Source organism: Peribacillus frigoritolerans, assembly GCF_030676415.1.
GTDB lineage: Bacteria > Bacillota > Bacilli > Bacillales > DSM-1321 > Peribacillus > Peribacillus frigoritolerans_A.
In genome coordinates this window covers 1-49,522 of record NZ_JAUUTW010000035.1, presented here as the reverse complement: position 1 = coordinate 49,522, position 49,522 = coordinate 1, and the positions used below count along the sequence as shown (strand labels likewise).

At 38.2% G+C, this 49,522-nt stretch carries 39 protein-coding genes; 7 read left to right on the top strand and 32 right to left on the bottom strand.

Annotation, left to right across the window (positions count from 1 at the left end):
- Positions 1 to 272: 272 nt before the first annotated feature.
- From Q8G36_RS23865 to Q8G36_RS23835, 7 genes are all read right to left on the bottom strand, one after another.
- Positions 273 to 1,271: an NAD(P)H-dependent flavin oxidoreductase gene (locus tag Q8G36_RS23865; protein ID WP_305162286.1), complete on the bottom strand. Its 999-nt coding sequence runs from the start codon at positions 1,269 to 1,271 to the stop codon at positions 273 to 275.
- Between the two features lie 171 nt (positions 1,272 to 1,442).
- The gene (locus tag Q8G36_RS23860) at positions 1,443 to 2,186 is read right to left on the bottom strand and encodes a Cof-type HAD-IIB family hydrolase (RefSeq protein ID WP_305162285.1); all 744 of its coding nucleotides are present in this window, start codon (positions 2,184 to 2,186) and stop codon (positions 1,443 to 1,445) included.
- A 177-nt stretch (positions 2,187 to 2,363) separates the two neighbouring features.
- Entirely contained in the window at positions 2,364 to 3,359 is a 996-nt protein-coding gene (locus Q8G36_RS23855; RefSeq protein WP_305162284.1) for a cation diffusion facilitator family transporter, read from the bottom strand.
- A 266-nt stretch (positions 3,360 to 3,625) separates the two neighbouring features.
- Positions 3,626 to 4,384 carry a hypothetical protein gene (locus Q8G36_RS23850; RefSeq protein WP_305162283.1) on the bottom strand — a complete coding sequence of 253 codons (759 nt, stop codon included), beginning with the start codon at positions 4,382 to 4,384 and terminating at the stop codon, positions 3,626 to 3,628.
- Positions 4,385 to 5,029: 645 nt separating this feature from the next.
- Entirely contained in the window at positions 5,030 to 6,451 is a 1,422-nt protein-coding gene (locus tag Q8G36_RS23845) for an APC family permease (RefSeq protein WP_370694112.1), read from the bottom strand.
- Positions 6,452 to 7,109: 658 nt separating this feature from the next.
- Entirely contained in the window at positions 7,110 to 8,255 is a 1,146-nt protein-coding gene (locus Q8G36_RS23840) for a histidine kinase N-terminal domain-containing protein (protein ID WP_305162282.1), read from the bottom strand.
- A gap of 251 nt (positions 8,256 to 8,506) precedes the next feature.
- Positions 8,507 to 10,339, bottom strand: a complete 1,833-nt coding sequence (locus Q8G36_RS23835; RefSeq protein ID WP_305162281.1) for a sigma-54-dependent Fis family transcriptional regulator — start codon at positions 10,337 to 10,339, stop codon at positions 8,507 to 8,509.
- Positions 10,340 to 10,844: 505 nt separating this feature from the next.
- Here Q8G36_RS23835 and Q8G36_RS23830 point away from each other — a divergent pair.
- Complete coding sequence (locus Q8G36_RS23830) at positions 10,845 to 12,326, top strand: aldehyde dehydrogenase family protein (protein WP_305162280.1); 1,482 nt, start codon at positions 10,845 to 10,847, stop codon at positions 12,324 to 12,326.
- Between the two features lie 200 nt (positions 12,327 to 12,526).
- Here the strand turns inward: Q8G36_RS23830 and Q8G36_RS23825 are convergent, their stop codons facing one another.
- From Q8G36_RS23825 to Q8G36_RS23810, 4 genes are all read right to left on the bottom strand, one after another.
- Complete coding sequence (locus Q8G36_RS23825) at positions 12,527 to 13,231, bottom strand: TerC family protein (RefSeq protein ID WP_251433746.1); 705 nt, start codon at positions 13,229 to 13,231, stop codon at positions 12,527 to 12,529.
- A 310-nt stretch (positions 13,232 to 13,541) separates the two neighbouring features.
- Complete coding sequence (locus Q8G36_RS23820; RefSeq protein WP_305162279.1) at positions 13,542 to 15,029, bottom strand: tagaturonate reductase; 1,488 nt, start codon at positions 15,027 to 15,029, stop codon at positions 13,542 to 13,544.
- A gap of 83 nt (positions 15,030 to 15,112) precedes the next feature.
- On the bottom strand, positions 15,113 to 16,126 hold the full coding sequence (locus Q8G36_RS23815) for a zinc-binding alcohol dehydrogenase family protein (protein ID WP_305162278.1): 1,014 nt from the start codon (positions 16,124 to 16,126) through the stop codon (positions 15,113 to 15,115).
- Positions 16,127 to 16,171: 45 nt separating this feature from the next.
- Positions 16,172 to 17,677 (bottom strand): UxaA family hydrolase, encoded by a 1,506-nt coding sequence (locus Q8G36_RS23810; protein WP_305162277.1) that lies wholly within the window; start codon positions 17,675 to 17,677, stop codon positions 16,172 to 16,174.
- Positions 17,678 to 17,875: 198 nt separating this feature from the next.
- Here Q8G36_RS23810 and Q8G36_RS23805 point away from each other — a divergent pair, with 198 nt between their 5' ends.
- Complete coding sequence (locus tag Q8G36_RS23805; RefSeq protein ID WP_305162276.1) at positions 17,876 to 18,745, top strand: AraC family transcriptional regulator; 870 nt, start codon at positions 17,876 to 17,878, stop codon at positions 18,743 to 18,745.
- A 97-nt stretch (positions 18,746 to 18,842) separates the two neighbouring features.
- On the opposite strand, the gene Q8G36_RS23800 is transcribed toward Q8G36_RS23805, so the two are convergent.
- The 8 genes from Q8G36_RS23800 to Q8G36_RS23765 all read right to left on the bottom strand — a co-directional run bounded on the left by Q8G36_RS23800 (position 18,843) and on the right by Q8G36_RS23765 (position 27,030).
- A complete protein-coding gene (locus Q8G36_RS23800; RefSeq protein ID WP_305162275.1) occupies positions 18,843 to 20,084 on the bottom strand; it encodes an MFS transporter in 1,242 nt (413 codons plus the stop codon).
- A gap of 157 nt (positions 20,085 to 20,241) precedes the next feature.
- A complete protein-coding gene (locus tag Q8G36_RS23795; RefSeq protein ID WP_305162274.1) occupies positions 20,242 to 21,243 on the bottom strand; it encodes a LacI family DNA-binding transcriptional regulator in 1,002 nt (333 codons plus the stop codon).
- 209 nt (positions 21,244 to 21,452) lie between these two features.
- Positions 21,453 to 22,289, bottom strand: a complete 837-nt coding sequence (locus Q8G36_RS23790) for an SDR family oxidoreductase (RefSeq protein WP_305162273.1) — start codon at positions 22,287 to 22,289, stop codon at positions 21,453 to 21,455.
- On the bottom strand, positions 22,286 to 23,362 hold the full coding sequence (uxuA, locus tag Q8G36_RS23785) for a mannonate dehydratase (protein WP_305162272.1): 1,077 nt from the start codon (positions 23,360 to 23,362) through the stop codon (positions 22,286 to 22,288). The genes Q8G36_RS23790 and uxuA overlap by 4 nt, the downstream gene beginning before the upstream one ends.
- A 12-nt stretch (positions 23,363 to 23,374) precedes the next feature.
- A complete protein-coding gene (locus Q8G36_RS23780; protein ID WP_305162271.1) occupies positions 23,375 to 23,995 on the bottom strand; it encodes a bifunctional 2-keto-4-hydroxyglutarate aldolase/2-keto-3-deoxy-6-phosphogluconate aldolase in 621 nt (206 codons plus the stop codon).
- Positions 23,996 to 24,008: 13 nt separating this feature from the next.
- Positions 24,009 to 25,028, bottom strand: a complete 1,020-nt coding sequence (locus tag Q8G36_RS23775) for a zinc-binding alcohol dehydrogenase family protein (RefSeq protein WP_305162270.1) — start codon at positions 25,026 to 25,028, stop codon at positions 24,009 to 24,011.
- Between the two features lie 8 nt (positions 25,029 to 25,036).
- Positions 25,037 to 26,047, bottom strand: coding sequence for an ureidoglycolate dehydrogenase (gene allD / locus Q8G36_RS23770; protein WP_305162269.1), 1,011 nt, complete (start codon positions 26,045 to 26,047; stop codon positions 25,037 to 25,039).
- Positions 26,048 to 26,073: 26 nt separating this feature from the next.
- Positions 26,074 to 27,030 carry a sugar kinase gene (locus Q8G36_RS23765; protein ID WP_305162268.1) on the bottom strand — a complete coding sequence of 319 codons (957 nt, stop codon included), beginning with the start codon at positions 27,028 to 27,030 and terminating at the stop codon, positions 26,074 to 26,076.
- 391 nt (positions 27,031 to 27,421) lie between these two features.
- Here Q8G36_RS23765 and Q8G36_RS23760 point away from each other — a divergent pair, with 391 nt between their 5' ends.
- Positions 27,422 to 28,339, top strand: coding sequence for a DMT family transporter (locus Q8G36_RS23760; protein ID WP_305162267.1), 918 nt, complete (start codon positions 27,422 to 27,424; stop codon positions 28,337 to 28,339).
- 246 nt (positions 28,340 to 28,585) lie between these two features.
- Here Q8G36_RS23760 and Q8G36_RS23755 read toward each other — a convergent pair whose 3' ends face one another.
- Positions 28,586 to 28,798 (bottom strand): hypothetical protein, encoded by a 213-nt coding sequence (locus tag Q8G36_RS23755; protein ID WP_305162266.1) that lies wholly within the window; start codon positions 28,796 to 28,798, stop codon positions 28,586 to 28,588.
- Between the two features lie 562 nt (positions 28,799 to 29,360).
- Here Q8G36_RS23755 and Q8G36_RS23750 point away from each other — a divergent pair.
- Positions 29,361 to 31,097: a methyl-accepting chemotaxis protein gene (locus Q8G36_RS23750; RefSeq protein WP_305162265.1), complete on the top strand. Its 1,737-nt coding sequence runs from the start codon at positions 29,361 to 29,363 to the stop codon at positions 31,095 to 31,097.
- Positions 31,098 to 31,168: 71 nt separating this feature from the next.
- On the opposite strand, the gene Q8G36_RS23745 is transcribed toward Q8G36_RS23750, so the two are convergent.
- From Q8G36_RS23745 to Q8G36_RS23705, 10 genes are all read right to left on the bottom strand, one after another.
- Positions 31,169 to 32,128 carry a DUF4822 domain-containing protein gene (locus Q8G36_RS23745; protein WP_305162264.1) on the bottom strand — a complete coding sequence of 320 codons (960 nt, stop codon included), beginning with the start codon at positions 32,126 to 32,128 and terminating at the stop codon, positions 31,169 to 31,171.
- Between the two features lie 82 nt (positions 32,129 to 32,210).
- Complete coding sequence (locus tag Q8G36_RS23740; protein ID WP_305162263.1) at positions 32,211 to 32,912, bottom strand: ankyrin repeat domain-containing protein; 702 nt, start codon at positions 32,910 to 32,912, stop codon at positions 32,211 to 32,213.
- Between the two features lie 277 nt (positions 32,913 to 33,189).
- Complete coding sequence (locus Q8G36_RS23735; RefSeq protein ID WP_305162262.1) at positions 33,190 to 33,876, bottom strand: response regulator transcription factor; 687 nt, start codon at positions 33,874 to 33,876, stop codon at positions 33,190 to 33,192.
- The gene (locus Q8G36_RS23730) at positions 33,873 to 35,321 is read right to left on the bottom strand and encodes a sensor histidine kinase (RefSeq protein ID WP_305162261.1); all 1,449 of its coding nucleotides are present in this window, start codon (positions 35,319 to 35,321) and stop codon (positions 33,873 to 33,875) included. Before Q8G36_RS23730 ends, Q8G36_RS23735 begins: the two co-directional genes overlap by 4 nt.
- Positions 35,322 to 36,111: 790 nt before the next feature.
- Positions 36,112 to 38,370: a metallophosphoesterase gene (locus Q8G36_RS23725; protein ID WP_305162260.1), complete on the bottom strand. Its 2,259-nt coding sequence runs from the start codon at positions 38,368 to 38,370 to the stop codon at positions 36,112 to 36,114.
- 1,654 nt (positions 38,371 to 40,024) lie between these two features.
- Positions 40,025 to 40,585, bottom strand: coding sequence for an HPP family protein (locus Q8G36_RS23720; RefSeq protein ID WP_251433875.1), 561 nt, complete (start codon positions 40,583 to 40,585; stop codon positions 40,025 to 40,027).
- Between the two features lie 192 nt (positions 40,586 to 40,777).
- On the bottom strand, positions 40,778 to 41,311 hold the full coding sequence (locus Q8G36_RS23715; protein ID WP_305162259.1) for a GNAT family N-acetyltransferase: 534 nt from the start codon (positions 41,309 to 41,311) through the stop codon (positions 40,778 to 40,780).
- A gap of 195 nt (positions 41,312 to 41,506) precedes the next feature.
- Positions 41,507 to 42,493 carry an NAD(P)-dependent alcohol dehydrogenase gene (locus tag Q8G36_RS23710; protein WP_305162258.1) on the bottom strand — a complete coding sequence of 329 codons (987 nt, stop codon included), beginning with the start codon at positions 42,491 to 42,493 and terminating at the stop codon, positions 41,507 to 41,509.
- A gap of 234 nt (positions 42,494 to 42,727) precedes the next feature.
- Positions 42,728 to 42,925, bottom strand: coding sequence for a hypothetical protein (locus tag Q8G36_RS29420; RefSeq protein ID WP_370694111.1), 198 nt, complete (start codon positions 42,923 to 42,925; stop codon positions 42,728 to 42,730).
- A gap of 434 nt (positions 42,926 to 43,359) precedes the next feature.
- Entirely contained in the window at positions 43,360 to 43,698 is a 339-nt protein-coding gene (locus tag Q8G36_RS23705; protein ID WP_305162257.1) for a DUF1360 domain-containing protein, read from the bottom strand.
- A gap of 219 nt (positions 43,699 to 43,917) precedes the next feature.
- Between Q8G36_RS23705 and Q8G36_RS23700 the strand changes: the two genes are divergently transcribed.
- Both Q8G36_RS23700 and Q8G36_RS23695 read left to right on the top strand, forming a co-directional pair.
- A complete protein-coding gene (locus tag Q8G36_RS23700; RefSeq protein WP_305162256.1) occupies positions 43,918 to 45,030 on the top strand; it encodes a hypothetical protein in 1,113 nt (370 codons plus the stop codon).
- Between the two features lie 323 nt (positions 45,031 to 45,353).
- Entirely contained in the window at positions 45,354 to 45,788 is a 435-nt protein-coding gene (locus Q8G36_RS23695; RefSeq protein WP_305162255.1) for a M67 family metallopeptidase, read from the top strand.
- A 97-nt stretch (positions 45,789 to 45,885) separates the two neighbouring features.
- Here Q8G36_RS23695 and Q8G36_RS23690 read toward each other — a convergent pair whose 3' ends face one another.
- Together Q8G36_RS23690 and Q8G36_RS23685 are read right to left on the bottom strand one after the other, a co-directional pair.
- On the bottom strand, positions 45,886 to 46,635 hold the full coding sequence (locus Q8G36_RS23690) for a GT-D fold domain-containing glycosyltransferase (protein ID WP_305162254.1): 750 nt from the start codon (positions 46,633 to 46,635) through the stop codon (positions 45,886 to 45,888).
- Positions 46,636 to 46,678: 43 nt separating this feature from the next.
- Entirely contained in the window at positions 46,679 to 47,920 is a 1,242-nt protein-coding gene (locus tag Q8G36_RS23685; RefSeq protein WP_305162253.1) for a hypothetical protein, read from the bottom strand.
- A gap of 632 nt (positions 47,921 to 48,552) precedes the next feature.
- Between Q8G36_RS23685 and Q8G36_RS23680 the strand changes: the two genes are divergently transcribed.
- The coding region (locus Q8G36_RS23680) for a hypothetical protein (protein WP_305275237.1) at positions 48,553 to 49,522 on the top strand (970 nt) is incomplete at its 3' end.

Sequence of the window (49,522 nt, the reverse complement as noted above, 5' to 3'; positions counted from 1 at the left end):
TAAAAAATTGTCGATGCAGGCGATGCTTACTTTCGCTGCCATTAATTTAAAGAAGATGGCCAATTGGACATGGCGAGGTCCAAAAATGGCCTAACATAGTGGGCTCGTAGAGCCCCAATCTCTTAACCTTTGGTCAAAATTTAAAAGGGAATTTCAAAAGGGGTTCGGAATTTTTTAATTCCGAACCCCTTTTGTCTACAAACTGAAGGGTATCCATAATGGATACCCTTCTAATTAGCTATATTCGCATAATTAAATGAAGCGCTTTCATATCACTTCGATATAATGCCTTTTAACTTTTCCGCCTGCCCGGTCAATTTCTTTAAGGACTCCTGATACTCTTTTTCTAATTGTTTAATGATGCCGGCAGCGGTATCTATTTTTTTAATCGCCCCTACACCATGACCCGCTGACCAAATATCACGCCACGCTTTAGAATCAGATGATTTGGACATGCTGTCAAAATCGACTTTATCTTTTTTAGCTAATCGTTCTGGGTCCATGCCTTCCTTTCTGATGCTCGGTTTAAGCATATTACAATTAACGCCTGAAAATGCATCAGTCAAGATGATGTCATCATGATTTGAATCGACAAGCATTTCACGATATTCATCATTTGCCCTGCTCTCTTTTGCCACGATAAAACGTGTACCCATATATGCAAGATCAGCTCCTGCAGCCTGAGCGGCCAAGATACTGTGACCAGTACTGATGGATCCGGCAAGCAAAATGATTCCGTCCCAGAATGTCCTTACGCTGTCCACGAAAGCAAAGCTATTTATCTCACCAGCATGACCACCGGCTCCCGCAGCAACCAAGATCAATCCGTCCACACCTGACTCCGCAGCCTTTTTTGCAAAATCCACAGAGCTGACATCAGAAAAGACCAAGCCGCCATAGCTATGTACGACATCCACCACATGTTTTGGTGAACCTAATGATGTAATGACGATGGGAGGCTGATGCTTTTTGACCAATTCCAACTCTTCTTCAAGACGGCTATATGTACGATGGACAACCATGTTCATTGCCCATGGAGCAATCTTTGAGCCTGGTTCTTTAGCCTTTGCTGCAATCAATGTATCGTTTATGTCACCCATCCATTGATCCAGTACTTCTATCGGCCGCGCATTCGGTGCTGGAAAAGAGCCGATCACCCCATTCAAACAGCATTCTTTCACTAACTCAGGACCGGATATTAAAAACATAGGTGCTGAGATAACTGGTAAAGATAATTGATTCCACCATTGTTCAGGCAAAGTTCTTGTCATCTATGAAACCTCCCATTTTAATATATTACCAAAATATAACACTACAAGATTATCATACTTCTAAAATACACAATTTTCAAGAAATTAATTCAGCAGCAGAATCTCTTTGTCATGCAGCGCCATTTCAATGAAAAAACTGTATATGGAATACGTCCCATATACAGTGTCGATTCAATTTGAAAGCGCCCATTTACGAATGGCCTTAGCCACACCATCTTCTTCGTTTGTTGCTGTAACCCAATCTGCTTTTTCTTTCACAATTTCTTGGGCGTTTCCCATTGCCACCCCCACTTTTGCTTCAGAAATCATCGCTAGGTCATTAAGGCTGTCACCTACTGCCATAACATTATCCATAGTAATATCGAGCAATGAGCATACAAGCTTTATCGCTTTCGCTTTATTGACGCCCATGGCATTCACTTCAATATTCGTTGGGCTTGAATTGCTTATTTCAAAGTTTCCTTTTGATACCAGTTCATCCATGATGATTTGGCGGATGCTTTCATCATTTGTATCAAATCCGAATTTAAGCCATTGCGAATCATGAATTTTTTCAGGCATTTCAGCCCTGTAAATATTATCGCAACTAATTGCCCAAAAATGTGTACCATGTTTTTGGCTTAATTCCCACATCCATTGTATGGACTCACTATCGACGATATTCCTTTCCACCAGTTTTCCTTGATTATCGTAAATTTCGCTTCCGTTTACCGTAATGAGGTATGATTGGAGTTCCATTGACTTTGCAAAATCACTGCATGTCGCATAGGATCTTCCTGTGCTCAATACAACAAAAACCCCTTGATTTTCTGCTTCTTTTATCGCTCTCCGATTTTCTTCAGATATCTCTCCAGCCTTATTGAGAAGCGTGCCATCCATATCAAGTGCAACTAGCTTAATATCTTGTTTCTTCATTCTTATTCACCCTTCCATAATCCCTTCTTTATGTAACTAAGTCCATGATAGCTTATAATGCATACGCAAGGAAAGTACGTGAATAATTGAACAGGCATTACTCTAAGTGGCATTATTTTTATATTCAAGCGAATATCCTTATCCGGACACTTTGTATTTTGCCATTCTAAAGATCTTCTACTCCCTATCTTTTTTCATTTCATTCAATTCTTTTTTTATCTGACCTTCCCATTTTGGGACACCATCATTTTCATCAAATTCTATAATGACATCCGTTACTCCTCTTTCCTTGAATATCTCATTAAACAGCCGATCTTTAATGTCATCCGCCTGGGCGATTGAAATATGGGGATCAAGTTCAACTTCAAGTTCAACATGAAAGTCTTCCCCTTCTTTTATTACGGCCAGTTTCTGTATATCCCTTACGTCTGGATCATCCATGACCATAGTTCCAATTTTTTGTCGCATTTCAATATCGGCTTCCCCAAGAGCACCTGCAGCATTATCAAGAAAAACCCTTCCAACCACATAGAACATACCGAGACCGATCATGACGGAAGCAACTCCTTCCGCTTGGATGAAGGGGGTGAAGTTTGCTAATAAAATGGCAATTATCGCAAGGACCCCACCTCCGGTTGCAACCATATCTTCCATGAATACTAATTTCGTCGCTGGTTTTGCTCTTTTTAAACCAGAGAAGCTCTTAAATATGACGGCTGCTCCTTTAGCTTCGATTCCAGTCTCATGCACCACTTCTTTCATCGCTTTAAATAATACATATGTTTCCAACACAACTGCTAACGAAAGGACGGACAAGTTTATAAGGATACCCGTTGATTCTGCAGGGTGCAAAATGTGATGGAACCCTTCTTTAATCGTTTCATAAGACATGATTCCAACAACCAATACTGCCCCTAATAATACGAGGTTAACCAAACGTCCAAAACCATCAGGGAATCGATCGGTTGGTGACTTTTTACTTAGTGCGGAACCAATGAAGACGAAAAACTGATTCGCAGCATCGCCCAAAGTATGTAAAGTTTCAGCAAACATAGCGACATTCCCTGTCATGAAATAAGCAATCCCCTTTAGTACAGCGATGATACTATTCACACAGGCAGCAATGAACGCCGATTTATTCCCTTGTTTTAATAACCGAAATAATTCTTTCATATAAAATCCCCCCTAATCTTTTTATAAATCCATTAACATAATGTATTATCCCCAACACTGGAATATATGAAACCACAAAAGCGATACCCAAAACTATACGATTGGAGAATGGTTATAAGTTGTATCTCCCACAAACGAATATATTCCAGGAATGGACTCATCTATTCTAATAAGTTCACAATGGGCATTCATTTCTTTAGAAAACTGATTAATGCAACAAAAAAAGGGAGTAAGCGGCGGCTTACTCCTATCATTCAAGAACTTCTTTAAGCTTCCATCCCCTTTTTCACTAACTTAGATGGATTATTTACTTTATACCGTATTTCTTTATTGTATTTTTTGTCGACCACTTTTCCATCAAATTCGATTGCGTCCCCTTCTTCGAGCTCTGCTTTTTTTAGTGTCTTGCTATAACCACACCAAGCATCGCCGATAGTCAATTCAGGTTCCGTTGTCACTTTGACATTCTCCAAGAGTATGACTTCATCTTCTTCACCAGTGAAATGGTTCATTTTCGCCGTGAACTCCTTGATGGTTGCGGTGAAATGTACTTTTTCCCCAGGTAAGTCCAACTTAGGTTTTGCTGTCGTCTTTTTAGTTTTGGTTTTTGCTTTTTTTGGTTGTTCACTTATCTGATCGGAGTTTTCTGTAATTGGTGCTTCCATTACCTGTTCAGTTTCTCTAGGATCTACAGATGTTTCGGAAACCGGTCCACTCAACAATTCTTTTCCGAAACTGGAGCTTTGCATTTCCTTTAAATAGGAAGGGTGAATGCAACTAAGCTTGCCATTTTCAAATTCAACGACTACAGTGTCAAGACCATTTCCATATTGTTCATAACCTGCCAATTTGACTTTTGCTTGAAAACTGCCGCTTTTATATAATAGTTCTCTTTTTACCGAACGGGCAGTGAATAATTTCCATTCCAATCCTTTAGCGATATAGTCCGTATCATCTAAAAAAGGGATATACTCTCCTTTTGGTGCGATATAATGAATCAACTCTTCAGCTGGAGTTTCAGCCACAGTCACCACTCCTAATCTTTTCTATAGATTATATTCTAGCAAAGGATTTCAAAGTTGCAAATGAATGTGTATCATAATGGGTTGATAGCAGTCACAATTACGACCACGCTTAAATTACCCCCATTAAATGAATGCGATCATTTTTGGAACCCGAAAAAAGCTGCCCACTAAGAGCAGCCCTGACTGTAGACAATTTAGAAAGGGAATTTTGCCTTCATTTTTTTACGTTCCAGTCATTTTCAGAAATCAGCCCCCTTTCCGCCGACTGTCTGCTAAGTCTCTCGCCACAAGCATCCAGCGGGGTCTTGCCTAGCCAGTTATTCGGCAGGATTGACGTGAATTTCTTCATTTTAATGAGGGTTTCATAAAACAGTTAAAAACCATAAAGTATAACCTATTCTTGTTTTAAAACCCTGGTTCGGGATGAGACATTCCGAACCTCCTCCTACATTAACGTCTGCAACAGGAATGAGAGTAATAGAAAACCGTTTATATCCAAATTTCCCACGAGTTTTTCTTTCGAAATAATTACCTTTCTTTTGGACACAGAAAAAAAGCTACTCACTAAGAGCAGCCCTTTAATAAGAAAAATCAACCTTTATGGCATATGGGTTGCCAAAAATGGCTCAGATTAATTCATTCCCTTTACCCTTCTTTCACATCTTCCATTGGCAACTGGACTTCGTTGTACTTCATTTCGCCAGAACTATAATTTTTTCTCATTTTAAACATGAGGAGAAAACCAATAGCCCACCAGCCTGCAAAAATGAGCCATTCATAAGGCCAAATTAAAGCTGCTGGCATACCTGGTAAGTATAAGGCAATAAATCCTATGCTAAGAACCAATGCGACCCAGCCCACGATATTTGATTTTCCAGCACGGAAAGGTCTTGCCATCTCAGGAGCATTTTTTCTCAATTGAACAAATGCAATTGCTACGAATAAATATGCCAATACAATAGCCAGTCCGCCAGCATCAACCAACCAAACTAACATAGGTCTCCCTAATAATGGACTAATCATGGATATAGCACCTATAAACAATACAGCATTTGTAGGCGTATTTGTTTTCGGATGTAATTTACCAAACCAAGCTGGAATCATCTTTTTTTCCGCCATTGAATAGAGAACTCGGCTGCCTCCAATAATAAAGGCATTCCAGCTCGTCAGAATACCTGCAACACCACCTATTATCAAGATGTTTGCAAAAATACTCGATCCATAGACTTTGGCCATTGCATCTGCCGTTGGTAATACAGAAGTGGTTATTATATTTTTATCTAAAGATACTCCTACAGCGTATATAATGGCAATATACCAGATAACGGCAAGGCTTACTGAAAATATAAGGATTTTCCCAATTAATTTGGGTTCAACATTCATTTCTTCAGCTGTTTGAGGTATTACATCAAAGCCCACAAACATGAACGGAGTCATGATCAGTACAGTTATGATTCCTACTGTGCCATCCAAAAATAGTGGTTTCGCATCTCCCAAATCACTAGTGAATCCGGCTCCAAAGATTAACATCAAACCAATGAGACCTATTACAATGGTTAAAACCATTTGGAGAATGGCTGCCGATTTCACACCAAAATAATTAATAAGTGTAACTAAAATGGAACCTATTACCCCAACAAGCACCCATGTTAAATACACATCATATCCAGTAATAGAATACATGAATCCTACCTTATAATTAGGAAATACATATTCAATGACAGTTGGCAAAGCAACCGCTTCAAAAGCAACCACAGATATATAACCTAATGCGAGGGCCCATGATGCTACAAATGCAGCTTTTGGACCGACGCCCCTTAATACATAAGATAAAGCACCTCCAGCAGCGGGCATAGCTGAAGCTAATTCTGCATAGGTCAGACCTACAAAAGTTACCAATACTCCACCTATTAAAAATGCTATCATCGCTCCAAGTGTACCTGCTGATTCAATCCATGTACCCGATAATACTACCCAACCCCAACCGATCATGGCCCCGAATGCCAAAAATAATATATCTACCTTAGAAAGAACTTTATTTAGACTTTTAGTTTCTTTAATGGTAATCCATCCCTTTCTTGAAAGACTGTAGGACAAAACAAAAACTTAGGAACCCTTTTCAAAGAAATAATGATAGAAATAATAATAAAAAAGCATTTGGTTGATATGTATAGAACTTATGGACATTTCTGCATTACAAAGTGCTGACATTAAGGAATAATTGGTTATGTATCTGAATCCACTAAATTGATCTATACCTGACTATTTTCTCAAATAAAAGCACCCTCTCTCACTAAAATTTTATACATATATAAATAAAAGCAATATCCATGCCAAAAAAAGGATAGTTATTTTAATAGGGTTAAACGCTTTTATGAATTTAAAACGATGCATTACTGAATCATAAATTCGATTTTCGATTCATATATTAATTATTGCCCCTTTTTGATTCACAATCGAATTAAAAAATGACAATTTAATTGTTTTCTTTTAAAATTTCGACACACATACGAAAATAACAGGGATAAAAAAAGAAGATGCTAAAATCCAAATTATGATTTCTTGGCATCTTCCAAATAAATTTATTTTCACTGAGAATGATTTTATGTAAAGTACCGGCAGACACGGAATGCCCTCCCGCTATTAATCAAAGATCTATGTATAAAATTTCGAAAAATATTGATATGTATATAATGCTTTATGTAAAGTCACTATATGATATGTATTAAACCCTTATAAATTCATTCTGAACTTTGGGGAAATGAATGCTGAATGTGGTTAACTTTTCATTGGAGACACAATTCATATATCCATCATTACTTTCAATGATCTTTTTACATACGTATAATCCAATTCCCGTTCCTAACTCTTTCGTTGTGACAAAGGGCTCAAATATAGATTCGATCAATTCACTGGCAATGGCCGGTCCATTATTTGAAATTCGAATTATTCTTTCATTCGCCTCAATTAAAGAGTTTATCCTTAAAATTCTAGGATGTTCCTTATCCTTTAAGGCATCAATGGAATTTATAAAAAGATTCAAGAACACTTGTTTTAACCCATCCTTGCTCGCAGTCATGACGAAGTTTGGATAAATATCTATTTCCACATTAACGCTGGCATCGACAATATTTGCATAAGTCAGTTCTTGTATTTCTTCAATTAACTTTAATACGGAAATTTCCTCTCTTTGTTCCTCATTAAAATCAGATTTAGAGGTATGGAGGAATTGGGTTATCCTGAAATTCAACTGATTTAACTCATAATCGATGATATCCAAATATTTCAAGCTCGGGTTCTCCCTCTTCAGTAATTTATTGAACCCCATGATTGCTGTAAGAGGGTTTCGGAACTCATGTACAAAGCTTGATGATATCTGACCCAGTACCGCTAATTTATCTTTGTGGTTTTCACTGATATAAGACTTTTTTTCCTCGATCACTTCATTTGTAAGATTCGTATATCTCGTTACTGCATGATAGCTGAACGTATCAAAGTGCAAGTTGATGTCATTAATGAATTTCTGCAAATAATTAATAGGGATATTGGCCCCAAAAACATTTCTGATTATGATATTTCTCCCTAAATTGATATTATATAGAAAATCCCCAATGTTGATATTTGCTTCAAGACGTTCTTTTGCTACCTGGTAAGCCAATTTTATCAGCACATCATCAGACAATATCTCTTTGAACGTTTGGATGACCAGTGAGTACATCCCATAACCATTTTCTTTAATCCTTTCTTTGTAGGGGTCTATTTCATTGATCTTAATAGTCTCGTTCCATTCATTTAAAAACACCGATTCATTTTCCTCCAAATATTGAATCAATATATGCTTATACTTCTTATGTTCACATGACAACTCCATACTATTGACCACACATCCCCTTGCGGAATTTAGATACTACATCAATAACATCATTCTATATGAGATTTTGATTTCCTGCACTTCATTATTTATTGTTTTTTAAGGTGAAATGTAGCTTATAAGGAGACAGGTATGCTGGTCCGCATATAGTTACTTGCGATAACGAAAGAACCGACCAAATCAGGTCGGGAATCTTGGATCGCCATAAAAAGGAAACTCATCATTCATATTTTTTATATACTAAGAATCTCTTACTTTTGAAAGTTGATTCCATATTTTTTCATTTTTCTATATAGCGTATTTCGGCCGATGTCGAGTTGTTTCGCGGTGTTACTGATATTTCCCTTTGTTCGTTCCAATGCATTCCTGATAAGTTGGGTTTCTTGTTCTTGAAAGTTTCTTGGTTCTCGATCGGCATTTGCCCCTTCCTCATGTTTAATGGAAGAAACAGGACAAAGTGCCACAAGCAAGTCCCTTGTAATCGGGCCATTATCAGCTAGGAATGAAGCCTGTCCGAGCACGTTTTGCAATTCACGGAAATTTCCTGGCCACGAATATTCCAAAATGAATGTTTTAGCTTCGTCAGTTAGTTCTGCATGTTCGCTTTTATAAGGTAAATCCGCTAAAATGTATTTTGCTAACAGCAATAAATCTTTACGACTCCTTAGGTTTGGAAGTTTTAAAGATAATCCACAAAGGCGGAAAAATAGATCTGCACGGAATTCTCCAGCTTCAATTTCTTTTTGTAAGTCTTTGTTGGTGGCGGCAATGACCCTTACATCGATTGGAATGGAAGCATGTCCCCCTACACGCGTCACACATCGTTCCTGCAGCACGCGGAGCAGAGTCGCTTGAGCTTTAAGCGGCATGTCCCCGATTTCATCCAAAAACAGGGTTCCGCCATCTGCAGCTTCGAATTTACCCTTATGCCCGCCGCTTTTTGCGCCAGTAAAGGCACCCTTATCATACCCAAATAGCTCACTTTCCAATAAGTTTTCGGGAATTGCGCTGCAATTGATGGCGATGAATGGCTTATCACTTCTTAAGCTAACCCCATGAATGGATTGAGCGAACAGTTCTTTTCCCGTTCCGCTTTCTCCAGTGATAAGCAGGCTGATATCAAGCGCTGCAGCTCTTTTAGCAATGGATATGGTTTGATTCATTTGCGGATCATTACTTATGATATCGGTAAATTGATAACGATTAGTTGTTAAACCATCAGTCAATTTTTGTTTTTTTAACCTCACGATCACGGAGGATTGATGTTCTATATTTTTGCCAAGGGTTTGAACCAGGAATTCCTGGTCTTTAATTGAAATCTTCTGTTCTAACACAAGTGGGTCCGTTCCTGATATTATATTCGATACCGGTTTTTTCAATGTGCCGATAACATGTGACGCCGCTAAATTGAGATCTGTAACTTTCCCCTCTTTATCAAGGGTAATTAATGGATCAGGGTATGAATCATATATAAAATAAAGGTTTTTCTCCCTTTTTTGTGTATGGGACAATAAGAGTGCTTGTTTGATGCTATCAGCCACCCTCTGAACTAAACTAATGGAAAAAGGATGATAATTCTGTTGATGACTGCTTAAATTCAAAACACCAAGCAGATGCCCATCAGGGTGATAAATGGGCGATGCGGCACAAGTAAGGAAATGGTTATCCTGGTGAAAGTGTTGACTGCCATGAATCAATACAGGGTTTTTCTCTACTATGGCTGTCCCTATTGCATTTGTTCCTTTTGATTCCTCTAGCCAATTGGCCCCTTTTCTCAGGGAAACATTATCTGCATGGCGAATGAAAGCTGGATCCCCAACTGTTTCGATGATATATCCTTCAGGAGCAGCAAGTAATAAAATGGACTCCAAACCATTAATCGAGCGATAAACTTCTTCTAAAATGGGGGAAGAATGGTACAGTAGTTCCGCATATCGATCGTGGTATTCGGCCAATTCAAATGCACCAAGCATATCTTCCTTATCCATCATGCTTGGCTGAAGTCCCTTCGAAATGCACCGCTGCCATGATTCTTGAATAAATGCCGGTATGGTTCCTTTATCCGCGCTTATATTAACAGACATTGAATAATCCTCCCGTATGTATAATCCAGTAAATCGGCCACTATTTTTTTATTCAATTTCATTAATGAAACTCTATGTAATCCAAAGTTTCAGAGCATTCAGGCTTCGTTGATTCAATTTAATTATAACAGAAAATTCAGATATCCACCAAAACGAAAACAGCCTTATGCGAACTACTAAACTTTTTTGTTCCATATTGGAACACCAGCTGTTCCAATATGGAACAGTCCGGCACCTTCCAAGATCCCTCTACCATCTTCTTTAACTGGTTTCATTGGTTTTTTGTTATGGCATTAGACTTGCATAATTACATGTCGAGAAATTGATTCCTTTGATAAGGGGGGAAAAATCAAGTAATCCGTTTTTTAAGATATTCAGACTTGCTGCAAGTCAGCCAAAGAGAATGTATCGAAACATAAGATTATGCCTGATCCTTTTACTTAGAGGAACGCCATTGTCCGAACAGATATCGAACTTAAAATCCAAATGAAAAGGGGTATTATACATGGAACAAACTATTAAACTTAATCAACGAGTGCAAGAATTCTTGAAGGGCACTAAAAAGCTTTTGATTAATGGGGAATTGGTGGAAGCTGCTTCAGGAAAAACCTTTGAAACACTCGATCCTTCTAACGGCAAGGTTTTAGCGATTGTGAGTGAAGCAGGTCCGGAAGATGTAGATAAAGCAGTCAAAGCAGCCCGTAAGGCTTTCGACAACGGTCCTTGGAAAAAAATGAGTGCATCGGAACGCAGTCGCCTCATTTATAAATTAGCGGACCTCATGGAGGAACATAAAGAGGCGTTAGCACAATTGGATACCCTGGATAATGGCAAGCCGATTGGCGAAACCACTAATGCCGATGTCCCCCTTGCAATCGATCACTTCCGTTATTATGCGGGATGGACCACTAAGATAGTAGGACAAACAATACCTGTTGCTGGGAATTACTTCAATTATACCCGTCATGAAGCAGTTGGAGTGGTAGGACAGATCATCCCTTGGAATTTCCCTCTACTTATGGCCGCATGGAAATTAGGAGCAGCCCTTGCAACCGGATGTACGATCGTTTTAAAACCAGCGGAGCAAACGCCGCTTTCAGCATTATATTTAGGTCAATTGGCGCTTGAAGCAGGTTTTCCTCCTGGCGTTCTCAATGTCATACCTGGATTTGGTGAAACAGCAGGGTCACCGCTTGTAGACCATCCAGATGTCGATAAAATTGCCTTTACCGGTTCAACCTCAGTAGGCAAAATGATCATGCGCCAAGCTTCGGGAACTGTGAAAAAAATCTCGTTGGAATTAGGCGGGAAATCGCCTAATATCATTCTACCGGATGCAGATATGAGTAAAGCCATTCCTGGTGCTTTAATGGGCATCATGTTTAATCAAGGACAAGTTTGCTGTGCCGGTTCCCGCCTGTACATTCAAAAGAAATCCTATGACAACGTGGTAGCTGACTTAGTGTCCCATGCAAAAAACATTAAACAAGGGGCCGGTCTTGATCCATCTACCCAGATAGGGCCTTTGGTTTCCAGTGAACAATTGGAACGGGTGGGCAGTTATATTGAAAAAGGAAAGTCTGAAGGAGCTGAAGTGGTTACCGGGGGCAATTACGGACAAGGAGAGGGTTATTTTGTAGCACCTACAATATTTGCAGGCGTTGAAGATGAAATGACAATCGCTAAAGAAGAAATCTTCGGTCCTGTTGTAGCTGCCATGCCATTTGATGATTTGGATGATGTGATAAACCGTGCAAATAACTCTGAATATGGATTGGCTGCTGGTTTATGGACACAAGATGTAAAAAAAGCCCATTATGTGGCTAATGAATTAAAGGCAGGTACAGTTTGGGTAAACTGTTATAACGCCTTCGATGCAGCTTCACCATTTGGCGGTTATAAACAAAGTGGAATTGGTCGGGAAATGGGCAGTTATGCTTTGGATAATTATACGGAAGTCAAGAGTGTATGGATTAACTTAAACTAAATAAAAGAGTGAACGCTCCATATGATCATTTGGCTCAGGTATCGTGATTGAAATGCATGTTACCGTTTCCTTAAATATTTGCAAAAAGGTGTACCAAAGTGCGGACTTTGGTACACCCTTTTCTTGTTTTGTAACTTATATCATTCGGACTTAAACAAAAAGAAGAGACCTTTCATTTTCGAAAGGTCTCTTTGTATGCATTATCCATTACGTTCGATTTGCATTTTCTCTCTGTTTGCTTTTTCTTTTTCTATATTTTTCTGTCTTGAAGTCCCGGCAACCAGGATTCCAATCACCACTATCGCTTCAAATCCATACTTAATGAAGGGATTTGCAAAGTAGTCGTGCATGAAGGGTTCAGCTACGATCATTTTAGCAGCTGTCCAGCCTAGTATTCCCGCACCAATTATTATGATGACTGGGAAACGTTCTATCAGTTTCAGGATCAAAGTGCTTCCATACATCACTACTGGGATAGATACAAGTAAACCGATCACCACTAAAGTGAAGTTACCATGAGATGCACCTGCGACCGCTAGGACGTTATCCAATCCCATCAAAGCATCTGCAATAATAATGGTTTTTATAGCAGCCCACATCGAGTCTGCAGGCTTCAAATCATGTTCCTCTTCTTCGATAAGGAGCTTATAAGCAATCCATACAAGAAGTAATCCCCCTATTAAATGCAGCCCAGGCACCTCTAATAGCCAAACAACCAGCAGCGTTGCGATGATCCTTATCACAATTGCCCCGACCGCTCCCCATATTATTACCTTTTTTTGCTGTTCTTTTGGAAGCTTTCTTGCAGCCAATCCAATAAGGATCGCATTATCACCGGCTAGAACCAAATCTATCATAATGATCGCTAAAAGTCCTGAAATAAATTCACCTGTTAAAAAATCCAACACAATTTCCTCCCTTTTACAAAAATAAAGAGACCTCTGCCATAAATGGCAAAGGTCTCGCTAAGCACTAAATAAATTAGGCCAATAAAGCCGGTGGAATTCCCACGTAATGACGACTTTATTTCAGGTTATCCCTGACGCTACTCCCCTTTACGGGAATAAAGAATATGTAATTCTTTTAATATCTTTCCATAGGAAACTACCAAGAAAAAATATCACTAATTCAGTATACCAAAAATAAAAATAAAATAAAGGAAAAAATAAAAGATAGGAAGGAAATTCATGAACTTAACCTTGCCCAATGATAATTTCAGTCAATCATTCCTTCTAGATATTCGCATAATTCGTTTCCAAGGTTCGGGATATCGTTCAAATCCTTCCCCCATAGATACTGATTACTTAAGGTGGCCTCTATCAATTGTCTAAGCGGGATTTCTCCCCTCTCATAACGAAGCCATTGTTCCCTAAAAAATTCAATTGTCTTTATATCGTCTTTGACGACATAGACTTTACCCGAAAAGCTTTTACCAATATAACTCCCCTTCATTTCGTTAACCTTATAAAATCGGATCAGGCCCGAAAAACCTCGGACGATACAGTCGGGCAGCCTGCCTTTCGCCCTATGATATTCCTCCAAGGTAGGCAGGAGACGAACCTTAAACTTCGAAATACTATTCAGCGAAATATCGGCCAGGAGGTGATGTACAAAAGGATTCTTAAATCGCTCAAGAACACTTTCCCCATATAGCATCATCTCATTTTGATCAAAAGGTAATGAAGGAATTATTTCCTTTTCGATGGCATTGCTCAGAAATTGGTTGAATTTCGGATGATCGATTGCCTGTTTTACTTCTTCCAATCCAGATAAAATGCCTAAAGGAGCCATCAAGGTATGTGAACCATTAAGAATCCGTACCTTCCTCATTTGAAAAGGTGTTAAATCTTTTACCCAACGCACATTTAAGCCGGATTTTCGTAAGGGAAGACGTTCATCAATAGAAGGATCACCTTCAATAGCCCATAAATGGTAGGGTTCTGCCGTATTTAGCAATGTATCCGAATATCCAAATGATGCAAATAGCTTTTCCGCCTCATTAGCTGGGAATCCTGTAACGATACGGTCTACAAGCGAGTTTAGGAATAGGTTGTCCCGGTCCACCCACTCCATGAATGGCTTTGGTAAATCCCAATCCCCGCTATGCTTAAGAACACATTGCTTCAATGAATCACCATTTCTCTCTAAAAGCTCACATGGAAGCATGGTCAGTCCTTTTTTCGAATCCCCGTTGAAATGCAGATAACGATGATACAAAAATGCAGTCAGTTTTCCTGGAAAAGATTCAATCGGCTTTCCTTCTACCAAAGGAGTCGGTTGGTATTTGAGCCCTGCTTCAGTCGTGTTGGAAACTACAAATTCCAATTCAGGATTTTCTGATAGTGCTAAAAATTCCATCCATTCTTCATATGGATCAATTACCTTCGAAAAAACGGAAATGATCTCTGTATGTTCCACTTTCTCCCCTTGGTGAAAACCACGTAACATCAGTGTATACAGTCCATCTTGCCGCTTTACTTCCTCTATTTTCCCTTTTCCGGCGGGGCGAGGCTGGGTAACTGCAATACTTCCCATGAAATGGCCTTGTTTATTACATTCATAAATCATCCAATCAAAGAAGCCCCGAAGAAAATTCCCTTCCCCAATCTGCAATACTTTTATGGGAAAATCCATCATATGTGAATATTGGACAGCTTTTATATCTTTACTCAGACCCTTCAGTTGGCTTTTATTAAAGTTCATGACCAAAGAACTCCTTTCTAACAGAAATATCCAATTTGGAGTATAATTTCAAGAGGTTACCCATACGACAGCATACCTAATGCTTATATTTCGACAATGGCCTTGATCACTTTAGCTTCAGGAGTTAACCATCCTTCAAACTGATTGATCATTTCATCCAAATGTGTGCGGTGTGTAATATACTGGCTCATGTCCAGCTTGTCATTCTTCAGCTTATTCACGACATAATCAAAGTCATCCCTTGTTGCATTACGGCTTCCCATTAATGTAAGCTCTTTACTGTGGAATTCAGGATCATTAAAGGAAATATCCGCTTTAACTAAACCTACATAAATCAATCTTCCGCCGTGAGCAGGATATTTAAATGAATCCATCATTGACTTAGCATTACCTGTCGCATCAAATACCACGCTTGGCATATCTCCATTCGTCAATTGGGCTAATTTCTCCATTGGATTCTTCAAAACGTTCAAAGTATAATCGGCATTTGCCCATTTGCCCGCAAACGCAAGGCGTTCATCATTTACATCCATAGCGATCACCTTCGCACCCTGTTCTTTAGCGAATGCCATGACTCCCAAGCCAATTGGACCAGCACCAATCACAAGTGCAAATTCCCCTTTATGAATAGCAGCGCGCCTAACTGCGTGAGCCCCTATACTCAAAGGCTCTATCATTGCGGATTGGTCAAGTGTGAGACCCTCTGTTCTCACCAAATGATTATAAGGAACCGTAATCCACTCACTCATGCCGCCTTCAGCATGTACACCCAACACTTTCATATCCGTACAGCAATTCGTTTTTCCATTTCTGCAAGCCAGGCATTTTCCACATTCCATATAGGGGATGATCGATACCTGATCCCCGACATTAAGCCCTGATTCATTCTCCGGTATGGACTCAATAAAACCGGATAGTTCATGGCCAAGTATTCGAGGATAGCTAAAAAAGGGTTGATTACCTCCATAGGCGTGAATATCCGTACCGCATATACCTATACGCCGCACACGAATTAAAGCTTCCCCTGAGTTTGGAAAGGGTTTTTCCGATTCGATCATCTTAAATTCAAAAGGTTGTTCACAAACGATACTTTTCAATGAATAACACTCCTTTTTTATAACTTAATAGAAATCGTGCAGCTATTAGAGAATGACACCTTCTTTAAAGATGCTTATCTCCCTATATCCGAATTTTTCATTATTCGTTTTCTTTTTACCGGATGAAAGCTCAAGAATGTAATGGAATAAATCGTCCTTTAATTCATCGATCTTTTGACCTTCAATCAACCGACCGGCATTATAATCGATCCAGTGCTTTTTACGATCAGCTAATTCCGAATTCGTAGCTATTTTTACAGTTGGCACCGGTCCCCCAAATGGTGTTCCTCTTCCCGTAGTAAATAGAACGATATGTGCGCCCGCTGCTGCCAAAGCCGTCACCGAAATCAGATCATTTCCAGGAGAATTGATTAAATTCAAACCTTGCTTCACTACTCGTTCTCCATATGGGCTTACATCCACTACAGTGGCATGGCCCCCTTTTTGCGTGCATCCAAGTGATTTTTCCTCCAGTGTACTTATGCCGCCTTCCTTATTTCCAGGTGAAGGGTTTTCATAAATTTCTTGATCATGGCGAATGAAATACTGTTTGAAATCATTAATAAGGCCCACTATTTTATTAAAGGTTTCTTCATCTTTTGCCCTGTTCATTAATATCGTTTCCGCTCCAAACATCTCAGGAACCTCTGTCAATATCGTGGTCCCGCCATTTTCTACAATAAGGTCGGAAACCGCACCAACCAGTGGATTAGCGGTAATGCCTGAAAAACCATCGGAACCCCCGCACTTCAAGCCTATTTTCAACTTTGAAACCGGTACGGGCATGCGCACAAACCCTTCGGCATATTCCACTAATTCTCCCATTAAACGTAAGCCGCTTTCCAATTCATCATGAACCTCCTGGGCTTTTAAAAATTTAATCCGATTTGGAGGAAATTCGCCAATGACTTCTTTAAATGCTTCGATTTGATTATTCTCACATCCTAATCCTACAACTAAAACCCCTGCTGCATTTGGATGTTGAACCAAGGCCGCTAATAGTTTCTGTGTATGGGTCAAATCGTCTCCCAATTGAGAACAACCGTAGGGGTGGGAAAAGTGATGAACCCCATCAAATTGTCGATCTTTAAACTGCTCATTTCCCATTTTAGCGAGAAGTTCACATGTTTTATTGATGCAACCAACCGTGTTGATGATCCAGATTTCATTCCGGATACCCACTTCCCCATTTTCACGGATATATCCTTGGAAGGTATGATTGTGACTTGGCTCTTTTGTATGTTGACTGCTAGGTTGATAGGAATAATTCAATATACCATGCAAACCGGATGTTAGATTATGGGTGTGAACCCAATCGCCAATGGAAATATCTTCTTTAGCTTTTCCGATCGAGTAGCCAAATTTGATTACGTCCCCCCCTTGTTTAACCGGTTTCACTGACATCTTATGCCCTTTAGGAATGTCATCACTTGCCTTTATATGGATCATTCCCCTGCCTTCTGTTTGAATCTGGAGCCTCTGTCCTTTATGAATCCCCTCCAAGGAAATAACAACATCATCATTTGAATGCAATTGAACAAATTTATTCATTTTGTCCCCTCCTTATCATGAGTGAAGACGTTCAAAATCAAACGTCAACCCATTCCGAAAGCCCTTTCATTTTTCGCTTGAAGTTTTTTAATTTTTAAATCTATTATAATTTTAACATCAATTTTTGTAATATAAATTGCATATTTTGTTATAAATATACTCATTCTTGTTGTATTATATATTCAGGAGATGATCGAAATGAAAAAAATCCATAATGCATTAAATCATGATTTACTTTTCCCATTTTCCTTTGTCTATCAAGATACGAAAAGTCCTCAGAATGAATTGTCCGATCATATGCATGACTATTATGAAATTGTTTATGTTTATAACGGTAAAGGGACCTTTTTTATCGGTGATGTGTTTTATGATATGCAGCAAGGGGATGTATTCCTGATCCCGAATAATACCATTCATAGGGCATTACCCAATAAGGACGATCCTGTTACCTCCACCATCATCTTTTTCAGTCCAACATTATTATATAAAGATATGGTTGATGATTCTTTTTCTTATTTACATTTGTTTGACCTGACAAAAAAGAGTAAGAATTACAAAATATCATTGCAGCAAAAGGTACAAGTAAAGATGGAGGAACAGCTACAACTCATCCTGCAAGAAACAACTAGCCAATCAATGGGCTCAAGGCATGCTTGTTTGCTGATCGTTCATCAAATCATACTTGATTTATACCGGACCCGGATAAATGGCAAAGAAGATTTACCCGAGGGCAATAGCTATAGTTCAGAATGGATCAAAGATATTTTAATCTATATTAATGAACACATCGATGAAGCATTGAATTTGACGATACTTGCACAAAAAGCTTTGGTCAGTCCCGCTCATTTCAGCAGAGTTTTTAAGGAAACGACTGGAATTGGGTTAATCGTGTATCTAAACACGAAAAGAATCATCAAGGCAAAGGAACTTTTACTGGAAACGAATCACACCATAGCCAATATAGCCGAAATGTGTGGTTTTGAAAGCATGCCCCAATTTTATCGTACCTTTAAGAAATACAATGAAAAGACACCAGCTACATTTCGTAAAGAAAATCGGATCTGCTAGGCATGCCTAATAAACATGAAAAATTTTAATTCATTAAAAAATGGAAGTGTCTTCTCATGATATTTCCTTTGGGAGACACTTCCATTCTAACAATCTATTACGCAGGCTTTACTATCGGTCGTACAAAACGGATGACTGCAAGCGATGCAACGATGGCCAAGCCACCTGCAAGCAAGAATGCAACTGTGTATGTGCCTGAGGTATCGACAATGTATCCTGTTAACGTCGGTCCGATGATTCCTGCTGTATTTGCCAAGAAATGCATAAAACCTCCAACAGATCCGACATTACCAGGGTCGACAACATCGTTGACGATTGCCCAGTAAATGGCACCCGTCAAATATAGGAAGAAAACGGAAAGTGCAACAAGTGTTACCGCACTGATCGTTGTGGATACAAGTCCGGCAAAACCGATACATAACGCCGATAAGAACAAACATGTTACAAGCACGAGCTTACGTGAGAATAAAACACCTTTTTGAGCGAATTTTTTAAAGAAGAAATCCGACACGAATCCACCCAAAGCAAGCCCGATGAATCCAAAAATCCAAGGAATCACTGTAATGATACTCATATTTTCTACACTTAGGCCGCGTGCATCCACCAAATAGCTTGGGAACCAAGTTAAGAAAAAGAAGAGAATATAGTTGTAAGAAAAAAAGGCTAGAGCTGTAAATAAAACCGTTTTTTGTTTTAAATAAAAGGTGAATTTCACCTTTTCTTCCGATGTTGCCGCTACATAAGATTTCCCCGTATGTTTCTGTTCTTTTGACTCTTCTGGTTTTTCTTTAATGAACTTCCACCAGCAAATCGCCCATATAAGACCAATCACCATAATGGCGATGAAAGAAACTCTCCATCCATATGAGATGGCAATGAATCCAACTATTGGACCTGCAATCGCGCCACCAAGCGGCGTCCCGCTATTCGTCAAACCAACGACAGATGCCCGCTGATTCGCTGGGAACCAGTTATTCACCATTTTATTGATGGTTGCGGAAAGAGGGCCTTCGCCCATCCCAAACAGGATTCGGATGACTATCATACTCACAAAACCGACAGCCAGTACAAGTGCACCGCTGAATAAAGACCAAACGATCATCGCCACGAAAAGCGTAAGCTTTGCACCCCATTTATCGGACGCCATTCCTCCAAGGAAGTTAAATATGGCATAACCAACTGAAAAGCTACTAAAGATAATTCCCATCTGTGTTGCAGTTAAGGATAAATCATCTTGGATGAACGGAGCTGCAATGGACAGTGCAGATCGGTCTAGATAATTTATTACCCCTGCCAAGAACAAGAAAACGATAACCATTCCTCTACCATTTGAAAACATAAAGTACCCCCCTATACGTTTCTATAAATGCAGCAGCATCTTTGGAAACGTTTCCATTTAATAACCAAGAGTAAAGCCTATATGACCTATAACTAAATCGGTTTAGAATTCCCGCAAAAAAGCGCTTTCTTTTTCACGGAAATTCTTACGTCCGGTTCTAGCAAGAATTCCTTGAAAGCAAAGTCGGTTTCAAGCGATGCACGCTTGTATCCTCTTTTCCTGATTTGTTGATTTGACTAAGCAGTAACTCTGCTGCCAAGTTGGCCATTTCAATGGCTGGCTGATTAACCGTTGTGATTGTCGGTGTATAGAAACTGGCATACGGTACATCATCGATTCCTATGACCGCTATGTCATCAGGTATATTGATTTCGTGCTGTTTCATATAACGCAATACTTCATTAAGTACGATATCATTTCCTGCCAATATGGCTTGAGGCGGCTTTTCCAATTCGAAAAATTCTGAAAGTGCAACAGGGATTTCATCTGCGTTCACTGTTTTAATATATTCAGAATTGAATGGTATCCCATGTGACGCCAATGAATCCTTGTACCCCTGGATCCGTTCGATTCTAGGACTGATATCGCGTATTATTGAGGTGGTCATGATTGCAATGTTTTCAAAACCCTTTTCAACAAATCGGTCGATCGCTAACTTGGAAGCAAGGTGATTATCGAGCATGACTGTTGCAATATCCAATTCTTCGATCGTCCTATCCATGAAAACAATCGGGAATTGATCACTCTTCATACGTTGATATAAATCAAGATTGTCACCTGTGGGGAAAATGATGATCCCATCCACTTGTTTAGCTCTCAGCATTTCAATATAATTCTTTTCCTTTTCAGGGTTGTCATCTGCATTGCATACGATAATATGGAACCCTTGTTCATAAAAGTAGTTTTCTATCGCTCTAATAACTTGCGTTGAAAACGTGTGAAGGATGTTGGCAACCACCACCCCAACGGTAAAAGTGGATTTTTGTTTTAAACTGCGCGCTATTATATTAGGCTGATAGTTTAATTCTTCTATAGTTTCTTCAATTTTTTTCCTGGTTTTTTCACTCATATACTCGTATCGCTTGTTCAGGTATTGGGAAACTGTGCTTTTTGATACTTTCGCGTGATTGGCGACATCAGTAATTGTAATGGTTTTCATTTCATTCATTCCTGTCGTGTGATTTCATTTCTCTGCCTAATTCCATAAAAGAAATTGGCTTAGTATATAAGGAATATTCTATTATAATAAGTAAAGCTTTACAATCACCTTCTGATGCAGTAAAAAAGTCAATTTCCCATACCGTGTAACAAAATTCAATCAACTAATGTACAATCGGTCACTTGGTTGCCTTTTTATTGGATCTGAATTCAGACGCCTGAATATGCCATGAAACCCCCATCGACTGGTACCGTAATTCCTGTAACAAAGCCCGAATAGGATTCATCAACGAGCCAAAGCAAGGTACCAAGTAAATCTTCAGGCTGCCCAAAACGCTTCATGGGTGTTGAAGTTATGATTTTATTTGACCTTGCCGTCAGGCTGCCATCTTCATTAAGCAGAAGATCCCGATTTTGCTTCGTCAAAAAGAATCCTGGAGCAATGGCATTCACCCGTAAACCTTCTTCGGCAAAATGAACAGCCATCCACATGGTAAAATTATTAATCGAAGCTTTGGCAGCACTATATGCTGGTACTTTAGTCATTGGAGCGTAAGCGCTCATGGAAGATACATTTACGATAACTGGTGCTTCCACTTGCAATAACTCTTTCCCAAAAACCTGACTGGCCAAAAATGTACCGGTGAAATTACTGGCAAAAACCTGGGAGAAACCATTTTCATCCAGATCAAAAAAGGATTTTCCTTCTGCTTCTTCCCCATATTTCTCTGGAGCTGTAATGGCATCAGGATGATTGCCTCCCGCTCCATTTATTAATAGATCCACTCTTCCGAACGTTTCTATTATTTTTCCTCTTGCATTCTCCAATGAGGTTCTATCCAAAACGTCTGCCGCAATGGATATCGCAGTGCCCCCTGTTTGTTCAATGAGTTCGACCACTTCTTGCCCTTTTTCGGCTGTTCTGTTCAATATAGCTACCTTGACACCATGACGGGCCAATTCCTCAGCCATTTTGGAACATAAAACACCGCTGCCTCCAGTGATCACTGCCACCCTGTTCGATAAGTTTTCATGGATGGGAATCATGATTCCCCACCTGATTTCCCAGCTTCATATGCATCCCATAATCCGAGCAAATACATGATTCCAAGTGCTCTGTCATATAAACCGTAACCTGGGTGGCAAACTTCACCCCATATATGGCGGCCATGATCCGGTCTGACATAACCAGTATAATTTTGCTTATTCAATTCTTCCACGATGCCCTGTATATTGATGGATCCATCCTGGGTATGATGGGATGTTTCCACAAAGTCACCATTTTCATAAATCTTCACATTCCGTATATGGGAGAAAGGCGAACGGTTTGCATACTTTTTAGCCACCTGGACCATATCATTTTCAGGGTTTGCCCCCATCGATCCTGTACACATGGTGAAAGCATTCGATGGTGAATCCGAAATCGAGATCAGTTTTTCATAGCTCGACTCTCCGGTGATGATTCTTGGCAAGCCAAAAATGGACCATGGCGGATCATCCGGGTGTATTGCCATTTTTATACCGCAAGCCTCGGCAACAGGTAATATTTCTTTTAAGAATATTTCTAGATTCGCCCATAGCTGCTCTTCGTCCACAGTTTTGTAAGCTTCGAATAATTCAGAGATTTGATCCATTTTTTCTGGTTCCCAACCTGGTAAAGTTAAATCTGAAGCTTCCGTTACCGTACGAATTAAATCTTGCGGATCTAGCGTATCCACTTTCGCCTTTTCATAAAACAGGGCAGTTGAGCCATCTTCCAAAGGATGGAACATTTCCGTTCGAGTCCAATCAAAGATCGGCATGAAGTTATAACAAATGACTTTCACTCCAGCTTCCGAAAGATTCCGGATCGTCTCTTTGTATTTCTCTATATATATCATGCGATCTTCGTTACCTAATTTAATCGATTCATGGACATTTACACTTTCTACGACATCCGTGTGAAAACCAAATGATTGGATATACTCGATTTCTTCTTTAATTTCTTCCTTTTCCCATACCTCACCAACAGGTTTTTGATGTAGTGCCCAGACAATCCCTTTCACTCCAGGAATCTGTTTAATGTGCTCCAATGTAACAGTATCATTGTCTTTCCCGTACCATCTAAATGTAATGTTCATCATGCACCTCCATCATTCCGCAATTTTCTGCATGTATTTTCTGCTTAACTCCACTGCTGCCTCATAGCCGCCATTCTGATTGGCTTTGTTCAAGTCACTGCCAATCCCGATTGCTACCGCGCCTGCATTAAGCCAGTCCTTCATGTTATCCAAATTAATTCCGCCGGTTGGCATGATCCTTACATTGGGCAGTGGACCATTAACCGACTTGATGAAAGAAGGTTCGAAATGGTTTGCCGGAAATAACTTTAAAACATCACAGCCTGCTTCCAATGCCGTAGCCATTTCTCTAATTGTCATGCATCCAGGCATATAGGGAATGCCGTATCGATTACAAAGTTCGGCTACATCATTGACAAAATAGGGGCTGACGATAAAATTGGCGCCAGCTAAAATCGCATGTCGTGCCGTTTCAGAATCAAGTACCGAACCTGCTCCTAAAAGTGCCTCCGTATTTTGCAGTTCTTTGAAAGCTTCTATAATTCCCGGTGTTGTATAAGTCAATTCGATTGCCCGGATACCACCTTCCACAGCTGCTTTAGAAAGCTGTGCTGCCTCCTTTGCATCCTGTCCCCGGATAACAGCCACAACTTTCATTTCCGTTATTTGATGTTTGATCGAATGTTTATCCATAATTCCTACCCCCTTAATTAAAAACGATGATCGCTTTTCGAACTTGTTCGGGATGATTTTCAACAAAATTAAATGCTTCCTGGATATCATCGAGCGAAAATGTATGGGTAACTAAACCTTCATGTCTGAGTTTGCCTTCATTCAAAAGTTTAACCACTTTTGGAAACTGGTCGGTTTGCAATCTAGATCCTTTCACAGATACTTCCTTTTTAGTGATTGGTAGCTGGGAAACCGCTGAAGGACGTTCATCAAAACCGAGTACCACAATCCGACCCGCCGTTGACACGACATCGAAGGACAATTCAAATGTCATCGGCAAGCATACTGCATCAATGACGACGTTGGCCCCTTCACCATTCGTCCATTTTTCTACTCGTTTATTAACATCTTCTTTTCCCGCATGGACGATGATATCGGCGCCGCTTTCTTTAGCGAATTCCAAACGCTCATCACTTAAATCCGTGATCATCACTGATGCTCCTTGAAGCTTTGCCATCTTTAATATGCAAATCCCAATAGGCCCAGCTCCCTGGATAAGAACGGTTTCCCCTTCCTCCACTTCGCCTCTCCAAACGGCCTGTGCGCCAATTGTGTATGGCTCAGCCAATACTATTTCTTCCCAAGCTAAAGCGGAATCCACAACATGTAATTGTTTCTCGGGAAGGACGAACCATTCCCTCATCCCACCATCTTCATGCACGCCAAAAACAGAGAGTTTTTCACAAACATTTTGGCGACCTTTACGGCAAGCGTAACACTCCCCGCAATAACTGATAGGCTCAACAACAACGTGGTCCCCCACTTTTATGCCCGCTACACCTTGACCTATCTCCACAACTTCTCCCGTCACTTCATGCCCAACGACCCGCGGCAGCGTTGCAAGAGGATTCGTGCCATGGTAAATATGCATATCCGATCCGCAAATTCCGACCCTTTTTACTTTTACAAGGACATCCGTCGAGTTCGAAATCAGGGGTTTTTCCACTTCTTGAATGATAAGTTCATGAGCTTTCCGTACTTGAACCGCTTTCATTTCCCCACCTACTTTGTAAGAAATTCATAAACACTTGATGCTATCGTAATCCCTTGTTTCAGGTTTTTTTCTTCATTGATTTGTTCAATCTCACCCGGTATATATACGCGATCGAACCCTGGAGCAGGTTCAACCTGTTGCAGCTCTTCGATCATTTGATCCATTTGCTCTAAAAATATCTCAGTATCCGTAAAGAACGAAGGATTAATTACACAAAAATAATGTCCCAGCTTCCGTTTCTTATCAAGATCGTCATACATTTTCCCAATGTGCGGGCCAAATGCCGCACCGGCCAATAATCCAGAAAACACATCTACAATTACGGATAGACCATAGCCTTTCGGGCCTCCGAAAGTGGAAAGGGAAACGACTTTATTCGGGTCTGTGACCGCAGCCCCATTTTCATCCACTCCCCATCCTTCAGGGATTTCCTTTCCTTCTTCGCGTGCCTGGAGGATTTTCCCCAGCGCAACATTGGATGTTGCCATATCAAGAATAAAGGGTTTCTTCGTTTTGGCAGGAACTCCGTAAGCGATTGGGTTAGTACCAAGAAATGATGTTTTTCCTCCGAACGGGACCACAATTTTATCGGTATGTGACATCGCGATGCCAATCAACTTTGCATCAGCAGCTTTTTGAACGAAATAGCTTAGTGCTCCGCAATGGCTGCTATTAAAAACAGTCACCATGCCCACGCCATTATCTCTAGCCATTTCGATTGCATGGTCCATGGCCACGTCACCTATCACATGCCCAAATCCATCATCTCCATCAACCACACCGGTAACGGGCCCAGTCTTTTGGAAGGAAATCTGTGCATCGGGATTTATGCCTCCTGCCAGTAAACGGTTCACATAATGCTCTGTTCGCAATACACCATGGGAATTGACATTTCTGAGATCGGCATGAACCAATACTTCCGCGATTTTTCCGGCATTTTCTTCATTTAAACCCACTTTGGTCAGCTGTTGTATGGCTAATCGTTTTGCTTCCTCGGCTTGAATCGTTACTGTTGCCATTTTCTCCCCTCATTTCTTTCAGTCATCTATCTTTCGATAACAGACACATTCTGTATGAAAGGCATTACTTCATCCAAATATGGTAATCCTTCATTGTCCCCTGCAACAGTGGTGACAAGAGCTCCTACACCATTTGCAAATGTCAATCTTTCATCAATGGATAAGCCATGAAGATATCCGTAAATATAACCGGCATCATAACCATCTCCCGCACCAACAGTATCTACAGGTATAACAGGGAAAGCTTCTTTTTCATGCCATTCATTTTTGGTATATAGTTTTGAACCATGTTTCCCGTCCTTGATGACAAGCTGATCAATCTCATTCACCTTTGCGAATTCCGCCAATGATTCTTTAGAGTCAGTTCCGATGATCAATCTTATTTCATCTAAACCTGTAAGCAAAATATCAACATATGGAAAAATATTACAATAAACTGATCTAGCTTCCTCGATGGACCATAGCTTTAAACGGATATTCGGATCAAAAGAAACAGGTATATTTTTTTGTTTTGCAATATCCATTACCCTCTTGGCAATTTCCACATTTTTGGGGTCTATAGCCAAAAAAACTCCAGTAAGGTGGACTATATCAATCTCTTCAAACATACTTTCAGTTATATCTTCCGGTTTTAAAGTTAAAATGGGAGATTGATAGCGGTAATAAAATGTCTTTCCGGAACCATCTTCCCGGATTTCTTTAAAGTTAAGGGATGTTGGATATCCATTTACATAGGCAACATCACTCATGTCCACGCCTTCCCCACGAGCAAAATTATATATAACTTTACCGAACTCATCCTTGCCTAAACGGCTTATCCATTTTGCCCGCATGCCAAGCCTTGAACAGCCAATCGCAAAATTCAGTTCAGCGCCTCCTACTTTTCGCTCAAAACGGGTAACGAATCTTAAAGGTCCTGTCTCTTCCGGATTTAGCGTAATCATGGCGTCGCCCAGCGTTAAAACACCATAGTTTGATGACAATACAGTACCTCCTTCTTACGAACAATCAAAAACATTTGATCATATCACTTTCAATAAGCTTCATTGCTAAATCGATTTAGTAAATTACTAAACCGGTTTGGTAAATCATAAGGAAATTGTAAATGAAAACCCTACCAAAAACAATAGAAAAGTTAGATAATTCGTAATTTTATTTTTATTTGGTATTTTTTCATATTATATTTCAGCTAAATTTATGATAAAAAGCCATATTAAGGTAAAGGGAAGGGATTATTTCTTCCCTCTTTTTTAATGATTAAGAGTTTCTGATTTTTCATCCAAGGGCTTTCAATCAAACTTTACTCTTTGCTATTAATTTGGAGAAAGTTGTATAATATATCAATTGTTAAATAAGTTTGAAAGGTTGTTTGGAATGAGTTTTTTGAAAATATACATCTTACTTACCGGAATAATGATCACGTGGGGGTTAAATGTCTCAGTTATTAAAATTTTAGTTGCGCATACGCAGCCCGTAACAATCACTTCATTGAGAATTTTTACAGCTTCTCTTATCGTCATTATTATCCTTTTCTTCTTTGGATTAATACGTCTTCCTAAAAAAAGTGAACTTTTTTACGTTTTTGGAGGAGCTCTCTTGAGTGTCGTTTTTCATCATTATTTTTTAGCTGAGGGATTGACGAAGACTTCCGCCTCGAATGCTGGACTGATTTTGGGCATGGGTCCAATATTGACTGTCATCTTGACCATGATTTTCTTTCGTAAAAAGCCCACTTTAATCCGGCTTCTTGGCTTTATATGCGGTGCCCTAGGTGTGAGTTTTACCGTTATGGCAGGAAGTGGAGGACTTCATTCTATTAATCTGGGAGATGTGGATATTTTACTTTCCATTCTTTCACAGGCATTGAGCTTCATACTCATTAATAAAGCCTCAAAAACAATGGATCCACGATTACTAACCGGCTACATGATGCTTATCGGGTCTTTTATTCTTTTTGCCATCAGCTTATGGAAGGAACCAGAGGGCTTATCTTCACTGGCAACGGCACCGCCATCCATCTGGGGAGCTTTCTTGTTCTCCGCTATTTTTGCCACTGCCCTCGGGCACATGAGCTATAATTATGCCATTGGTAAGGTAGGCGCAGCTGAATCATCCATATTTCTTAACTTAAACACCTTATTCTCTTTGTTAGGGGCAGCATTGTTCCTTAAAGAAGCCATTGTGCCTGCACATTTCATTGGACTTATCTTCATTGTTTCAGGAGTATTGCTTGGCTCGGGTGCAATTGAAATGTGGTTTCTCCAAAGGAAAAATAAACGTATATCTGCCTAGCGGCTACAGCAAAACCTGTTTTCGTGACTTTTTTTAAAAAAGGGACCCTATGACACTGCCATTCTAAAAAAATTGGCTTAACAATGTCATAGGGTCTTATTATATATTGTCCATCCTCTCCTTCATCTACAGATAATAATAAACCTAAAACAAACTTGCAGAATAATAATGGGAGATTCATATCCGTTACAATATACCCCGAAGTTTGCAACTTTTCTTTCTGAGAAACCTCCTTGAAGTCATTGTCTACTTTGTATATATAATAAAGTCCGAATGCAAACTTATAGCTCCCGCCAGTTTGATTCGGTTTAAAACGATGTCCTTTCCATTCAAAGCAAACGGTATGCCTAGTAAAGTTGTAAAGCACAGCATGCCAATAATTGTCCCTGCGCCAAATATAATGATATAGATAGATCCTTCGCCCATACCGGTTACGGTCGACATCGTTAGAATGACCATTGCGGCATCGCCCGCGAGACCATGGACGAACCCAATTTTTTGTTTTTCCTCCCGGAAAATCTGTCTTTAAGAATGACTTTACTTTCTAAATGGTTAAGGCAACATGTTTCGTATACAATTCCATTATCTTTTTATTCTTTTATTTTTTATCCACCCTATCCTACGAGAAAAAGATAGACTCTTTTAATTAAAACTAGATAAAGATATACATACATAATATTTTTCCGGGATATCAATTAAAAACATGCTTTAGCCAATATTTTCTTTTCTAATTTGACCTTGCGCTTTGTCAGAGTGGTATTCGTCTGTTTAATTTTTTGCCTCGTTAATAAGTATATTAACCCGTCCATTTCCTTCAAAAGATATATTCCATTTTTAAAGGTTTATATCTTTTTTTCTCTTTTGAAAAATTACAATCCATTATTTATATTGAGATCATTTCATTATGAACCTCTGTTGCAACAGGCTCCTCCCAAAGGTTTTAAAGTCTCATTAAATATATTTAATTATTACCGATATATAAAACATGCTAGATATATAAACCGGGAAGGAATAAACAAAGATGAATAGACTCAGTACGAAAATAGGTTTGGTTCTTATAACAGGCATGTTCGTTACATTAATTGGAAGTTTACTTTTAATGTATAAAAGTACAAATGATACGGTTGAGAAAACAATCGCTATGAGCAGCTTAGACATAGCAAGCAACATCTCTCAAGGAATAAATCCAACATCTTATGCTGATTTTTTAAGTAATCAATCCGAAACCTCTACATATTGGGAGATACGCGAACAGTTAGACGATTATAGACAAAAAACTGGAGCATTATATGTATATACATTGGGGATTAACGAAAGTAGCGAAAAAGTCCATATTCTTATAGATGGAATGGGTAAGGGAGATAAAAAAGCATATCCCATTTTAGCCCCCATAACCGTAACTTCATATCAGGATGTAGAAAGCGTCATGAAGGGAAAGGTTTCTACCACTTCCATCGTTCATGATCCTGAATATAGTGACTATTTATCCGTTTTTGTTCCCATAAAGAAAGGGGACGAAGTCATTGGAATACTAGGGGTGGATATTGATGCCAGCAAAGTCGATGCTACGACCGGCAAGGTTCTGGGTGGCATTCTTCCCCTGACCATAATAATCAACGTAATCTTAATAGCGATCGTAGTGGGTGCCTTAATATGGTTCTTGACTAGAAAGTTAAGCCCCCTTCTCAACGTCAGCTTGGCTGCAAAGGAAATCTCAAATGGAAATTTATTAACAGCCAATAAACTGATTAGCAATATAAAAGTAAATGGACCCGATGAAATCAAGGTTTTAGTGAAATCCTTTGAAGAAATGATTACCAATACGATTATGATCGTCAACTCCATGAAAAGCTCATCATTCCAGCTTTTGGAGTCATCAAGTGATATCGAACACAAAATCAAAGATATGGATACTTCTACACAATATATCGTTAAAGGCATTCAGCAAGTTGCAGGAGCTGCGGAAGTACAATTACACAGAAGTGAAGAATCATCGAGGGTCATCGAGGAAATGACCATAGGGATACAAAGAATTGCCGAAGCGTCTTCAGAAGTCAGCGAACAGACTAATCATGTTTCAAGTAGAATGTCCATTGGAAATAAAGATATAAATGAACTCTCAAATCAAATTCTGCAAGTAAAAGATGTGATGCTAGAAACCAGTTCAGAAATAAAGAAATTGGACGAACAAGCAAATGAGATTGTGAATATTGTACATTTAATTACAGGAATTGCCGAGCAAACAAACCTGCTATCACTAAATGCGGCAATTGAAGCTGCTAGAGCCGGTGAACAGGGTAAAGGTTTTGCGGTGGTATCGAACGAGGTACGGAAATTGGCAGTAGGTACGAAGGAATCTGCAATCAATATACAAGAGTCCCTACTTCATTTTAAATCCATCATAAATGAGTCAGTGAAAATGATGGAAACTGGAACTAAAGAGGTAGAGGAAGGGACAAAATTTGTCCTGAATACAAGAGAAACTTTTAAACAGACTATAAAATCTTTTGAGCATGTTAGTGATCAGATTCAAGAAATTTCAGCCATTACAGAGCAAATGGCAGCAAGTTCTCAGGAAATCAATGCTTCGATAGAAGATTTTGCAGGGTTAACAAGGGAAACTGCAGTGGCTTCAAAGCAAGTTGCACATTCAACCGATCAACAAGCGAAATCCATGGAGGACATATCCTTCTCAACCTCCTCGATGGTAAAGCTCGCTAATGACCTGGAAACATCTGTTGAACAGTTTAACGTGTAAAAACCTTGAACACTATTCTATTACTATATTAAAAAAGGGATTTTGCTATTAATGCAAAATCCCTTTTTTATTTACTTAGTTGGTTTTAGTTTCAAATCACCTTCATAAGGTATATGTTCAACTGTTATCGTTATTTCTTTTCCATCTTTATCTTTACCGATTCGTTTATAAGTGAATTTATTTTCATTAAGCTCTGTAAGTTCAAGAACTGCGCCATACTTATTTTCCCCCTGTGAAACATGGGCTCTTATCTTATTTCCATGAACAACATCGTAATAACCGTAATCACCACGGCTTTCACCGGTTTTAGCATCAAAAAATTCATACTTATTTGTTTTAGCATCATATTTTGCCAGTCCTAAATAATTCGAGTTATAGCTTGATACATCATTTCCTTTTTCATCCAATGCCACTGTTCCTTGCCATGGGGTGCTTGATAAAATTTTATCTCCATCAACGTCTGTAACTATATCTCCTGTGTAAGTTTCCAAATTTTTGTCTGGATCAGTAAAGGAAAGTTCTGTTTCAGTATAAGGAATATGATCAACAAACACCTCTACGTCGTTACCATTTGCATCTTTACCCATTCTTTTATAAGTAAACATATCCTTATTCAATTCTGTTATTTCAACAACTGCTTGGTAACCCATTGATTCTGAAATTAACACTCGAATCTTCCCATTTGTGATAAAGAAAGTTCCTTTATCACCACGACTTTTTTTTGTATTTTTATCAAAAAATTCATATCTCGATGCTTCAGCATCATATTTTGCTAGACCAATAAAGTTTGCATTCTCCTTTGTTAAGTCATTATTATTCTTATCATAAACTTTAGTTCCTTGCCAATTCGTGCTACTAAGAATTTTAGTCAATTCCTGTCCTGCGGTTAACTTATTTTCTTGTTTACTCTCTTTGGCATTTTGTTCCTGCTTCTGAGCACTTTGATTGTCTTGTGCGTTTGTGTTACATCCTGTTATGGCCAATGTCAACCCAAGTAGTATAGATGTTGAAATTTTTGCTTTTTTGTTCATTTTTTCGTCTCCTTATCACATCGTGGTTGTAATTAATTAGTAGTGCAATTGACATTAAAAATTGAAAATATCAGCGTTCTGGTTATTTTGCTGCTGATGTTAGTAAAATTTTTTCAATCTCTTTAAATCCCTTCTCGCGGGCATGTTGTAAAGGGGTCACATCATTATTATCAGGAATGTTGACATCTGCCCCATGATCTATTAACAACTGCACTGTTTGCTGCTGTTTTCCATCTCCATTATTCAAAATGATTGCTTCTAGCAAAGCTGTCCAACCGAGATCATTTACATGATTCACATCAATATCAGTTTTAGTAAGGAGTTCTTTAATAACTTCAACATATCCATGTTCCGAAGCAGGGATTAATGCCGTTCCTCCATAACGGTTGGTTATAGACGGGTCGGCACCTGCTTCTATCGCAAGTTTAAGTATATCTACATAACCTTCAGCACCGGCATACAAGAAGGGGCTATTTTTCATGTCATCCTGAATGTTGACGTCTGCACCCGCTTCAATAAGGATTTTTGCCGTCTCTACATCATTGTTATAAGTCGCAATCATAGTGGCGGTTCGCCCTTCCGAGTCCTGTGTATTAATATCGGCACCTTTCTCAATCAAACTTCTTATTCTTTCCGTTTCTTTTCGTTCTGCAGCTTGAATCAGTTGTTCATTCATTCCCTTTCCTGTCTCCTTTTCTTGTTTATTTAGCTCTCTTTCGTTATCTAAAACACACCCTTGAAGGATGAAAAGGCATCCGATGACAATCATTAGCCGTCTCCACATGAAACACACCATCCTTTCCCTGGTTGTACATCAAATCATCTGCACCAAAATGATTTTCCGTCATTTTAATGTACTAAATGACTTGTTCTAAAAATCTTTTTGAGGTTGCATGAGGATTTTATTTTTAGTTGCTTACTTAATCCGTCTTCATTATATTAGTGCTTATTCTTAAACTCCCTCTAAACAATTTCTTAAAAAATGATTAACTTATTAATAAACTTTCTTAATGTTTATAAAAAATCCCGTCACCTTCGTGACGGGTCCTAAAACATACTATTTAAACATTAAAGCGATACCCTGCTCCCCAAACGGTTTCCAAAAATTTAGGATGAGCTGGATTCCTTTCAATTTTTTCACGTAGTTTCCTGATATGGACGGTGACAGTCGAAACATCTGCAGCCGATTCCAATCCCCAAATATTTTCATAAAGCTGCTCTTTGCTTAATACTTGATTCGGATGCATGACAAAAAACACTAAAGTATCGAATTCCTTTGTTGTAAACGGGACCACCTCTCCGTTTATGTGAACTCTGCGTGCTGACTTATCTATTGAAATTCCATGGACATAGATTGAATTAGATTTGGGGTGACTTCCTGATAAACGTTCATAACGCGCTATATGCGCTTTCACTCTTGCAACTAGTTCACTTGGACTAAAGGGCTTTGTAATATAATCATCTGCCCCTAGACCAAGCCCCCGAATTTTATCGATATCTTCCTTTTTGGCGGATACAAGCAAAATCGGGATATTCTTGACAGCACGGATTTGTTTGCATATCTCAAACCCATTCACCCCTGGAAGCATGATGTCCAAAATGATTAAATGATAATTTCCTTGAAGCGCCTGTTGGAGACCTGCATCACCAGTATGTTGAATATCGACACTAAAATCGTTAATTTCCAAATAGTCCCTTTGCAATTCAGCAATACTGACTTCGTCTTCAATAAGTAATATCTTTTTCACATTTCCTCACCTTTCTTTATGGAAAAGAAGACACTTGTACCTTTTCCTATCTCGCTAGTAGCCCAAATATCTCCACCATGTTCGCCGATAATTTTTTTTGCAATCGCAAGTCCTAAACCACTTCCACCTGTCCGAGAATTTCTAGATTCCTCAGCACGATAAAAGCGGTTAAATATATAAGGCAAAGCAGAAGATTCTATTCCATAGCCATTATCTGTTACTTGTACAACAACATCATATAGTCCTTCATGCAGAGAAATGGAAATGTGTTTTTCATCTTTATTCATATACTTTACACAATTGCTGATCAGGTTGGCCAATACGCGTTTCAGTTTCTCTCTATCCGCTGTCACGTATATCGGTTTATTCACCTGATGACGTTCAATCTGGATCCCTAGTTGAAGTAAATCCAGTTGAAGTTCATCTACGTAGTCATTTAAATACTTATCTAATCTGACCGTTTCAAAAGTGAATGGTTCTTTTTTCAAATCCAACTTGGAAAATAAAAATAATTCATCTATCAATGAATCCATATCTCTTGCTTTTAGGTATACAGTCGATAAATACTTGTCCATTTTCTGTGGGGTGTTTGCTACTCCGTCTTTAATCCCCTCAACATATCCCATAATCGAAGTGATCGGTGTCTTCAAATCATGGGAAATATTGGAAAGAAGCTCTTTGCGATTTTCCTCATACTGAAGCTGAATGTTCACGGACTCTTTTAACTTTTTTCTCATTTCCTCAAACGCTCTATTTAATTGTCCGATTTCATCATTCGAAGTCGCTTTGATTTCAAAGTTTAAATCTCCTGATTTTATCCGCTCTGCGCCTTCTTTAAGTATTGAGATAGGTTTGATGATGCTTCTTGAAACTAAGTAATTTAAAAGTCCAATAATCATTACAAACAGTAATAACAATAAAGCGAATAAAATGGGAAATAACTCTCGAGTCAGCTCGGCATAGGAGCTTGCCTTTCTCAATACAAAAATACTTCCTTCACTTTTATCCGAAAAATAAAAATCAAACTTCACATATGTGAAAAAAGAGTCTTTCATTTTGATTGTGTCTCGCGTATTGATGTTCGTTTCTTCGAACTTGGGAAGTGATTGAACCAAGCCTAGCTTATCAAGTGTTGGGGACATATACTCAATGTTATTACCTTTTCTAACGACAATCTTAATATCTCTATGTTCAATCTTCTTCAGCTGTTCTTCGTTTAGAAGCTGCTCAGGGTTATTTTTTGCCAAAAGCTTTAAATCGAGAAACACACTTTCTTCTACTGCAGTCAAAGGTTTTTGGAGATAAGATTTTTTATATAAATGCTCTATCGATTTTACATCACCTGTTATTGCAAAAATAAGTAGAAATCCAGCTGCTAAAAATAAAGTGATGGAAATCAGTATTACGCCAACGTAGGACAACAGAAACCTCATTTTAATTGACAAATATTTTCACCCCGTATCGATCTCTCGTTTCCTCTTTTATAGAAAAGTTCACCGTTTATCTGCAGTTGTTGCATGAAAAATGTTTCCCACGATAATTTTTTCTTAGAACTAAAAAAACATATCACACAAATCTTAAAATTTTCTAAAATACATAGAAATAATCTTATTCTATTGTTGGTCTACAGTTTTTTTATTTTAAAAAGTTCCAGTTGATTTCAGAAATCCGCCCCTTTCCGCCAACTGTCAGCCAAGCGTCTGTGAGGTCTCGGCTAGCCAGGTATTCGGCAGGAGTGTCGCAAATTTCTACAACCTAGTGAGGGTTTCATAAAACAATAAGAACCATAAAGAGCGACTTTATCTACAGTTTTTTTATTTAAAAACGTTCCAGTTTGATTTCAGAGATCCGCTCCCTTTCCGCCGACTGTCTGCCAAGCTCCTCGACGCATGCGTCTGGAGGGTCTCGGCTAGCTAGTTTTTTGTTAAAATATTTTTTAAACCTACCTTTATAATAATGATATTATTTATAAATTATCCAAGAATTATATAAAGCTGCACTTCAGTATTTTATAATAATAACTATCCCTTCAATTTAATGTATATCTTCACAAAGATACGAAATTAATTAGTCGAGAAACTATTTTCAAGCACACGGAAAAGACCATGAAGCTTTTTAGTAGTTTACTATTTGGTCCAGAGTTTGTAAGACATAGAGAAAAAGCGAACTTACCCAAAAAGGAAAGTCCGCTTTTAACTTATACAAATTTCAAGAAATATTCACCTGTTCTTCTCATTAATTTGGTGAAACGATCATTTGGTCATCCAATCTAATATCATCAATCGACCAAAACCAATTATTTTTCGCATTATGCATTCTCCATTGTAATTTCATAGAAGAAGCATCTTCAGGAACCTTAATCGGTTTAACTTCATACTTATTCAAAACATGTCCATTTTTATTATCCGAAGCAGCTTTATTGTCATAAACGAGAACTTGTTGTTTTTCCCCATTATCAAAGACAGCAGTCACTTCAGCTGTTTGTGTTCCTTCTTGTTTATAGTGAGATGCAAATCCTAAGTATAGATCTTTTGCACCATCAACTTTTACAGAAGGTGAAGTCAATGTACTATCAAAAAAGCCTTTTGATGCTGGTGAACCGTTATCATCCCATTCATCAGGATCCGCTACAGCTATGATACCTTGACCAAGCTCAAATTTGTTACGATCTTGGTCTTCTGCTTTTGTCCAAAAGTCTTTGGTTGTGAAGCTCCAACCTTGCCACTCCTCCGTACCAGCTGGCATATTTGAGCTATTTGTAACCGACCAGCCGTTAGGAGCTGTATGGCTCCAACCGAGAATAGAACTTGGAATGTTTTCATTCACTGCTGGCTTTAATGCGGATTCCAATTGGTCAAAACTTTCTCCAAGCATCATGTTTACTATGACATTTATATTCTTGGAGCCAATTATTTGGCCGCCCTCGTAAGCAGTAATCGTGAATTGTGATGAACCGGAACTTTCCTTACTAGGTGTAGCTTTTATTGGCAATATTTTTTCTTCAGTTCCTGATAGCTCATACTCAAGTTCATTGTGCTCCACACTCCAACCTTCAGGTGCATCAACTTTAATTTTCCCTTTCACACTAACACTTCCATAATTTTTCAACTTCACTTGGAGTGTAGTCGATTCACCTGCCGTTACTAAAGAAGGAGAAGCTTGTGCTGAGACCATTTCCAGGGCTTTTGTCTGGCCATCAGCCAGTAACACCTTTTTACTGCTATTATTAAATGAATCTAGTGCTAGTACCTTAATTTCATAATCAGTACCTGGCTTAAGTCCAGCAACAGGGAACTCTAAATTCTTTGGCACAGGATCATAATAGAATTCAGAAAATGCGGTGAAATCTGCGTCAAGCTCCCCTGTTTCCATGTTTTTGGCTGTAATGTGATAAGAATGTACCAGTTCGTTATCTTTTGCCTGTGGAAATGTTACATTTAAACTTCTTAGTGTCGATTTTTCTTTTACAATCGAAGCCTTATCTTTAACTGCAAAAACCGGTGGTAACTGATCTCGGTGGTCTGTATATTTAAAATTATTTTTTTTAGAAGGACTTTTTATTACCCATGGTTTTCCTGTCCAATCGTCTTTATGAAAGTCACGTTTTTTAATGACAACTTCATTATTATAAACTTCTACAATCATTCCTTGACTAATATCCCGATAGCCTTCTGGATGGAACCCTTGGAGTTTGCCTGGCTCCAATTCCAAATAACTTACAGAAGAAGTGCCGACAGACGTAAAGTCTTTTTGATGAATCGTTCTAGGGTCTTCAAGTGGATAATGAGAATGGCCTGAAAATGTAATAACCTGTGGATGTTTCTTTAAAGTATCATATAAAAGTTCTTTATTTTCCTGAGTTCCCCACAAGTCACTTCCATACACAGTGTCTTTAATGTGTTGATGAAGAAAAACAAAGATTGGTTGGTCAGGATTCTCTTTTTCTGCTGCAGCTAACTTTTCACCTAGCCAGTTAATTTGATTAACGGAATATAAACCATGCGTATTACCATTTTCCGGACTTAACGTAATAAAATCATATCCATATACTTTTTTATGATAGTAAAGAGAATCCATTCCTGTTTTCTCGAGAAAACGATCTTGTGCCTTTTCAATGGAAAGTCCATTCCAATAATCATGGTTCCCCATTGTAAACATGGATTGGACATCGCCTTGTTTCTTCTCATTATAAATGGAGAAGAACTTATCATATTCAGTAGCGTATCCATAGTCCGTTAAATCCCCAACGACAACAAAAGCATCCTGTCTAGGCGCAGCTTTATTTAATTGATCCATGGCTTTTCTGAACTTGTTCATATCAGCTGTTGATCCATCATCAATATGTACATCACTGATTACTGGAAAAACGAGCTCCGGTTTACGTTTATTATCTGAATTTGAAGATTCCGAGAATGCTTGTACACTTGATAAAGAAGTTGTTAATCCTACTGTTACAACTGTCAGCATTGCAGCAAATTTATTTTTCGCTTTCAAAATCAATTCCTCCTATTTATCGTTTAGCCACTTAAATTATGTAATTATTTTACAAAAAAGACAAATATCCTCCTCATTTTTAAATTTTTATGTGGTTTACCAATTAAAATAGTAACTTTACATTATTAATAAAATATAGGACCCGTGTAATTTAAATATGAATAAATTAAAAAAAGGCCTATGGCCAGTATTCGTTCCATTCACTTTTGTCTCGTTTTTGGTATTTGATTTGCCTTTGCTTAATGGGCATGGGGTACTATCCCTTAACTATGCAGTTGCCTATAAAATGGTAAAATTTATGTAGTGGGTAAATGATTCCATAGAACATAGAAATACTAATTTTCATGTGGTAAAGTCTAGAAGAATGAAAGGAGAGAGGTAATTATAAACAAATCATTATATATTGTGATGGTAATAACTCTTGTCTTTGGACTGTTTTTTGCGATTGCACCCATTAATAAAGCATTTGCCTTGTCCTATGATAATACAAACCCTTATTCGACAGGTTGTGCTTCTAAAAGCCCAATCACTTATGAAACAGAATATATCTATAAAAACGGTGTGAAAATTGGATATGTGCAGCTAAAAGGAAATGCGTATTGTCATACGTCGTGGGGTTACTTAAAGTTTTATTCGGCTGCTCCTTACGATTATTATGCGAATGTTTGGGTTGACAGTTTTAATGGCACGGCTAAGAGTGTGCTACTAGCGGTGGTAACGGATGGATAATGAAAGGTCAGACGTCCTGTTATACGGCACAATTATGGAATTTAGATCCGTATAATGCTTTAGCCAAAGCAGGTGTTTATTCTTCCACTGGGGCTCTAATTATCTCTGCGAACACCGGTCGTTATTAATAGGTTATAAATGGGGCCTGACAGCAAAAAACGCATAAATTATACGGTAAAAAATCACCGCCTAACAGTCAATCCCCCTACAATAATTAATTGTTCAGGAAAACTACCAAAATATCCTCCTTAAAAACAAATTAGTAGATGTTTCCATATGACAGGTTGTGACAACAGATGTAACGGCGTTTTTTGATTTGGAGGAGATCTCGCCTTCATAGTCGTTGTGTTTAACATTAATAATAGTTGGATTTTTTGCCGGCAGTAACAGAGGCGGCGGAGGCTTCTGCTAAAAAATTAATTAAAATACTGGGCGACTGTCATAGGCCGTCCTTTTTTACTTGGATTAATTGAAATTCGTGCTTTCACCCAGTAACACAACTGATGAACATATTGGAAAAACTATCATGTAAAATAAACAACCTTCCTTAAGATTGGCTTCAGATTATAGACAAAAAGCATTCGGAACGAACTTTATTCCGAATGCCTTTTATTTAATCGCAAACCATGCTTTTTGGCATCAGCGAAAATGCGATCGCGAGCTTAATGGATAATTTTTTGTTAACTACTTAGTTTGAACCAAGACAATTTCGTCAATAATCGGAATCTCACTTTTTAATAAAGATAGAGAGGTCTTCGATTGTATGGTCGATTTCACAAATCGTTATTGCAGCACCATTGATTTTGGAACGTTCATTGGCCATACGGCCTATATTGAACCCTTTTTGACAAAGAATATCCGATAATTCCGCAATAACCCCTTAATAAGGGAGAAGCTATAAAACAGTCAAATATGTAATAAATTTTCATAACCAGTGTTTTGGATATTGTCTTGTTTGAAATAAATTATTATAAATCATCGATATAAAAACTAATAATAAGGTACCTATTACAATCGAAGTCAGGAATCCCCAACCAGCTTGAGAATTGATCGAAACAAGGGCACTAGCTGCTGCGGGAGGGTGAACGGTTTTTGTAAAAGTCATTATAATTAATACAATAGCTAATACTAGACCGATAATGAATAGGCTTTTACCAAAGATGCTCCAAATGATAAGGGCTGTTGTTGTAGAGATTATATGTCCTCCAATAACATTACGGGGTTGTGACAAGAGACTTTTATGCGCACCAAAAACAATGACACAGCTCGCCCCAAGGGGAGCTAATGCCATAGGATATCCTAAATAAACAGCTATAAAACTAATAATGATAATAGCAATGAGCCCACCTATAGCTGAAACAAAGGAATCCATATAATCAATTCTGTCTTTTTCTCTAGCTTCGCCCTTCATTTTCTTTAAATATGCTGTTAAACCTACGTTTTGTTGATTACTCCAACTTTTTTCAAGACTTTTTTCGAATTCCATAATTTATGTTTTCCTCACGTTTTCTAAGTAAGTCGACAAGTCGACAGGGTTTTTATATATTGTTATCTTACAGGAAAACAATGAATTTTTAAATATATATCTGAATTTTCATTTTTTGTTTCCATTAAAACAGTTAACACTCCCCCTTATGTCGGTGAACTTTGCGAGTGTTCATAATACGATGTTACTTCATTAAGGCTTTACCGTTAAAAGAGAGTATAGATTAGTATCAAATGAAACATCATTTTGGTACATATAATTTCTCAATATCCCTTCTTTTTTGAAACCTAAATTTGTCAACAACTTATTGGATGCTTTATTTTCAATAAAAACGATTGCTCCAATACGCGTTAAGTCAAGTTCTTTAAAACCGTAAGAAATCACCTTACTGACAGCTTCTGTTGCATAACCGTTACCCCAATAATTTGGGAAAAGTGCATAGCTCAGTTCTGCTCTTTTATGTTCATGAGACCATTCTTGAAATCCAATTGTTCCAATAATGCCATCCTTCCCTTTCAATTCGATTCCCCATTTAATTCCATGCTTTTCATCGAAACTCTTTGAAAAATTCCTAATGATCTGCTTCACCTGATCTGTATTTGTTAATGGAGTTTGCCCATAATATCGTAATACATCTGGATTGGAAAAACATTTTAATATATCTAATGCATCACCTTCAATCAATTCCCTCAAGACCAACCGTTTTGTTTCTAATATGGGAAACATATTTCCACTCCCTTTGCTAAAACTAGATCTATTTCGTTCCAGAGGCGCACCTCAATAACACCCGTACGTACTACCCAGACATATATCAGACTTCCATTTTTAAAAAAGGTCAACCAGTAGAAACCGGCTAACCTTATAATTAAGAACGCACCCCTTAGCTTTATTAAGAGCTTGATTATTATTTTGTTTCATTTATTAGGATCTGCTATTATGTTCCATGGTTATTACGACATTTCCCTTCTTGTGTCCTTTCTCTACATATCTATGGGCTTGAACTATTTCTTCAAACGCATAATATCTGTCAATGACCACTTTTACCTTCCCCGCTTCAACAAGTTCTTTGAGGAAGTTTAGAGCTTCGGGGGTTTCAGGTGAATTTTGACTCAATATCAGCTTCTTGCTGGTTGTCAATTTAGTCCACAGCATTTGAACATCGGGTACCGGTACGGTGACATTTAGATAGGTTCCGTCCTTCTTCAGCGATTTCATACAAGCTGAAAATGGACTCTTGTTTACCGCTTCAAAGATAACATCATAGGTGCCACCATCTCTGGAAAAATCCTCTGAAGTGTAATCAATGACCTTATCGGCTCCAAGAGATTTTACCAATTCTACATTCGCGGTACTGCAAACCCCCGTAACATTTGCTCCGAAATACTTGGCAATTTGTACTGCATAACTTCCTACACTTCCTGAAGCACCATAGACAAGAACCTTTTGACCACTCTGAATGTTAGCTTTTCTAAGATAAAACAATGCTGTACGTGCCCCAATTGGAATCGCTGCGGCTTCCTCAAAAGATAAATTATCAGGTTTAATGGAAACTGGCCCGTCTTCATGCAAGCACTTATACTCAGCATAAGCACCAAAACCCACTTGGGAAGCTGCAAAAACCTGGTCACCTGCTTTGAACAACTTGACATCTTTACCTACTGACTCAACTTCCCCAGATAACTCCAAGCCCAATATGGATTTCTTGGGACGTCTTAATCCCATTATTATCCGGGCAGGCAGCCAAACAGGGAGGGGAACTGTAAAGCTCCGTGACCGAATATCCCCCATTGTTACGGTTGTCGCTTTCACTTTTACCAGTATCTCATTTTCCTTAGGAGCAGGCTTTTCTACCTCTTTCAGTTGAAGAACGTCGGGGGGACCGTACCTTGTGTACACAATTGCTTTCATTAATCCTCCTCCAATTCGTTAAAATTCACTTAATATCTACGAATCTTCAATAACTGTTCTTAAACTATCCTGCTCCATTCGTTGAATAAAGAATATCGTATAGCAAATTGGGGAAATGAAAAAATAGGAATTTGCACTTTCATTGCATTATTTCGGATCCTATCCAAAAAGCGACCAACTTTTGAATAATCTCTTTAAACGCGTTTACATTAGCATACTCGCCTTCATTTATCTTCATGCCTCCAATAAGAACTCATCTACCTTAGGACGTGTTAACTCAAGTGGCGGGATAAGTCCCTTCCTGAGCATTCCCAGGACTTTGATCCCACTTAATATTAATGTATCTTCATCTTTATGTATGGGGACATGTTTCATGGAAGCCATGTTCAAACATTTTTTGCAGTAAAAGCTAAGAAAGAATAAGGTTTTTATATGCCTATTTTCAAAAGACTTTCTTCGGCATCATATGTCCATAATAATCGCCTGCACCCACATGATCTCGGGCGACAAATATTTTTTATTGAATTAAATGATGCTTGAAGTTTCCCCCAATTTATATTTTCCCCTTCAATTCCTATTATTAGAAGAAAAAATCCATTCGTATCGAATGGATTTTAATCGATCGTTTGCTTCCCTGATGCTTAGCAATAGAATTTAATCCCCCCTTGTACTTGCTATCATTATACAACACTGCTCCAAGCTGTCTAAACTTTAACCTAAGAATATATAAGCCTCTCTGTCTATGAAGCACTTTTATGATATCCGCATATCATATTAGTCTGAATAACTATATCCGCTTATCAAATTACATAAAGTTCACTATTCTTTTCTTTGTGCACCCCTACACGATTAGGGAAAATGCACGTTCATACTTTCGATTCAATAAAAGCAGCAGCTCCCGCGACAGCAAAGACCAATATGATTGGAAAAGCAGCAGGAAAATGATAATAAGTAAGTACAGTAATGAGGGAACACCAAAACCCTACACACCAATAACAACTTAAAAGCGAACCTATGAAATAACGAAGTCCTGATCCTTTTATTTCAATGATTTCCTCCAGTTGTCCAGAGGCATTTTCTTGGATGGTGGTAGTCAAGAAAGGTTTTCTGATGAATGAAGTGATTTCGTCAAATACAATTAAATGAGTTAAACGGAAGGTAGCCAATATTAAAATAAAAAAATCAAGCCATTCAATAGCCAACACCTATTCACCTCCTAATCTTTCTTTTAATATTTTATGATTTGAATTTTGATTATATAAATATACATTTATAAATCCATAAAATTTTATTAGCCCATTTTCTAAGAAAAATGTACCCATAAAAAGATATCCCCATAGTATGTTAATGTGTTCAAAACCTGATACTGAAGGGAAAGATGTTTGATGAAAAAAAGGAACGTCAAATCTATTCAGGGCCGACAAGTGGTACCGAACCCCATCGGACCTGAATGTATTCGTGTTACAAAAGTATATGACTGGGTTGTTCTGACAAATCGTGATCGCAATAAGGTTCAAATACCTGAGGAATGTTTTGCAGCAATTGAAGATGCACGTCATGATGGTAACACCATAACCGCTACTTGTTCGGAAGTAGTTGGTACACGAAGCTGTGATTTTATCGGTGCCATTCCAGCTAACATTCCTAGTGTTCCAGGGGCCCAAATTGTTTCCCTTGCCTTCCATGTCCATATCCGCGTTCAATTCTTTTGCAACGGAGAACCACTACCAGGTTGTAATTTCGTAGTACCTGTTAGTTTCATGGATGAAGTAATCCTATGTTTCCCAGAGGGAACAGAAATCAACTGTAATATTTTCGATGTTCAATGTACAGTTGTTTTAAATCAAATGCTTGGTGATATGGTTGTACTTGATGTGACCATGTGTAAAGATGTTCAAGTTGAGGCTGAGGTTAAGCTGGAGGTCGAGGCTAAGTTCTGTGGACCACGTCCTGTCATTCCAATTCAAGAAGAAGGGTTCGTCTGCCCAACACCACGATTCCCGCAACAATGCCCAACCTTCTTCCCGACATTGAACTGCGACTGCCAAGGTTCAGCAGACTTTGGTGGCGAAGCATCCATCCTTGTATTTGAGGACGGTCTAGGAGGTCCAACAACAGGAAACTTAGATTTGACTGCCCTAGTTTGTGACCAATGTACCCTTGCTGGTAGCAGGATTCAGGTTACCTACATCGATACATTAGGACCTACTCCTACTCCAACTGGAACCCCAGATGCTGATATTGACCAAAGCTTCACGTTTACAGCCAATGACTTTAACCAGCCTGCATGTGTTACTGATCCTGTTACTGGTTTAGTAACTGGACTTACTGCAACTGGTACCGGTGTTATAACACCAGCCGGAGGTGTACCAGAAAATGCGACATTCACACTAACTCTAGCTGATGCTGATCCTTTAGGAGATACTGCTACACTTTTAATAACTGGTGCAACTTCAACGGTTACTATTGCTCTGACAGAAGCAGCTAACCCTGGATTGGAGGTTGAAGTAGGAGATTGCGAACGTTTTCCTGTATAATAATAAAAACCCGAGGGATATTAATCTCTCGGTTTTTTTTTGTGAAGAAACTTGGAAAGTCTAATACCATCATTTACTCCAACACTCAGTATATATATCCCACATTTTAGGCGACCCATTTATTAATTATTAGGTTACCTAAAGATTCAAGTTTTCATATTTATAGAGCATACCTATAAAAGGAGAGAAAAAAATGGCATCTGATAAGCTAAGACGTAAAGTAAGAAGAAAATTAGGAATGCCTAACCCGCAGCCCAATCAACAACATCAACAAATCACTCCCTCTGCCCTCCAGGTTCGGCCAGTACGAGCAAAAGGTTGCTGTGGAAAAAACAAATGATCTAAGTTTAACACCCGGTACTTTTTACATCACAAATCATGTCAGGCAAAAATTGATTTCTCATTGCAAAAGTGAACTTCCTTATGAAGCCTGTGGGCTGCTTTCAGGGGAAAAAGGGGTCGCAGAAACAATTTGGCCTATGGAAAATGTCAATAGGAGTTCCTATTCCTACTCGATGGATTTAAATCAAATTCGTCATGTATTTGAACTTATCGATAGGAGGAATGAAGATTTGATTGGCATCTACCATTCCCACCCAACAGATAGTGCTTATCCGTCTGAAGGGGATATTACTTTAAATAACTACCCAGAGGTAGGCCACCTTATTATTTCGTTTGCAAACTCGACCCCTGAATTAAAAGGTTTCCAACTAACGGGAAAAAAAGTCTTTCCGTTACAATTAAAATTCGTAAACTGAATTTAATCAAATAATATACTCGCACCTCTTCCTTATGAATTCAAGGTTGAAGCTGCGAGTATTATTTTATATCCTTGTCTCCATACAATGATTATACTTAGTTTTTGTTTTCCTTTTTAGGAAAAAACTGATCATTCCACTTTTTTACCAGGTCAGAAAGTCTGTATTCTTTTCCATCAAGAATCATATCAAGGGCATGCCCGAAATCAATGGCAACCTTCTGGGTCAATTTTGCAATTCTTGGAGCTAAAATGGTTGCCGGAATCCCGGCGGAAATTAACGCTATTTCCCACTCCTTATTAGACTGTAGCTCATTTTGCACTCCACTTAATTCCTCATATCCATTTAAATCTATACTGCCAGTAATTTGCACGCCTTGTTCTTTAAAAACGATTTCTGCTTCTTTTGAACGGCGTCCAACAAGAAATACCTTCTTATTACTCAGCCATGGCCATAATGTCCCCTCGTCTAAGAGGCTCTGCATGATCCAAGCACAACAAGCTCTCGATGGCATGAACTTCAGTTGTTTAAGGACATTTCGAGTTTGTTTTGCCCAAGGATCCAGTCTCCAAGGAGCTATCAAACCAGCAATGTCTGTATCCCGCAATGACCTGACCAATTCCCTCTTAACTATCTCTGGTGAATTGGATACTCCCGCATAAGATTCATACCGTTTAAACTCCTGAACAAATAATCCATTTGCTGGCCAGCTTAAATAGCTTATTTCACCTATTCCAAAACGGGCAAGAGAAAAGCCTTTATTCTGTTTTATCGCTTGGTCCAATAATTTTATCACTTTCATATTATCTAATAAGTATTTCTCAAAGTGATAATTCCCTTCAACCACCCCACTTCCACCCCCAATATGCTCTGCCATTATACCTTTTAGCTTATTGTTTCTTCGATAATAATAAGGAAATTTGATTGCTTGAACTGATTTCCAGATCTTGTTCTTTAAAAAACACAAAAGCTTCTACACGAATATTGCTGTTTTCTTCAGGTTGAAGGACGCTTATTTGTAAGTTAGTTAAAGATTCTGTTTGCCTAGGGTTTATATTTTTAGATTGAATTGGACAAATCCAGGTTTCCCCCCTCTCCATTTCCTCAAACCATTCATCATTCATATATTTCCACCCTTTTGTTTCTTCATTTTTCATTACCCCCAACGTTTCGGCAACATTCGGCGGCAATATTTGCCCAGATATTTTTATACTTTCTGAAGGGGTGGAACGCAGACAGATAACTGGATTCCGCAAAACTTCCGTACCGACATTTTTAATATGAACATTTCCTATAAGCTTGATTTTGTTACGTTCTTCATGTTCTTCAATAAAAATATGATAATCTAAAAATACTTCTGCTTCTTTTCTTTTAGGAATAGATGGTTTCTTTACTAAAAACTTTTTCTTTTCTGGTAACCTTTTTTCTTTTTGCATGGCAGGCTCTAAATTCAACCCAGTATTTTCAGAATGAACAAACATGTTTGAGAAAATTTCAATTGGAACTAATGACAAAACAGATAAAGGCGAACTTTCGTGAAATCTAGCTAATATTCCTATTGTTATGGACATCGCATATTTTTCACCAAGTTCCCCCCAAAAATCTTCATCCGTCATAACAGGATACATAATCTGTATGTTAATAAAAGGGTTATTTGCGCCTCTAACTACCTCATTAGATTTAAATTTTGTTCCAGTTCTTGTACATTCATAATGAAAAATATCCAATAACTTTTTATTAGTTGATTTTGAATTATGAATTAATTCAAGAATGGGCTCTTTTATTACTGGAATTTCAAAGAGTGAAAAGTATACATGAAAATCAGCACTATCCGATTCCTCCTTTTCATCTATAAGTATCACCTTTGCCCCACATGCTGAAAGGAATGTTTGAATATACTCCAGCACCTTCCTTTCCGGAAGGTGCTTTCTAAAGGTGTTATGTTTAACATCATAATCGGAAGAAATGACAATTCTTTTACCATGCAATGCAGAATATAATTGCACTTTCTGATTTTCAGTATCTGGCTGCACATCAAAACCCAACTCCCTAAAAAGATAAGTAAATGCCGGGAGAGACTCATAGGGAATGGTTCCTGCCCCCTTATCTCCAACTTCAACTTTAATATCCATTTATGTATCCCCCTTTATGTTAATCCTGGTAACAGATTTAATATTCAAAAGGATAAAATCGTACGGCTCTTTTCTCACAAACCTTATATCACCCAATATTTATAATATGTAAGAGTAATGAAGAAATGATAAAGAATAAACTTAACAGACTCTAAATGTTTGTGAAAGTTGTACCTCCATCGATGTAATTCTTTAGAATTTTGTGAGGGAATTAAAAAGGTAATAAATATAATCACCAATTTGAAATACGGTACATATAACTATTATGGAATCATTTATAAAGGGATCAGTATTTGATTAAAACCCGTCACATGGATATTGAAAAATGGAAATTAAGGATTTTCGGTCAAGATGATAATTTTATGAGGAGGAGGAATTTACTTTTGTCTACGATGCCCCTGCAATGATTTGGTGTAGCTGAGTTCCTTAACACGAAGCAAAACCCACACTCTTCCGAACGAGTGCTCTATCTAAAGTTATCACACCCATAAAAATCTTGATAAACATCTCCGCATAGGAACTTCTTGGTCATTTACAGTAGCTGAATCTCATCCTGCCTAATTGATTCCTTATTGGTAATGGGGGAAGATTGCAGCCTGTTACACGTGATCAAAAATAAGGAGTGGTTATTTTTGTATACAGATGATGAAATACAAAAAAGCAAATTGAATAAAATAACTCCAGTTCAACTTCAGCAAATGATCATTCACCTTAGATCTGAACTTTCCCTATACAAATCAAAAGTTAATGAATACGAAGTGGATTATAGTAAAAAGAAAATACGAAAATTAATAAAACAGAATGAAGAAATGATAAATGAACAAAGAACATATCAAGATCTAATCAATCGGAAGGAACATGAAAGGAAGAGTGCAGAAACCAAGGTTCAGAAATTAGAAGAAGAAATAAAGAAATATAAGACCGAATTACAGTACGTTAAAGAAACCAAAACAAATGACGAAAAGAACAAAAATGACATAAAAACTCTTGGAGATAAGAATAAATTATTACAAAGGGAAATTGCTTCTCTTCAAAAGAAAGTTCAAGGTTATGAGTCCGCTCAAAAACAAAATGTATATGATGAGGAATTTAAAAAGTTCGGCCATGAAGGTTTTAAAAAAATGGCGGATGGGCTTTCAGAGGTGAAATCACTTCTTGCACCAGTAAATACAAAAATAACTAATTTAGATGTACAAAGCATTAATTTAGAAATTGAGAAATTAGTTGAAAAAGTTATGTTTTATTTTCAGGAGCAAAATATTTTCAAAAAAGAAATTCAAGAGTTAAAAGGAACCATTAATTCTCTCAACGAAAAAGAACTGAATTATAAAAATGAAATGAATCACCTTACTAATACCATTGATCTTTTATACGATCAAGAAAAGCAATATAAAGTGGTGATTAATAATTTAGAAAAAGCACTTTCAGATAAGGAAGAGCATCATAAACAAGATATTAAAAAATTTAAACATGAGATTGAAAATTACATTTCAAAGATCGGCCACCTATCGGAACTGGAAAGTCAATATAAAGTGAACATTGAGAATTTGGAACAGATGATTACCGATCTAAAGGAAAAAGAGAACTTCCATCAACAAGAAA

What these genes read in the sequence shown, in the direction of transcription:
- Q8G36_RS23835 (WP_305162281.1), bottom strand. Translation starts at nt 10,339, where the DNA reads ATGTCTGTTAATATAAGCGCGGATAAAGGAACCATACCGGCATTTATT.
- Q8G36_RS23865 (WP_305162286.1), bottom strand. Translation starts at nt 1,271, where the DNA reads ATGACAAGAACTTTGCCTGAACAATGGTGGAATCAATTATCTTTACCA.
- Q8G36_RS23810 (WP_305162277.1), bottom strand. Translation starts at nt 17,677, where the DNA reads ATGAATAAATTTGTTCAATTGCATTCAAATGATGATGTTGTTATTTCC.
- Q8G36_RS23795 (WP_305162274.1), bottom strand. Translation starts at nt 21,243, where the DNA reads ATGAAAACCATTACAATTACTGATGTCGCCAATCACGCGAAAGTATCA.
- Q8G36_RS23830 (WP_305162280.1), top strand. Translation starts at nt 10,845, where the DNA reads ATGGAACAAACTATTAAACTTAATCAACGAGTGCAAGAATTCTTGAAG.
- Q8G36_RS23820 (WP_305162279.1), bottom strand. Translation starts at nt 15,029, where the DNA reads ATGAACTTTAATAAAAGCCAACTGAAGGGTCTGAGTAAAGATATAAAA.
- allD (WP_305162269.1), bottom strand. Translation starts at nt 26,047, where the DNA reads ATGGCAACAGTAACGATTCAAGCCGAGGAAGCAAAACGATTAGCCATA.
- Q8G36_RS23840 (WP_305162282.1), bottom strand. Translation starts at nt 8,255, where the DNA reads ATGGAGTTGTCATGTGAACATAAGAAGTATAAGCATATATTGATTCAA.
- Q8G36_RS23710 (WP_305162258.1), bottom strand. Translation starts at nt 42,493, where the DNA reads ATGAAAGCAATTGTGTACACAAGGTACGGTCCCCCCGACGTTCTTCAA.
- Q8G36_RS23855 (WP_305162284.1), bottom strand. Translation starts at nt 3,359, where the DNA reads ATGAAAGAATTATTTCGGTTATTAAAACAAGGGAATAAATCGGCGTTC.
- Q8G36_RS23760 (WP_305162267.1), top strand. Translation starts at nt 27,422, where the DNA reads ATGAGTTTTTTGAAAATATACATCTTACTTACCGGAATAATGATCACG.
- Q8G36_RS23780 (WP_305162271.1), bottom strand. Translation starts at nt 23,995, where the DNA reads ATGGATAAACATTCGATCAAACATCAAATAACGGAAATGAAAGTTGTG.
- uxuA (WP_305162272.1), bottom strand. Translation starts at nt 23,362, where the DNA reads ATGAACATTACATTTAGATGGTACGGGAAAGACAATGATACTGTTACA.
- Q8G36_RS23805 (WP_305162276.1), top strand. Translation starts at nt 17,876, where the DNA reads ATGAAAAAAATCCATAATGCATTAAATCATGATTTACTTTTCCCATTT.
- Q8G36_RS23720 (WP_251433875.1), bottom strand. Translation starts at nt 40,585, where the DNA reads ATGGAATTCGAAAAAAGTCTTGAAAAAAGTTGGAGTAATCAACAAAAC.
- Q8G36_RS23790 (WP_305162273.1), bottom strand. Translation starts at nt 22,289, where the DNA reads ATGATTCCCATCCATGAAAACTTATCGAACAGGGTGGCAGTGATCACT.
- Q8G36_RS23685 (WP_305162253.1), bottom strand. Translation starts at nt 47,920, where the DNA reads ATGGATATTAAAGTTGAAGTTGGAGATAAGGGGGCAGGAACCATTCCC.
- Q8G36_RS23800 (WP_305162275.1), bottom strand. Translation starts at nt 20,084, where the DNA reads ATGTTTTCAAATGGTAGAGGAATGGTTATCGTTTTCTTGTTCTTGGCA.
- Q8G36_RS23750 (WP_305162265.1), top strand. Translation starts at nt 29,361, where the DNA reads ATGAATAGACTCAGTACGAAAATAGGTTTGGTTCTTATAACAGGCATG.
- Q8G36_RS23740 (WP_305162263.1), bottom strand. Translation starts at nt 32,912, where the DNA reads ATGTGGAGACGGCTAATGATTGTCATCGGATGCCTTTTCATCCTTCAA.
- Q8G36_RS23860 (WP_305162285.1), bottom strand. Translation starts at nt 2,186, where the DNA reads ATGAAGAAACAAGATATTAAGCTAGTTGCACTTGATATGGATGGCACG.
- Q8G36_RS23745 (WP_305162264.1), bottom strand. Translation starts at nt 32,128, where the DNA reads ATGAACAAAAAAGCAAAAATTTCAACATCTATACTACTTGGGTTGACA.
- Q8G36_RS23715 (WP_305162259.1), bottom strand. Translation starts at nt 41,311, where the DNA reads ATGTTTCCCATATTAGAAACAAAACGGTTGGTCTTGAGGGAATTGATT.
- Q8G36_RS23775 (WP_305162270.1), bottom strand. Translation starts at nt 25,028, where the DNA reads ATGAAAGCGGTTCAAGTACGGAAAGCTCATGAACTTATCATTCAAGAA.
- Q8G36_RS23755 (WP_305162266.1), bottom strand. Translation starts at nt 28,798, where the DNA reads ATGGTCATTCTAACGATGTCGACCGTAACCGGTATGGGCGAAGGATCT.